The 55,970-nt window shown below is 62.5% G+C and carries 58 protein-coding genes, 1 tRNA gene and 2 rRNA genes (1 of these 61 running past the window's edge); 48 read left to right on the plus strand and 13 right to left on the minus strand.

Annotated elements, in window-relative coordinates:
* The 3 genes from B30_RS18605 to B30_RS18615 all read left to right on the plus strand — a co-directional run.
* Positions 1 to 290 (plus strand): 23S ribosomal RNA (locus B30_RS18605); the annotation flags it as partial.
* Between the two features lie 128 nt (positions 291 to 418).
* Positions 419 to 533, plus strand: a 5S ribosomal RNA gene (gene rrf / locus B30_RS18610).
* 167 nt (positions 534 to 700) lie between these two features.
* Positions 701 to 777, plus strand: a tRNA-Met gene (locus B30_RS18615).
* On the opposite strand, the gene B30_RS21860 is transcribed toward B30_RS18615, so the two are convergent.
* Entirely contained in the window at positions 734 to 2,425 is a 1,692-nt protein-coding gene (locus tag B30_RS21860) for a recombinase family protein (RefSeq protein WP_232616945.1), read from the minus strand. The genes B30_RS18615 and B30_RS21860 overlap by 44 nt on opposite strands.
* On the opposite strand from B30_RS21860, the gene B30_RS22580 reads away from it, so the two are divergent.
* From B30_RS22580 to B30_RS18650, 6 genes are all read left to right on the plus strand, one after another.
* Positions 2,348 to 2,752 carry a hypothetical protein gene (locus B30_RS22580; protein WP_040402971.1) on the plus strand — a complete coding sequence of 135 codons (405 nt, stop codon included), beginning with the start codon at positions 2,348 to 2,350 and terminating at the stop codon, positions 2,750 to 2,752. The two genes, B30_RS21860 and B30_RS22580, sit on opposite strands and share 78 nt — an antisense overlap.
* 290 nt (positions 2,753 to 3,042) lie before the next feature.
* Positions 3,043 to 3,345, plus strand: coding sequence for a hypothetical protein (locus tag B30_RS18630; protein ID WP_009573742.1), 303 nt, complete (start codon positions 3,043 to 3,045; stop codon positions 3,343 to 3,345).
* Positions 3,342 to 3,773 carry a PIN domain-containing protein gene (locus B30_RS18635; RefSeq protein WP_009573743.1) on the plus strand — a complete coding sequence of 144 codons (432 nt, stop codon included), beginning with the start codon at positions 3,342 to 3,344 and terminating at the stop codon, positions 3,771 to 3,773. The genes B30_RS18630 and B30_RS18635 overlap by 4 nt, the downstream gene beginning before the upstream one ends.
* Before the next feature lie 36 nt (positions 3,774 to 3,809).
* Positions 3,810 to 4,592: a DUF5131 family protein gene (locus B30_RS18640; RefSeq protein WP_009573744.1), complete on the plus strand. Its 783-nt coding sequence runs from the start codon at positions 3,810 to 3,812 to the stop codon at positions 4,590 to 4,592.
* Between the two features lie 27 nt (positions 4,593 to 4,619).
* Positions 4,620 to 5,888: a three-Cys-motif partner protein TcmP gene (locus B30_RS18645; protein WP_009573745.1), complete on the plus strand. Its 1,269-nt coding sequence runs from the start codon at positions 4,620 to 4,622 to the stop codon at positions 5,886 to 5,888.
* Positions 5,885 to 6,838 carry a restriction endonuclease gene (locus tag B30_RS18650; RefSeq protein ID WP_009573746.1) on the plus strand — a complete coding sequence of 318 codons (954 nt, stop codon included), beginning with the start codon at positions 5,885 to 5,887 and terminating at the stop codon, positions 6,836 to 6,838. The genes B30_RS18645 and B30_RS18650 overlap by 4 nt, the downstream gene beginning before the upstream one ends.
* A gap of 25 nt (positions 6,839 to 6,863) precedes the next feature.
* Here B30_RS18650 and B30_RS18655 read toward each other — a convergent pair whose 3' ends face one another.
* From B30_RS18655 to B30_RS18665, 3 genes are all read right to left on the minus strand, one after another.
* Positions 6,864 to 10,364 carry a DEAD/DEAH box helicase gene (locus B30_RS18655; protein ID WP_009573747.1) on the minus strand — a complete coding sequence of 1,167 codons (3,501 nt, stop codon included), beginning with the start codon at positions 10,362 to 10,364 and terminating at the stop codon, positions 6,864 to 6,866.
* Entirely contained in the window at positions 10,351 to 11,133 is a 783-nt protein-coding gene (locus B30_RS18660; RefSeq protein WP_009573748.1) for a HamA C-terminal domain-containing protein, read from the minus strand. The genes B30_RS18655 and B30_RS18660 overlap by 14 nt, the downstream gene beginning before the upstream one ends.
* Positions 11,134 to 11,195: 62 nt before the next feature.
* Positions 11,196 to 12,416, minus strand: coding sequence for an ATP-binding protein (locus B30_RS18665; protein ID WP_009573749.1), 1,221 nt, complete (start codon positions 12,414 to 12,416; stop codon positions 11,196 to 11,198).
* 266 nt (positions 12,417 to 12,682) lie between these two features.
* Between B30_RS18665 and B30_RS18670 the strand changes: the two genes are divergently transcribed.
* From B30_RS18670 to B30_RS18720, 12 genes are all read left to right on the plus strand, one after another.
* A complete protein-coding gene (locus tag B30_RS18670; protein ID WP_009573750.1) occupies positions 12,683 to 13,645 on the plus strand; it encodes an ArdC family protein in 963 nt (320 codons plus the stop codon).
* Entirely contained in the window at positions 13,642 to 14,037 is a 396-nt protein-coding gene (locus tag B30_RS18675) for a DUF2958 domain-containing protein (protein ID WP_009573751.1), read from the plus strand. Before B30_RS18670 ends, B30_RS18675 begins: the two co-directional genes overlap by 4 nt.
* 126 nt (positions 14,038 to 14,163) lie before the next feature.
* Positions 14,164 to 14,640, plus strand: coding sequence for a RadC family protein (gene radC / locus B30_RS18680; RefSeq protein ID WP_051130664.1), 477 nt, complete (start codon positions 14,164 to 14,166; stop codon positions 14,638 to 14,640).
* Between the two features lie 116 nt (positions 14,641 to 14,756).
* On the plus strand, positions 14,757 to 16,883 hold the full coding sequence (locus B30_RS18685) for a ParB/RepB/Spo0J family partition protein (protein WP_009573753.1): 2,127 nt from the start codon (positions 14,757 to 14,759) through the stop codon (positions 16,881 to 16,883).
* Between the two features lie 97 nt (positions 16,884 to 16,980).
* Positions 16,981 to 17,286 (plus strand): hypothetical protein, encoded by a 306-nt coding sequence (locus tag B30_RS18690; protein ID WP_009573754.1) that lies wholly within the window; start codon positions 16,981 to 16,983, stop codon positions 17,284 to 17,286.
* A gap of 416 nt (positions 17,287 to 17,702) precedes the next feature.
* Complete coding sequence (locus B30_RS21975) at positions 17,703 to 17,867, plus strand: hypothetical protein (protein ID WP_009573755.1); 165 nt, start codon at positions 17,703 to 17,705, stop codon at positions 17,865 to 17,867.
* Positions 17,868 to 18,064: 197 nt separating this feature from the next.
* Positions 18,065 to 18,613, plus strand: a complete 549-nt coding sequence (locus tag B30_RS18695; protein WP_009573756.1) for a hypothetical protein — start codon at positions 18,065 to 18,067, stop codon at positions 18,611 to 18,613.
* Positions 18,614 to 18,678: 65 nt separating this feature from the next.
* Positions 18,679 to 19,095, plus strand: coding sequence for a hypothetical protein (locus B30_RS18700; protein ID WP_009573757.1), 417 nt, complete (start codon positions 18,679 to 18,681; stop codon positions 19,093 to 19,095).
* On the plus strand, positions 19,088 to 19,732 hold the full coding sequence (locus B30_RS18705) for a hypothetical protein (RefSeq protein WP_009573758.1): 645 nt from the start codon (positions 19,088 to 19,090) through the stop codon (positions 19,730 to 19,732). Before B30_RS18700 ends, B30_RS18705 begins: the two co-directional genes overlap by 8 nt.
* Positions 19,733 to 19,889: 157 nt before the next feature.
* Positions 19,890 to 24,197 (plus strand): strawberry notch family protein, encoded by a 4,308-nt coding sequence (locus B30_RS18710; protein WP_009573759.1) that lies wholly within the window; start codon positions 19,890 to 19,892, stop codon positions 24,195 to 24,197.
* Entirely contained in the window at positions 24,197 to 25,243 is a 1,047-nt protein-coding gene (locus tag B30_RS18715) for a DUF7146 domain-containing protein (protein WP_009573760.1), read from the plus strand. Before B30_RS18710 ends, B30_RS18715 begins: the two co-directional genes overlap by 1 nt.
* 348 nt (positions 25,244 to 25,591) lie before the next feature.
* On the plus strand, positions 25,592 to 26,518 hold the full coding sequence (locus B30_RS18720; RefSeq protein WP_009573761.1) for a DUF2493 domain-containing protein: 927 nt from the start codon (positions 25,592 to 25,594) through the stop codon (positions 26,516 to 26,518).
* Positions 26,519 to 26,739: 221 nt separating this feature from the next.
* On the opposite strand, the gene B30_RS18725 is transcribed toward B30_RS18720, so the two are convergent.
* From B30_RS18725 to B30_RS18745, 5 genes are all read right to left on the minus strand, one after another.
* On the minus strand, positions 26,740 to 27,684 hold the full coding sequence (locus B30_RS18725; protein ID WP_009573762.1) for an aldo/keto reductase: 945 nt from the start codon (positions 27,682 to 27,684) through the stop codon (positions 26,740 to 26,742).
* Positions 27,685 to 27,686: 2 nt separating this feature from the next.
* On the minus strand, positions 27,687 to 28,274 hold the full coding sequence (locus B30_RS18730) for an AAA family ATPase (RefSeq protein WP_009573763.1): 588 nt from the start codon (positions 28,272 to 28,274) through the stop codon (positions 27,687 to 27,689).
* On the minus strand, positions 28,271 to 28,852 hold the full coding sequence (locus B30_RS18735; protein ID WP_009573764.1) for a 3'-5' exonuclease: 582 nt from the start codon (positions 28,850 to 28,852) through the stop codon (positions 28,271 to 28,273). The genes B30_RS18730 and B30_RS18735 overlap by 4 nt, the downstream gene beginning before the upstream one ends.
* Entirely contained in the window at positions 28,849 to 29,985 is a 1,137-nt protein-coding gene (locus B30_RS18740; RefSeq protein WP_009573765.1) for a radical SAM protein, read from the minus strand. The genes B30_RS18735 and B30_RS18740 overlap by 4 nt, the downstream gene beginning before the upstream one ends.
* Before the next feature lie 68 nt (positions 29,986 to 30,053).
* A complete protein-coding gene (locus B30_RS18745; protein ID WP_009573767.1) occupies positions 30,054 to 31,202 on the minus strand; it encodes a DUF3800 domain-containing protein in 1,149 nt (382 codons plus the stop codon).
* Positions 31,203 to 31,965: 763 nt separating this feature from the next.
* On the opposite strand from B30_RS18745, the gene B30_RS18755 reads away from it, so the two are divergent.
* The 16 genes from B30_RS18755 to B30_RS18830 all read left to right on the plus strand — a co-directional run bounded on the left by B30_RS18755 (position 31,966) and on the right by B30_RS18830 (position 43,161).
* Entirely contained in the window at positions 31,966 to 32,289 is a 324-nt protein-coding gene (locus B30_RS18755) for a DUF736 domain-containing protein (RefSeq protein WP_009573768.1), read from the plus strand.
* A gap of 194 nt (positions 32,290 to 32,483) precedes the next feature.
* Positions 32,484 to 32,732 carry a helix-turn-helix domain-containing protein gene (locus B30_RS18760; RefSeq protein ID WP_009573769.1) on the plus strand — a complete coding sequence of 83 codons (249 nt, stop codon included), beginning with the start codon at positions 32,484 to 32,486 and terminating at the stop codon, positions 32,730 to 32,732.
* Positions 32,733 to 32,831: 99 nt separating this feature from the next.
* Positions 32,832 to 33,101 carry a DNA -binding domain-containing protein gene (locus B30_RS18765; RefSeq protein ID WP_009573770.1) on the plus strand — a complete coding sequence of 90 codons (270 nt, stop codon included), beginning with the start codon at positions 32,832 to 32,834 and terminating at the stop codon, positions 33,099 to 33,101.
* 106 nt (positions 33,102 to 33,207) lie between these two features.
* Entirely contained in the window at positions 33,208 to 33,516 is a 309-nt protein-coding gene (locus B30_RS22825; protein ID WP_420042216.1) for a transcriptional regulator domain-containing protein, read from the plus strand.
* Positions 33,517 to 33,562: 46 nt separating this feature from the next.
* Entirely contained in the window at positions 33,563 to 33,982 is a 420-nt protein-coding gene (locus B30_RS18775) for a DUF2285 domain-containing protein (protein WP_009573771.1), read from the plus strand.
* Between the two features lie 137 nt (positions 33,983 to 34,119).
* On the plus strand, positions 34,120 to 34,401 hold the full coding sequence (locus tag B30_RS18780) for a helix-turn-helix transcriptional regulator (protein WP_009573772.1): 282 nt from the start codon (positions 34,120 to 34,122) through the stop codon (positions 34,399 to 34,401).
* 18 nt (positions 34,402 to 34,419) lie between these two features.
* The gene (locus tag B30_RS18785; RefSeq protein ID WP_040402977.1) at positions 34,420 to 35,595 is read left to right on the plus strand and encodes a replication initiator protein A; all 1,176 of its coding nucleotides are present in this window, start codon (positions 34,420 to 34,422) and stop codon (positions 35,593 to 35,595) included.
* Positions 35,592 to 36,245 carry a ParA family partition ATPase gene (gene parA, locus B30_RS18790; protein WP_009573774.1) on the plus strand — a complete coding sequence of 218 codons (654 nt, stop codon included), beginning with the start codon at positions 35,592 to 35,594 and terminating at the stop codon, positions 36,243 to 36,245. The genes B30_RS18785 and parA overlap by 4 nt, the downstream gene beginning before the upstream one ends.
* Positions 36,242 to 36,496, plus strand: a complete 255-nt coding sequence (locus B30_RS18795; protein ID WP_009573775.1) for a ribbon-helix-helix protein — start codon at positions 36,242 to 36,244, stop codon at positions 36,494 to 36,496. The genes parA and B30_RS18795 overlap by 4 nt, the downstream gene beginning before the upstream one ends.
* Positions 36,493 to 37,014: a DUF2840 domain-containing protein gene (locus tag B30_RS18800; protein ID WP_009573776.1), complete on the plus strand. Its 522-nt coding sequence runs from the start codon at positions 36,493 to 36,495 to the stop codon at positions 37,012 to 37,014. Before B30_RS18795 ends, B30_RS18800 begins: the two co-directional genes overlap by 4 nt.
* Complete coding sequence (locus tag B30_RS18805; protein ID WP_009573777.1) at positions 37,011 to 37,553, plus strand: S26 family signal peptidase; 543 nt, start codon at positions 37,011 to 37,013, stop codon at positions 37,551 to 37,553. The genes B30_RS18800 and B30_RS18805 overlap by 4 nt, the downstream gene beginning before the upstream one ends.
* Positions 37,554 to 37,619: 66 nt before the next feature.
* Positions 37,620 to 37,955, plus strand: a complete 336-nt coding sequence (locus tag B30_RS18810) for a DUF736 domain-containing protein (RefSeq protein WP_009573778.1) — start codon at positions 37,620 to 37,622, stop codon at positions 37,953 to 37,955.
* A 2-nt stretch (positions 37,956 to 37,957) separates the two neighbouring features.
* Positions 37,958 to 38,719 carry a lytic transglycosylase domain-containing protein gene (locus B30_RS18815; protein WP_009573779.1) on the plus strand — a complete coding sequence of 254 codons (762 nt, stop codon included), beginning with the start codon at positions 37,958 to 37,960 and terminating at the stop codon, positions 38,717 to 38,719.
* Between the two features lie 243 nt (positions 38,720 to 38,962).
* On the plus strand, positions 38,963 to 40,717 hold the full coding sequence (locus B30_RS18820; protein WP_009573780.1) for a relaxase/mobilization nuclease domain-containing protein: 1,755 nt from the start codon (positions 38,963 to 38,965) through the stop codon (positions 40,715 to 40,717).
* A gap of 27 nt (positions 40,718 to 40,744) precedes the next feature.
* Positions 40,745 to 42,730, plus strand: coding sequence for a conjugal transfer protein TraG (locus B30_RS18825; protein WP_009573781.1), 1,986 nt, complete (start codon positions 40,745 to 40,747; stop codon positions 42,728 to 42,730).
* 2 nt (positions 42,731 to 42,732) lie between these two features.
* Complete coding sequence (locus tag B30_RS18830) at positions 42,733 to 43,161, plus strand: hypothetical protein (protein WP_009573782.1); 429 nt, start codon at positions 42,733 to 42,735, stop codon at positions 43,159 to 43,161.
* A gap of 7 nt (positions 43,162 to 43,168) precedes the next feature.
* Here the strand turns inward: B30_RS18830 and B30_RS18835 are convergent, their stop codons facing one another.
* Entirely contained in the window at positions 43,169 to 43,444 is a 276-nt protein-coding gene (locus B30_RS18835) for a hypothetical protein (RefSeq protein WP_040402992.1), read from the minus strand.
* Between the two features lie 423 nt (positions 43,445 to 43,867).
* Between B30_RS18835 and trbB the strand changes: the two genes are divergently transcribed.
* Genes trbB through B30_RS18890 form a run of 11 tightly spaced genes read left to right on the plus strand, consistent with a single transcriptional unit; the run spans position 43,868 to position 53,466 of the window.
* Entirely contained in the window at positions 43,868 to 44,812 is a 945-nt protein-coding gene (gene trbB, locus B30_RS18840) for a P-type conjugative transfer ATPase TrbB (protein WP_009573784.1), read from the plus strand.
* Positions 44,812 to 45,144, plus strand: coding sequence for a TrbC/VirB2 family protein (locus B30_RS18845; RefSeq protein WP_009573785.1), 333 nt, complete (start codon positions 44,812 to 44,814; stop codon positions 45,142 to 45,144). The genes trbB and B30_RS18845 overlap by 1 nt, the downstream gene beginning before the upstream one ends.
* Positions 45,144 to 45,425 (plus strand): VirB3 family type IV secretion system protein, encoded by a 282-nt coding sequence (locus B30_RS18850; protein ID WP_009573786.1) that lies wholly within the window; start codon positions 45,144 to 45,146, stop codon positions 45,423 to 45,425. Before B30_RS18845 ends, B30_RS18850 begins: the two co-directional genes overlap by 1 nt.
* Positions 45,426 to 45,431: 6 nt before the next feature.
* Positions 45,432 to 47,942 (plus strand): conjugal transfer protein TrbE, encoded by a 2,511-nt coding sequence (gene trbE / locus B30_RS18855; RefSeq protein WP_040402979.1) that lies wholly within the window; start codon positions 45,432 to 45,434, stop codon positions 47,940 to 47,942.
* The gene (gene trbJ / locus B30_RS18860) at positions 47,939 to 48,721 is read left to right on the plus strand and encodes a P-type conjugative transfer protein TrbJ (protein WP_009573788.1); all 783 of its coding nucleotides are present in this window, start codon (positions 47,939 to 47,941) and stop codon (positions 48,719 to 48,721) included. The genes trbE and trbJ overlap by 4 nt, the downstream gene beginning before the upstream one ends.
* A gap of 17 nt (positions 48,722 to 48,738) precedes the next feature.
* Complete coding sequence (trbK-alt, locus tag B30_RS18865; protein WP_009573789.1) at positions 48,739 to 49,035, plus strand: putative entry exclusion protein TrbK-alt; 297 nt, start codon at positions 48,739 to 48,741, stop codon at positions 49,033 to 49,035.
* A 4-nt stretch (positions 49,036 to 49,039) separates the two neighbouring features.
* The gene (gene trbL / locus B30_RS18870) at positions 49,040 to 50,389 is read left to right on the plus strand and encodes a P-type conjugative transfer protein TrbL (RefSeq protein ID WP_009573790.1); all 1,350 of its coding nucleotides are present in this window, start codon (positions 49,040 to 49,042) and stop codon (positions 50,387 to 50,389) included.
* A complete protein-coding gene (gene trbF / locus B30_RS18875) occupies positions 50,386 to 51,075 on the plus strand; it encodes a conjugal transfer protein TrbF (RefSeq protein ID WP_009573791.1) in 690 nt (229 codons plus the stop codon). The genes trbL and trbF overlap by 4 nt, the downstream gene beginning before the upstream one ends.
* On the plus strand, positions 51,072 to 52,100 hold the full coding sequence (gene trbG, locus B30_RS18880) for a P-type conjugative transfer protein TrbG (protein ID WP_051130666.1): 1,029 nt from the start codon (positions 51,072 to 51,074) through the stop codon (positions 52,098 to 52,100). The genes trbF and trbG overlap by 4 nt, the downstream gene beginning before the upstream one ends.
* Positions 52,097 to 53,218 (plus strand): TrbI/VirB10 family protein, encoded by a 1,122-nt coding sequence (locus tag B30_RS18885; protein WP_009573793.1) that lies wholly within the window; start codon positions 52,097 to 52,099, stop codon positions 53,216 to 53,218. Before trbG ends, B30_RS18885 begins: the two co-directional genes overlap by 4 nt.
* Before the next feature lie 2 nt (positions 53,219 to 53,220).
* A complete protein-coding gene (locus B30_RS18890) occupies positions 53,221 to 53,466 on the plus strand; it encodes a DUF2274 domain-containing protein (RefSeq protein ID WP_009573794.1) in 246 nt (81 codons plus the stop codon).
* Positions 53,467 to 53,473: 7 nt separating this feature from the next.
* Here the strand turns inward: B30_RS18890 and B30_RS18895 are convergent, their stop codons facing one another.
* From B30_RS18895 to B30_RS18905, 3 genes are all read right to left on the minus strand, one after another.
* The gene (locus B30_RS18895) at positions 53,474 to 54,382 is read right to left on the minus strand and encodes a LysR family transcriptional regulator (protein WP_081583762.1); all 909 of its coding nucleotides are present in this window, start codon (positions 54,380 to 54,382) and stop codon (positions 53,474 to 53,476) included.
* Positions 54,383 to 54,584: 202 nt separating this feature from the next.
* Positions 54,585 to 55,661, minus strand: coding sequence for an alpha/beta hydrolase (locus B30_RS18900; protein WP_157789840.1), 1,077 nt, complete (start codon positions 55,659 to 55,661; stop codon positions 54,585 to 54,587).
* Positions 55,662 to 55,758: 97 nt separating this feature from the next.
* On the minus strand, positions 55,759 to 55,970 hold the 3' end of the coding sequence (locus B30_RS18905) for an ABC transporter permease (protein WP_009573799.1). Its footprint extends 913 nt past the window's final position; the window shows 212 of its 1,125 coding nt (coding positions 914–1,125); its start codon lies beyond the right edge, outside the window; its stop codon occupies positions 55,759 to 55,761.

Raw genomic sequence — 55,970 nt, forward strand, 5'->3', positions numbered from 1 at the left:
GAGACAGTTCGGTCCCTATCTGCCGTGGGTGTAGGATACTTGAGAGGAGTTGCCCCTAGTACGAGAGGACCGGGGTGAACGATCCACTGGTGGACCAGTTGTTATGCCAATAGCAGTGCTGGGTAGCTATGATCGGAAAGGATAACCGCTGAAGGCATCTAAGCGGGAAGCCCCCCTCAAAACAAGGTATCCCTGAGAGCCGAGGTAGACCACCTCGTCGATAGGCTGGAGATGTAAGTGCAGTAATGCATTCAGTTGACCAGTACTAATTGCTCGATAGGCTTGATTTGATCCAGTAAAAGCAAAACTGAAAAGTTTTACTCACTGTGACAAACAGAAGCATACATACCAACACACAGTATAATGTATCTGACTTGGACAGGCCGGGCCTCAAACCCGGTCGTGGCTCTTTATTCGGTTTGGTGGTCACAGCGCTAGTGAAACACCCGATCCCATCCCGAACTCGGCCGTTAAGCACGGTTGCGCCGATGGTACTGCGACTTAAGTCGTGGGAGAGTAGGTCACCGCCAAACCTAATAAAGAGCCATATTTAATCTCTCTAACGATATCTAAATATCCCCGATCGCTTAAAACAGCCCTCGGGCAATATCCAGAACATCAATGTTCTGAAAAAAGCGTCCTTTGCCTTTTGGGTCAAAGCACCGTGCAAGTCGCCGAACAGGCTAAAGCACAAAAATGTCGCGGGGTGGAGCAGCCCGGTAGCTCGTCAGGCTCATAACCTGAAGGTCACAGGTTCAAATCCTGTCCCCGCAACCAACGATACTTGCGAAACCTCCAAGGCTCCCGCCGCGGAGGTTTTTGCATTCCCGGACCCATTCCGCAGAGATCGTCTGTTGCGCCCTCCCGCAACCAACGATCCCTGCGATAGCAGGTTGTCAAAAGCCTCGGCCTCCGAAAGGAAGTCGGGGTTTTTCTTTCCTGCAGCAAAGCGCAGGATGGCACCCAGATCTCCACGCAGCACAATGGCAAGTTCGCCGTCCTCTGGGATAAGGGTCACCTGATCCACAAGGGAACGAAACACCTCGGCAGCTTGTGCTCGCTCTTCTTCGCGCTGGAGATTCTCATAGAGCTGTCTAATTCGGTCCTGGTAGATCTGCGCCATGTTCGGGTGCAGCAAGGGCGGTGGCTCGTCGGCATTGGCCAAGAGTTCGGTTAGTTCGGCTTTGCGCGCCTCAAGCTTCTCGGCCTTGTCCTTCAGCTTGGCTGGCGGAAATCCCTGCAAAATGGCATCTACCATTTTGTCCAACTCCCGATCGGTGCGCTCCAGCTCACTCTTCCATACTTCCAGATCAGCTCCGCGTTCCATGCGAAGGCGGTTTACCTCCTTTGTGAACTCGGCACAGAATTCCTTGAACAGTTCAGGTTCCATCAGATGCTTCCTGAGGCCGTTCAGAATGGAAGCCTCCAGTGCATCGCGTCGGATGTTCACTCGGTTGTCACAAGTGCCCTTGTTGCGGGCTGTTGAGCACCCCATGAGGTCTTTCGAGATCATCGAGTACCCCCCTCCGCAGCAGCCGCACTTTATCAGCCCCCCGAACAGGTGCTTTGGGCGACGCCGGTTGTTCATAGGGTTTGAACTCTTCTCGGATTTGTCAAAGGCAAGGCTGGCTTGCCGCGCCTTCACGGCATCCCATAGGGACCGGTCAATGAATGCGAGCTCCGGCACCTCCTGAACGACCCATTCGCTCTCCGGGTTTGGGCGCGAGACGCGCTTGCCGGTATCCGGATCCTTCATGTAGCGCAGGCGATTCCAGACCAGCTTGCCGATATAGAGCTCATTGTTCAGGATACCTGTGCCACGCTTGGGGTTTCCGTGGATTGTGGAGGGCCCCCATTCTTTGCCTTGCGGCCCAGGGACGCCCTCACGATTCAGCGTCATGGCAATGGTGCGGGAGGACTTGCCTTCAAGATAATCCTTGAAGATGCGCTGGATGATGCTTGCCTCGGCGGTGTTGATCTCCCGGTGACCGCGCTCGTCCGGATCGGCGGTGCGTACGACGTTATATCCGTAGCAGAGACCGCCTCCGGATTTTCCGCTCTCAACCCGGCCGCGCAGGCCACGGCGAGTCTTGTCGGCGAGATCCTTGAGGAACAGCGCGTTCATTGTACCCTTAAGGCCGACATGCAGATGCGTGACCTCGCCTTCGGAAAGGGTAACGAGCTTCACATCAGCATAGGACATGCGCTTGAAGATACCGGCGATATCTTCTTGGTCCCGGGAGAGTCGGTCCATCGCCTCTGCGAGGATCACATTGAAGCGGCCGTGTGTGGCATCGGAGATTAGGGCCTGAATGCCTGGACGGAGCAGTGAGGCGCCCGAGATTGCATGGTCCGAGTATTCCTCGACGATCTGCCAGCCCTGCTTCTCGGCGTAGAGCCGACACATCCGGAACTGATCTGCGATCGAGGCATCGCGCTGATTGTCGGACGAATAGCGAGCGTAGAGCGCGACCTTCATACGGCGGCCTCCTTACTTGGGGAGGCGGTCCTGTTCATGATGGGCCGTCTCGGCGTTGACAAAGTCGCGGGCGGCCTGACGGGCCAAGAGGCGGACCAGATCGCGGAGGCGGGCATCAGGCTCGGCGCCCGCGAGACACGCGGCGTCGGTGTCCGCCGCTTCGACGGAGAGATGCAGTGTCTCCGCTTTGGTTTGTCGCTGTCGTGCCAAGAGGTCGCCATCCGTTTCTCGCGCGTTGAGGTGCGCAAGACAAAGAATGACATCTCGAAGTGATCGCTCAAGGAGAAATAGTATGTAAAAACAGCGTGTTGGCGGTTTTTCTGGCGCATTACGTCGTGCCGGATCGTAGAAACGGATATAGCCTCGTCGTGAATAACGGCGGGCAAAATCGCTATTGTCTGTTTGATCGCGATGTACATCTAACCCATGCTGCCTTGACGTCGGACCCTGTGGCACATTCCGGGCTCGCGTCCATCTTGGCGTGACTGCTTGCTCTTCGGCACGGCAGTTGAAAAGCCAATGTTTCTTGGTATATATATCCTGATATAGCATGGAGATCGGCGATGAGCAACGCTGCACAGAAACGAGCGATCAAGAATTACCGCGCGCGCCTGACACAGCGCGGCTTCAAACGTTTCGAAGTCATGGCTCTCGAATCCGACCGCGAACTGATCCGCTCGCTTGCTCGCCGTTTGGCCGAAGAGGGGCCAGAAGCGGAAGAGGCGCGCGCCGCGGTGAAGGCTGTCGTGGCAGAGGAGCCGCCGAAGTCCGGTAGTATTCTGACCGCCTTGCGCCGTTCGCCCCTGGTTGGAGCCGAAGTCGAGTTCTCGCGCTCGCGCGATGAAGGGCGAAGGGTCGATCTGTGAGCCGTTACCTTCTAGACACCAACATCATCAGCAATATCGTCAAGCCGAAGCCATCTGAACTTCTGATGAAATGGATGGCAGCTCAGCGGGATGAGGACCTCTTCATCGCATCGCTGACCATAGCCGAAATCCGACGCGGCATTCTGGAAAAACCACGTGGCAAGAAGCGCGATGCACTTGATGCTTGGTTTTCAGGGCCGGAAGGCCCGCAGGAATTGTTCATGGACCGAATCTTAGCCTTTGACGACAAGGCTGCCTTGATATGGGCACGACTTATGGCGGATGGGACGTCTACGGGTCGTCCGCGGAGCACGTTGGATGTGATTATCGCCGCCGTCGCGGGAGCCAACGATTGCGTGGTGGTAACAGAAAACGAAAAAGATTTCTCCGATATCCAGTTCATCAACCCGTTACGCGGTACTGACTGATGTGCTGCCGGAACGATGAATGCGCGGGAGGCCGACATGGCTGAAACACAGATTGAATGGACAGATGCCACGTGGAATCCGGTAGCGGGGTGTTCGATCGTTACAGCCGGCTGCACCCATTGTTATGCGATGGAAATGGCCAAGCGGCTCGAAGCGATGGGTGTCCAGAAATATGCAGGACTAACTCGCAAGACGGGTCGGAGGACCGTTTGGAATGGAGTCGTGCGTGAGGATCGGCAGGCACTGACGATTCCCCACAGATGGCGCAAGCCCCGAAAGATCTTCGTTAACTCGATGAGTGACCTCTTCCATGACCAGGTGACTGATGAATTCATATTGGACGTTTGGCAAGTCATGCGTGAAACGCCACGCCATAACTACCAGATTCTGACTAAGCGTCCCGAGCGTATGGCAGAGTTGGTCAGCGACCGCATCGGAGAGGTCCTGCCCAACGTTTGGCTTGGTACGAGCATCGAAAACGCTGAAGTCGTTGATCGCATCGATGACCTCCGCCGGTCACCTGCAGCGATCCGCTTCATTTCTTTTGAGCCGCTGATTGGTGCCGTTGGCGCAATTGATCTTCAGGATATTCACTGGGCGATTGTGGGCGGCGAAAGCGGAAAGTCCGCCCGTCCAATTCGCGAAGAATGGATTGATGAAATACATGCCCAATGCCTTACGGCAGGGACGGCATTTTTCTTCAAACAGTGGGGAACTTGGGGCAAGGACAACAAGAAGCGCTCGAAGAAGGCCAACGGGCGAGAATATCGTGGACGCACCTGGGACGAAATGCCTGCCGCCCCGCAAGCGGTTGTGTAAGAGTTTAGAGATAGGCGGGGAGGCAACATGGTCGAAAAAAGATACGAATGGGCAGATGGCGCGAAGCTCGAAGAGCATTCGCGGCGCAAACACAAGATTCTTCGTGAGTACGTCTTTGATTATCTTACCGTTCGCTGCAAATTACCCCAACAGGAACGTTTCAGGCTTGCAATAGTCGATGGTTTTGCTGGTGGGGGGCGTTACCAGTGCGGAACGCCCGGGTCCCCGCTGATTTTCATTGAAGAACTCAGGCGCGCGACTGAAGCGGTCAACACACAGCGGGCGGCGCAAGGCTTGGGCGCTATTGAGGTCGAGTGTCTTCTCATTTTTAATGATGCCAGTCGGGATGCGATTGAACTATTGAAGACCCATGTCGCACCACTGCAGGCAGATATCGCGGAAACATGCCCGAAGCTGCATCTTCGCGTAGAGTACTTGAATGAGTTCTTCGAGAAAGCTTACCCGAAAACCAGGGCGTTGCTGGAGCAGGGCCGTTATCGAAGCGTATTGTTCAACTTAGACCAGTGCGGGGATAGCCACGTCGAGCGTGACACGATCGTCGACATCATGCGGACCTATCCAGCGGCTGAGATCTTCTACACGTTCATGATCAGTTCGCTGTTGGCCTTTTTGAAAAAGGACCAACCAGATCAACTCACTGCCCGACTGGACTATCTTGGGCTCAAGACCACCGATATCGGTGAACTGAACGGGGTCATGAGCAAGAATGACTGGCTCGGCACGGCTGAAAAAATCGTTTTTGACGTCTTCCGGAGATGCGCTCCCTATGTAAGCCCGTTCTCGATTAATAACCCTGGTGGATGGCGGTATTGGCTCATTCACTTCGCCAACGCTTGCCGTGCGCGGCAGGTCTACAACAACATCCTGCATGATAATGCAACGATGCAGGCACATTTCGGTCGGTCTGGCCTCAACATGCTGTCTTATGATCCGCGGCATGACGAAGGCATGCTCTATCTGTTCGACAGTGATGCCCGTGCGTCCGCGAAGAGCCAACTCCTGGGAGATATTCCGCGTCTTGTGACTGAGACTGGTGATGCGATGCCCGTCATGGATTTCTACGAGAGCATCTACAACGTCACACCTGCTCACGCTGATGACATTCATACGGCGATTATCGAGAACCCGGATCTTGAAGTCATTACACCTGCAGGCGGTGAGCGACGGAAAGCAAACACGATTGGGGTCAATGATGTCATCAAGGTGAAGACACAGCGCAGCTTCTTCCCGATGTTCCTCGATGCCGGTGCGGACGGAAAGCGTCGCAAAAGATGAGCGCCAGCGAAGGCCAAGATCCTGAATGGCGTGAATTCGAGCGTCTGGTTGCGCGAATAGAGGCTGATGCAGACCCCGGAAATGTGACTGTTAACTCTCCTGATCGTATCAGATGCAAGATTACAGGTCAGCTACGAGAGGTCGATGCAAGTATCCGTACGCGGATTGGAACCGCCGAAGTCCTTTTGACGATCGAGTGTCGGCGAAGGACTGCAATTCAGGATGTCACCTGGATCGAGCAACTGGCCGCGAAGAAAAAGGCGATTGGTGCAGATCGTACGATCGCGGTGAGTGCGTCTGGTTTCACCGACAGTGCCCGGAAGGTCGCCGAGCAAAGCGGTGTTTCTCTTCGAGAGCTCTCGGAAATCGCGAGTGAGGATGTCAATTCATTGCTGCAGGTAGACTTCGTGCTCTTCTGGCACAAAGCGTGCGCCATTTCACGAGTCGGTATTCGAAAATTTCGCTCGCTCGATTGGAAGATGCCAGAGCCGTCGGATCTTGACTGTACGCTACCCGAGGATACGGACCCTTTCGCATCCATCTTTCGTAACGAGGAGACCGGCGCGGCCTGGTCTTTGAACGATCTTTGGCTCCAGCTTCAGGAGGCAACTGATCCGTTTGAAGGCATAGAAAAGGCCCAGTCACCCGTTTTCCGAACGGTGTGCTTTCCCTACCCCGGCGAGGTGACCGTCACGACTCCCGACGGACCCGTTCGGTTGGGAGACGTAATACTCACCGTTGCTCTCTGGGTAGAGGCAGAACACATTCCTTTCGATGAGGCCAACAGGGTCGAGTATTCATCCGGCGATATCGATGCCATCCAGCGCGTAGAATTTTCTTCGCAGCGGCGGATGGGAAAGAATCAGCGCATCTCCTTGCAGCTGCCTAAGCACTCGGAAAGTATTCGTGACCTAAGAGCAGGATTTTTTCAGCCTTCCAACGAAAAATAGCGGAAATTATCTCGTAGGTTCTCCTCTACGTGTTGGCCCGTGGCCAGCGCAGTTTCCCACGGCCGACGCGCAACGCTTCCACCAACCTAGTATTGCCCGGCAGCCGCCCCGAGAACAGGCTGGGCTTCGGATCAAGTGCCGATTTCTTGAATGCCGCCACCCGCTGATAGTCAGGCGTCGCCATCCAGGTCCGCCCATCTCCATCGTCTGTGACAATCCGATAGAGGCCGGCAGGTGGGGCGGTCGCGGTGTCGAGCAGGCGCTTGTAGTGTTCGACCGACCATTTCTGAATGCCGCCACTCAGGGCCTCCGTTCGGAACCGCGCCCATAGCGCTGCCGTGTCGGGGGTCGGCCAATCACCAGCATCGGTGTAAGCTGTGATCTCGTCGGATTCGAGCCAGGCCCTCATCTCCGCGGGCGTGACGAAGGCTGGCTCGGCATCCTCGATTGCCGCCATGGCTGCGCGCCGTGATGGAAGGCCCGCGCGGATCAGCATCGACATCATGAATTGTGGAACGCCGGTTTCGACCGCTGCTGCGGCGCCCCCCACCACTGTTTCTGGAGACCAGCCGAGGGACATGCGGCGGGTACGAACAGCTTCCAAGGCCCAGACCAAACGATAGGTGAAGGCCTCTTCGACAGCCCGCATATTCTGAGGCCCAATATTGGCGACATCGTCGCCAGACACCCAACGGCGCAGGATGTCCTTCCAGTTGGCCGGTAGCGCGTTCGTCTTGTCGGGAATGAACGGCCGCATAAACAGCAGGCGTTCCCCGAGACCTGAAAGGGCGTCGACAAGTTCGCCGACATCTCCACTCAGCGCGGCAGCGTCAGCTTGATCGAGGAGATCGGCCAATTCGTCTGCCATCGCATCAATGGCGAGCCCAGCCTCGAGCCCGACACCCATCGCGAAATGTCCACGCCGCGCCTCCGTTGTAGTGGACTTCCATATGAGTTCAGCGCGCGCCTCGAACACCTTCTTGTGCCATGGCGCGATGTCCTCGTCTTCTCGGGCTATCTGGCGCGCCCAGAGCGACCCTTTGAGCGCCTCGTCCAAGAGCGTTGGCAGATCCGCCCGGTCGGAGTCCAGCGCTTCGATCAATCCGAAGACAGTCGCATCGAGACGTTCGACGATTTGCGAAAGCGGTTCCTCGTCGATGGTCTCCCCCTCGTCATCACCGCCTTCATCTTCACCGTCATCTGCGTCATATTCCGCGCCGGCCGCCAAGCGCTCGGCGACTGCGGCTTCCTCCGCGGGCGATCTCCAGGCTTCGCGGGCGTTGGCGAGATATTCCCATGCGTCATCGCGCTCCAGAACGCCTTCACGGGCCAGGCGCTCAAGGATCTCTGCGACGATTTGGATGAGGCCGCTCTTCAGTGTGCGGGCCTTGGCGGAGGCAACCAACTCACGCCACTCTCTTTCTCGCCATTTGATCTTGTCGAACATCACGTGAACGATGAGGCCTTCGACGTCCACGAAAGCGCGGCCGGCTCGCCCGGCGACATTTGCGAACTCCTCGCCTTTGATCTTCTCGCCTCTGCGGACCAGATACGGCACCAGCATAACTGCAGCGTTGAGATTGAGGCCTTGCGAGAGCGTCGGCGATGCAACGATGACCTTCAAGACGCCCTCGGACAGCAGCGTTTCCAATTCGCGCAGGAATGGGCTCGGAAGCCGACCGTGATGGATTGCGACGCCTACCTTCAGACTGGCAACGGCGGGGTGGCTTTCTCCCAACCACTCCTTGCCGACCTCAAGAGCGCGGGCAATCGGTGCCTCATCCTCCAGCAGCGAGCCCAAATATCCACGCTTGCAGAGGTCAACGACTTGTTTGCCGAAGCCTTCGACCCAATTGGCTTGGGTTGAAAAGATCAGCGTCCTCTTACCTTGGCCGGCGAACTCCCATGCAGCGAACAAGGTGAGATGCGACGTCTTGCGCGGATAGGGTAATTTTTCTTTGCCTCTAGCCGGTCTCTGCACGACGAATTTATCGATGAACGGACCATTGCGATTCAGATCGAGGCGAAGCAGTGCGTCTTGGCCCCGCCAAGTAAGCGTGCCAAATCGTTGTCGGGTCGGACGCCAGTCTGAGAGCACCGGCGCGCCGGGTTCGTCGGAGCGTATCCATGCCGTGAGATCGTCTAGCTCTTCGCCACTGGGCAGAATGGCGGACAAACAGACAATCCTACGGCTCTCCGCGTCCGAGCGCCGAAGCAGGCGTTGGACCAGCGTCTCATAACGGATTTCACGCTCGCTCGGACCAATCATGTGGCCTTCGTCGAGGACGATGAGACCGACATCGTCTATCAGAGATGGGTCGCTTCGCAGTGCGAAGTCGAGCTTCTCAGGTGTCGCGATGATGATTTCGCGAGTGCGCAATGCGTCTTCATCGCCTGCCGAAAGGCCGCTGGCGCCATAAAGTGAGGAGACGCTGAAGCCGAGGGGCGCGAAGGTTCTTCTGAAGGATCGCTCGGTTTGTGCGGACAGCGCGCGCAGCGGCGTGACAATCAGTACCCGGCGCGCCGACGACAGGGTCATCAAAGCGGCAATCTCGGCCACTCGCGTTTTACCTGCGCTGGTTGGTAAGGCGACAACCAGATCGTCCGTGACGTCGGTGGAGCGCCGGGCTGCTTCGCGCTGCGATGGCCACAACTCCACCTCGGAAGTTTTGCGAGCATAGAGCGATGAGATGAATAGCCTGCGCAGGTCCGGGTATTTTTCCTCCGTTCCTTCCGGTGGCTCGGTCGGCAGATTTTCGTGCAGGGAATGCTGCCACAGGTCATCGATAAGGTGACGACAGAGGTTCGAGATCCACCACAGGGGGACATTCTCCGCATTGTCTGCAAGGCTGACCGCGGCGTCGAGTATTGCCCTGGCTGTCTCGATCGGCTCGGTTTCGCCCGTCTCAAGCGCGAAATCAAAATACGCCAGCGCCCGGCAGATCGTCGTGTTGAGGATGGTCGACAGAGCCTCATCGACATCGGGCTCTTCACCCCGCAGAACCTCCGCGATCTGCTCATCCTTGTGATCATCGTTGTCCAGCCACTCGCGAACGAAGCCGCGCAATTGGCCGAGATCGCGCAGGATCAGATGTTGGATCGCTGTTTCGCCGGGTGAGGTGTTGAGATCGCCCGCGGTCTCGTTGAAGAGCGAATAGGCAACGGCTGAAAATCCGGCGAGATGATAGGCTGCGGCAGCGATGGTGCGGCGGAAGCCTCGATCAGGCGATTCCGGATCACCATTGCGAACAAGAGCTTCGAAGGCATTGGCGGAGCGCTCGAACGCCTTGCTGGTCAGGTCCGAGGTGCCGGCCTGAGCACGCAGGGCCATTGCGCCCCTAAGCAAAGCAAAGCCGTGTTCCGCAAGATCCGTTTCGATCGTCGCGCCGAGCGGCGGCGCATTCGGCGGCAGTACACCGTTTTCGCGCATCAGCGACCATGCCGCGCCGCGATACAGGAGGCGTCCGAGGATGCCATCGACGGTCGCGTCCGTCAGGAAAGCTGTCAGCTCGTCAATCGTCTCCAAGATCTTCCGCCTCCTGATACATGGCTGCGATGAAGTCCTGGTGGTCTTCGACGTGGATGTTCACGACATACTGGTCGCGATTGGCGCCGGTCGCCTCGAGATCCTGTTTCAACGAAGCGTGCGGGCCGTTGCCCGATACAGTGAAAAGCATGTGATCGATGCGATCCGCCCGGAGAGACTTCAGGCCCACCTCGTCGCGAAGGCTGCGACCCAACGCGTTGTCGTCCGGGTCGTTGCTTTCCAGCAGGCGGTTTGCAACGAACAGCAGCGAGTCCGGCGTACACCGACCGCTGTCGCGGTTGAGTACCTTGCGTGCGCTCGTCACCGTGGCCTTACCGAGCACCTTGTTGCTTTTGGCTTCGCCTTTCAGGAGCCAGAGCTTCTCGCCTTTACTGTCATACCCGGCCCCGATGAAATCATCTCCGCGCATGGCCATGTTGCGCCCGTCCTTGTAGCGGAGACGGCGCACAGGGACACGCAGGCCAATCTCCTCCTCGACGAGCTCAGTCGCGAGAATTTCGCCGAGATCGCCCGAACGACCCTTGGACGTCTGAGGTATCGCCTCGCTGAGGATCTCGGCGGCGACCTTGTATCCGAGCCGGTCCACGTCCTCCGCAATGCGTTCCAGTCGGTCGTAATGCGAACGGATCGTTTCAGCCAAGTCCCCCTGGATTTCATCGCGGCCACCATGCTTCTCGACATAGGTCCAGTAGTACTTGCGTTTGTCTTTTTCTCTCGTGGCGTCGCACCACCTCTCATACAGGCTCACGTAGGCCTCCCACGATCATTGCATCGCGAAGGTTGATCAGTCGGCAATCTTTGCACATCCGCTCAACTCCACAGACAGGACAATGGCGCCGCAGCCAGCCGGTCACCAAATGGCACAACATCCGTGCTGTCATAGAGCACGGTGCCAAAAGCAAAGCGGTCTCCGCAGGCTTCGGCCAAGGCGCGCAGCCCAGCGAAATCGCCGGACTTGACCGTGGCGCTCGCCTTCACCTCGATGCCGGCGATCATGCCGTCGTCACGCTCCAGCACGATGTCGACCTCGCGCATGTCGCGATCGCGGAAGTGATAGGGTGTCAGTCGCAGGTCCGAGGCTGTCGTCAGCTTGAGCACTTCCGAGAACACGAAGCTTTCCAGCAGGGCGCCGAACGTCCCGCGATCCGCCTTCACCCTGTCGAAGGTCAGGCCCCGCGTGCTCGCCAGCAGGCCGGAATCGAGGAAATGTAGCTTCGGTGTTTTGACGATGCGCTTCAGCGCGTTGGTGAACCAGGGCTGCAGCGTCGCGATCAGAAAGACTTGTTCGAGCAGCCCGACGTAGCGCTGTCCCGTCTTGTGGCTGACATTGATGCTGGCTCCGAACTGCGAATAGTTGACCAATTGGCTGGAATGCTCGGCCAGCAACCGCACGAATTTCGGGAGCTCGGTCAGCTTCTCGACCTCTGCGATGTCCCTGAGATCGCGGGTGAGAACCGAGGTGAGATAGGATCGCGCCCAGTCCTGCCGGCGCCGCTCGCTCTCACGGGCGATCGCCTCGGGAAAGCCGCCGAGCAGGACGGAGTGGACGAGATCGTCGCCGACGATCGCTTTGCTTGGCTTTTGCAGCTTTCCCTCGAAGAGACGCTCCAGAAAGGTCGGCGTCCTGCCCTCGATCTCGGCCCGTGCCAGCGGCAGCATCTCGAGCGTTTCCATCCGGCCGGCGAGACTATCGGCGACCCGTGGCAAGGTCAGCACATTCGCTGAGCCGGTGAGGAGAAATCGGCCCGGACGATAGTCCTCGTCGACCGTCTTCTTGATCGCCAGCAGCAGGTCGGGCGCGCGTTGAATCTCGTCGATGATGGCCCTATCCAGTCCCCGGATGAACCCGGCCGGATCGGACCGCGCAGCCTCCAGCACGGTCTGGTCGTCCAGCGTGATATAGGTGCGGCCGGCTTCCCCCATCTTCTTGACGAGCGTGGTTTTGCCAGCCCGCCGTGGCCCTACAATGAGAACCACGGGCGTATCCGAAAGGGCTTCCTCCGCCCGGCGCTCTACAAACCGCTTGAACATCCCGTCCTCTAGTCTCCGACATTTGGAACTATCTGTCTCGGCTGATTGGAAGTCAATGGGTCGCTAATTGGAACCAAGAAGGTCGCGATCTGGAAGGGGATGGGAGGGGAAAGCCTTCTCCCTGGTCGGCACTGGCATTGCCGACACACCCCCATCAGCGGGGAGGCCCCGCAACGCCCCCTGAGAGTGAGAGTGCGGGCGGGTTTTCCGTGACGGGTTGAGGGCTGGAGGAGAGGCCTCCGGCGCCCGTCGCGGAGATCATTCCGATGACCATGGAGCATCGCGCGGCCCGCAAGAGCGGCCCGCGAACGAACCTTTATGACGACATTACCGACAAGATCATCGCCGAGCTGGAGGACGGCCGGCTGCCATGGGTCCAGCCCTGGGGGACGGCGGCGGCGCAGGCGCCGCTCGCCGTGCCGCGCAACGCCAGCACGGGTCGGCAATATTCCGGGATCAATGTCCTGATCCTCTGGGGCGCCGTCATTCAGCAGGGCTATCCAACCCAGCATTGGCTGACCTTCCGCCAGGCGCTGTCGCTCGGCGGTAATGTCCGCAAGGGCGAGCGGGGCACGACCGTCGTCTATGCCGACCGCTTCACGCCTGACGACGAGAAGCGCCGTGCTCGGGAGACCGGGGAGGACGCAAACAGCATCCCGTTTCTGAAGCGCTTTACCGTGTTCAACGCGGCGCAATGCGAGGGTCTGCCCGACGACATCGCCGTCGAGGCACCGCCACCGCCGCTCGGGCTGATCGAGCCGCGGGTCGAGGCATTGATCGCGGCGACCGGCATCGACTTCCGGATCGGTGGCAACCGCGCCTTTTATGTTCCCGCGCTCGATTATGTGCAGGTGCCACCTCCGCAGGCCTATTTCGAGCCGATCAACTGGCACCGGACCGCCCTGCACGAGATGGGGCATGCGACAGGACATGCCTCACGGTTGGGGCGGGACTTCTCGGGCGGCTTCGGCACGAAGAAATACGCCTTCGAGGAACTGATCGCCGAGATTTCGAGCGCGTTCTGTTGCGCCTCGCTCGGGATCGCCCCGACGGTGCGCCACGCCGATTACGTGGGCGCATGGCTGGACGTGATGCGCGAGGATTCCCGCGCCATCGTGCGCGCAGCCTCGCAGGCCAGTAAGGCGGCCGACTGGCTGCTGGCCCATCTGCCCGACGACAGCACCGATGTTGAGCGGCAGACCCCGACGGAAGGGAGGGCCGCGGCATGATCCTCCTGACCGACACACAGCGTGACCGTTTGCTGACGAATGGCCGCCAGGCTGATACCGACCACATCCCCGTCGTGAAGTTCTTCAATCCCTTTGGCGCCGGTGTCTGGCTTGCGACCGAGCTCGACGAGGACGGCGACATCATGTTTGGCCTGGCCGACATTGGCTACCCCGAACTTGGCTCATGGAGCCTCAACGAACTGCGTTACATTCGGCTGCCCTTCGGCATGGGCATCGAGCGGGATCTGCTCTTCACGGGGGACTTCCCGATCTCGGTCTGGGCCGAGGCCGCCCGCGATGCCGGCAGCATTCGCGATGCCGAGCGCCTGCTTTATCGCTCGGGCCGCCTGCCAGGCGGGACACATCCCGATACGGAGCCCCCACGTTCCTGAGATCTAAGCTCTTCAGCTTCGGCGCCGCTCTCTTCGAAGGAAGAGGGCGGCGCTTCTCCTCGTGACGCGGTGAAAGTTCGGCGCCCGGCCGACTGCCCGTCGGAGAACAGCACCATGACACGAAACATGAGAACATCCGCCATCGAACCGCAGCCGCTCCGGTTCTCCGCCCAGGAGCAGGCCGTGGTCTACGAGGCCCGGCAGATCCTGCTGCGCCACCTCAATCAGAACCCTGTCCTGACGTCCTGGCAGGCGGTGCTCGACTATTGCGCCCTCACCATCAGGGGCGAAGTGGAGCGCTTCCATGTCCTCTATCTCGACCGCAGGAACCGGCTGATCTCTGACGAATGCCTGGCCATCGGCACGGTCGATCATGTCCCGGTCTATCCCCGGGAGGTGCTGCGGCGCTGCCTGGTACTCAATGCCTCGGCGCTGATCATCGTCCATAATCATCCGGCCGGCGATCCCGAGCCGTCGGCTGCCGACCTCGCGATGACCAAGGAAATCCGGAACGCCTGTGCGTCCCTGGGGGTGATACTCCACGACCACATCATCACCGGGGCTGGCTGGGAGACCAGCTTGCGCGCCCGCGGCGACCTCTGATGGGTATTCGCGATCATCCTCGGCTCGGCCATGAGAGGGAAAGGAGGGTGGGGGTTTCGTGACGGGCTGGTTGCCGGAGAGAGAGGCTCCCCGGCGTCCGTCATGGAGATACTGACATGGCCACTGCCACTCAGAAGATCACCCTGTCGTCCTCGCGCGACATCCCTTTCAACAAGCTGGTGCTCAGCCAGTCCAACGTCCGACGGGTGAAGGCCGGCATCTCGGTTGAGGAGCTGGCCGAGTCCATCGCCCGCCGCGGGCTGATCCAGTCCCTGCATGTCCGGCCCGAGCTCGACGCCGAAGGGCAGGAAACCGGCCTCTTCGAGGTGCCGGCTGGCGGCCGCCGCTATCGTGCGCTGGAGCTTTTGGTTAAACAGAAGCGCCTTAACAAGACCGCGCCGGTGCCCTGTACCGTCTCGGACGCCGGAGACGACATCCTGATCGACGAGGTGTCTCTGGCGGAGAACATCGAGCGCGCGCCACTGCATCCGCTCGATCAGTTTCGCGCCTTCCAGGTCCTTCGTGAGAAGGGCATGAGCGAGGAGGAAATCGCCGCGGCTTTTTTCGTCGACGCCAGGGTGGTGAAGCAGCGTCTGCGCCTCGTTTCGGTCTCGCCGGCGCTGCTCGAGACCTATGCCGAGGACGGCATGACGCTGGAACAGCTCATGGCCTTCACCGTTTCTGACGACCACGCCCGCCAAGAACAGGTCTGGGCGGCGATCAAGGACAGCTGGCAGAAGGAGCCTTACACGATCCGGCGTATGCTGACCGAGACCACGGTGCGGGCCTCCGACAAGCGGGCTCTCTTCGTCGGCATTGAGGCCTATGAGGCGGCGGGCGGCTATGTGCTGCGCGATCTCTTCCAGCAGGACGATGGCGGCTGGCTTCAGGACCCGGTGCTACTCGACCGGCTGGCGGGCGAGAAGCTGAAGGCCGAGGCGGAGACCATCGCCGCCGAGGGCTGGAAGTGGATCGAGGTCGCGGCGGATTTCCCCTACGGCCATACCAATGGCATGCGCCGTCTGGCCGGCACCACCATCGACCTGACTGACGACGAACGTGCCGAGCGTGAGAAGCTGCGGGACGAGTTCGACGCGCTGGAGGCGGAGTATGCCGAGGCTGACGAGTTCCCCGACGAGGTTGATGCCCGCCTCGGCGAGATCGAGGAAGCGCTGGACGCCTTGGAATCTCGGCCGCTGCGCTATGACGCCGATCAGATGGCCCGTGCCGGTGTCTTCGTCAGCATTCGCCACGACGGCCAGCTCGCCGTCGAGCGCGGCTATGTCCGTGCTGACGACGAGACGGTGGAAGGTCAGGAAGGGCAGGGTGCCGATGGGTGTTCTCCCGAGGGCGGCGAGTCCGGTGGTGTGCAGCGCTCGGTCATCATGGTGGGTGGCACGGCGACCGAACCCGAGGAGGACGATGAGGTCGAAACCATCCGGCCGCTGCCCGATCGCCTCGTCAGCGAGCTGACCGCGCATCGCACGCTGGCGCTCCGCGATGCCGTGGCGGCCAACCCGCATGTCGCGATGACGGCGCTGCTGCATCGGCTGGTCACCGATTGCTTCCTGCCGCACTCCACAAGGGGGTGCCTTGAGGCCCATGTCCGGGAGGTTCATTTCCCGGCACAAGCCGACGACCTCGGCGAAAGCGTCTCGGCGAAGTCCATCCAGGATCGGCACGAACGCTGGGGCGATCATATCCCGGCCGACGATGCGGCGCTCTGGGACTGGCTGGCTGATCAGGACGATGACACCCGGATGGAGTTGCTCGCCCATTGCGTCAGCTTCGGCGTCAACGCCCTGCACGAGAAGCCCAACCCCTATGGCGGCATGGGCGTCAGCCAGCACGGGCTAGACGTGCGCCTGTCCCAGGCCGACCGGCTGGCGCGGGCGACGGGCCTCGACATGGTGGCGGTGGGCTGGCGGCCGACCGTCGGCAACTATCTCGGCCGCGTGACCAAGCCGCGGATCATCGAGGCGGTGCGCGAAGGCGCCGGCGAACGGGCGGCGCAGCTCATCGACCATCTGAAGAAGGGCGATATGGCCAAGGAGGCCGAGCGCCTGCTGGCTGAAACCGGCTGGCTTCCGGAGCCGCTGCGCATGGTCGATCCCGATGCCGATATCGCCATGGATGCCGGGGGCGACACAGAGGCGGATGATCTGCCTGAATTCCTTGCCGGCGATGGCGAGGATGAAGACGCCACGGAGGACGAGGAGCAGTCCATGGTCGCCGCCGAATGATGCTCAGGCGGGGTGGCCTTTGCTGCCCCGCCACATCCCTTCCGTTTCCGCAACTTGCCCGGTCCCCGTGACCGGGCTTTTTCTTTGGAAAACCCTGATGCCCGCGACGATCGATATCGACCGGATATTCCGTGAAAACCGCGCCAGTCCGCCATCCGAACGCACGCTGCCTTGGGAGGAAACCCGCGATGGCATCACTGTGGTCGTGGAGCCGAAGCCGCATTGGGCGGATGACATGCGCGCCTTTCGTCTCGAAGCCCCCGAATACTGCCGCTACACCGATTGGGCCGCGAATGGCGGTCATGCCCGGTTCTACTGTCATATCGATACCAGCGGCGATGAGGTGATGATGAGAGCGCGCGCGATGATCGCCCGCGAGATTGCCGATGGACTCTGGGACTGAAGGCCCGTCCACGTCTTACGATAGTCGCCACCGTCTTCCTGTCATGGGCCTCCATGGTTCCAGTTCCAGCATCACCACGGTGCCGGTCATTATGTTCGACATCGGTGTCCGCCCCCGTCCTCGAACACGCTCCTGATGCCAGCGCGGCGGCAAGGCTGGCCGGGCGAAGCATCTGCAATGGGGAGATCGGGCGCCTGTCGGATGCAAGACACCACCCCCGCTTCCATTCGCTAACCTTGGTCTGATCCGTCTCTTTGACATTCAACCCCGGAGGGGTCGGCTTACGCATACGTGCCGCCCTCGGGGATTCGGAAAAAGTCCGAACGCCCGAGGGTGAGTGCAGATCCGGTCAGACACGTCGGGCGCCTGTCGCGCGGGGGATGGTCCCCCGCCTCCAGAGACAGGAGCCAATCCCGATGTCCTATGCAGATGCCACCGCTTTCGCCGCCAGCCTCGCCACCACTCTGATGGTCGTGATCGTCGTGTTCCAGGCCGGGGATGGAACCCACGGCGCCATGCCGGCCGACGAATTCGATGGCGATGAGGACATGGTGAAGCTGGAACTGGATCCATGGGAGTAAGGCGCGAAAGCGCCTCATCCCCGACGGCCCGAGCGCGGTAGCCCGCGCTTCGGGCCTTCAGCCTTGCGATGATCCCCATCGTCGGTAGCGGAACCGGGAACAAGCCCGGTCAGAGAGGAAGAGTGCGGGCCTTTCGGCCGTGACGGGTTGAGGGCTGGAGAGGGAGGCTCACCGGCGCCCGTCATGGAGTGATCCCGATGACCTATGCTCGTTCCGAAACCTTCCGCTCCATCGGCCAGATTCTGACGGCCGATGTTCTACCCGCGCTGTATCGGTCGCAAAAGCTGCCGCTGCGCATCTCTTGCCTCGGTGTCGCCAGCTATGACGCCAGTGACGCGGCGAACAGCTTTGACCGCGTGATCCCGCTTGGGGAATGCCCGTCACCGGATGAGGCCATCCAGGCCGCAGTCTTGCGCCTGTCGCGTGGTGAGATTTGCACGGGGCCGAATAGCTTTCCGTATTTTCAGCCGCGCATCATGCTCATTCAGGACCGAGATCAGCGCCTGGTCCTCGCCGGCGAAATCCGCGCCGGCATTATCCTCTGGCAGCAGCCGGTCGCCTCCGTTGCCGAGGCACGCAGGATTGTGACCGAGGCCAGCCGACTGCGCGGTATGGCATTCCGAGCCTCGGAGCCCGGGGATGCGAGACGGCTGCGTTACCGCGCCGCTGCGCTGGAGGCACGGTTGGTTGATCCCTTCTGGCGCGAGACCGCGGCCGATCTGCTCCGCCTGCCACAGGCCGCCTGAGCTTCACCCTTTCCATCCCATTCGGCCCGGTGTCACGCCGGGCCATGTCATGCCCGGAGACCATCATGGCCGACTATTTCACGCACTTTTCTTGCCTGCTTGACGTGGGCACCCCCGAAAACGCTGCCCGCGCACTCGATCTCTACAACGCACTGGCGGATGACAATGCCGCCGAAGATCCGCCATCGGACGGCTTCCTGCTCTCTATCCAGCCAGAACATGGTGGCACTCAGCTCTGGATGCGTGATGACGTCACCGGCGATCCCGGGCATGTCATCCAGTTCGTCAAACGCTGCGCCACCGAGTTCGGTCTGACGGGTCTATGGGGCCTTCAATACGCAAACAGTTGTTCTCGGCCGAGAATCGACGGGTTCGGCGGCGGCGCGCATGTCCTTGATCTTGCTACCGGCGAGACGGTGGATTGGATCAATACCGATGGCTGGCTTTCCACTGTTCTGGAGGGGGGCAATCCCTATGAGTGAGGTCATCGAGATCACTGTCTATCGCCTCGAAGAGCTTTCCGATGCAGCCAGGGACAAAGCCCGTGCCTGGTATCGCGAAGGTGGCTTCGACGATGACTGGTACGATGCCGTCTATGAGGATTTCCAGAGCGTCGCCGAAATCCTCGGGCTGAACCTCAAGACCCGAACCGTCCGGTTGATGGGCGGCGGCACACGACGGGAACCCTGCATCTGGTTCCGGGGCTTCTGGAGCCAGGGCGATGGCGCCTGCTTCGAAACTTTCTATGCCTACCGCAAGGGCGCGCCACGGCGGATCAGGGAATACGCGCCGCAGGACACCGAACTGCACCGCATCGCCGACGCCTTGCAGGCGGTTCAGCGGCGTAATTTCTATCAGCTTGGCGCCGAAGCCACCCATCGCGGCCATTATTATCACGAATACTGTATGGCGATCTCGGTGGAGCGCGACAGCCCTACCTGGCAGGACATGACCGCCGATGCCGAGGAGAAGATCATCGACGCGCTGCGTGATCTGGCTCGATGGCTCTACTGCCAGCTCGAGCGCGAGTTTGACTACCTGTCGTCGGATGACGTCGTCGATGAGACCATCATCGCCAACGGTTACACCTTCACTGAAGCCGGTCGCCGCTTCGGATGATCCCGAGAAGGCACCGACTAGCGCCCCGCCGTCCGGTCGGGGCGCTTTTTTTATGCTGTGCTTTGAGAGTGAGAGGTGGGCCGAAAAGGGGCAGGTCCGGGTGGGTGAGAGAGAGCCGTCCGGGTCTTCCCGTTCCTGCTCTCCGAGGTTCCCCGACATGAATATCTCATCTCCCGTGACCGGTCCGGCCACCCAGCCGGCCCCCGTGATCCTGGCCGCCGCCCATCTCATTCTTCCCCATCTCGAACGCGGTCAACGCGTCGATACCGCGGACCTCCGCAGTGCCATGGAAAGCGCTTTCGGCGCCTCCGACGCCAGCGGCGCTTGGGACTGGAAGCTCGCCTATGAGGCCTGCGAAGTCGCCACGGTTCTGTTCCTGCGCAAATACGGAAAGGCGCTTTTCCGCAAAGCCGGTTCTCCGGTTTCACGGCTCGATCCGCTGGCGAAGATCGCGGGCCTACTGCCGACGCAGACCCGCCGCTCCGAAGAAAGTCAGAGCTTCCAGCAGTTCAGCACCCCTCTGCCTCTCGGTCTTGCCGCGCTGGCGGCGGCCGGGGTCACGCCGGACGATGTGGTGCTGGAGCCCTCGGCTGGCACCGGCCTGATGGCGATCCTTGCCCAGAGCGTCGGCGGTTCGCTGATCCTCAACGAACTCGCCGAGACCCGCGCCGATCTTCTCTCTTCCCTCTTTCCGGCCTTTCCCGTCACCCGGCTCGACGCCGCCCAGATCGACGATCATCTGACCCCGGAGGCTGTGCCGTCCGTGGTGCTGATGAACCCGCCTTTCTCGGTCATGGCCAATGTCGAAGGGCGGATGGCGGATGCTTCCCTTCGCCATGTTGCCTCGGCGCTGGCCCGGCTTGCTCCTGGCGGACGGCTGGTCACGATCACCGGCGCGAACTTCGGACCGGAAGCACCGGCCTGGCGCGACGCCTTCGTGCGCCTGCAGGACCGCAGCCGCGTGGTCTTCACCGCGGCGATCGATGGCGCGGTCTTCGCCAGACATGGCACCCGCATCGACACGCGGCTGACGGTGATCGACAAGCTGCCCGCCGACGATCCGTCCGTCTTCCCGGCTTCGCCGGGTGTCGCGCCCGACGTCGCCACGCTGCTCGGTTGGATCGAAAGCCAGCTCCCACCACGCTTGACGGTCTCGCTGCCGAAGATCGCTGCGCCCGCTTCAACCGCCGCGCCGAGAACCGTGCGGGGCTATCTGGCCCGCTCGGCAGCTGCGCGGCCTGCCGCGGCTCCCGCCAACGATCCCGAGGGCCTCGAACTTGTCTATGAGACCGTGGACTGGACGCCATCGGTAGGCGCTCGCCTGTCCGACGCCATCTATGAGGAATATGCGCTGCAATCGCTGCGCATTCCGGGCGCTGAGCCGCATCCGACCAGGCTCGTGCAATCCGCCGCCATGGCCTCGGTCGCACCGCCCAGGCCGTCTTACCGCCCCATGCTGCCTGCTGACATCCGCACCCGTCTGTCGGACGCCCAGCTTGAAACGGTTATCTATGCAGGTGAAGCCCATGCCGATCATCTCGCCGGTGCTTGGACCGTGGACGAACATTTCGACAACGTGAGCGCCGCTGCCGAAGGCGCCGTCCGCTTTCGCCGGGGCTTCATGCTCGGTGACGGCACCGGCGCTGGTAAGGGGCGCCAATCGGCCGGCATCATCCTAGACAACTGGCTACGCGGGCGCCGCAAGGCGGTCTGGATCTCCAAATCCGACAAGCTGATCGAGGACGCGCAACGCGACTGGTCGGCGCTTGGCATGGAACGGTTGCTTGTCACGCCTCTGTCGCGCTTCCCGCAGGGGAAGCCGATCACGCTGTCGGAAGGCATCCTGTTTACCACCTATGCCACGCTGCGCTCCGATGACCGCGGCGAGAAGGTTTCGCGCGTCAAGCAGATCGTCGAATGGTTGGGCAAGGACTTCGATGGGGTCATCATTTTCGACGAGAGCCATGCGATGCAGAATGCCGGTGGCGGCAAGGGAGACCGCGGTGATATCGCCGCCTCGCAGCAGGGACGCGCAGGCCTGCGGCTCCAGCATGCCCTGCCGGATGCGCGCGTGGTCTATGTCTCGGCAACCGGGGCCACCACGGTTCACAATCTCGCCTATGCACAACGGCTCGGTCTCTGGGGCGGTGAGGATTTTCCGTTCCAGACCCGCGCCGAGTTCGTCGAAGCGATTGAAGCGGGCGGCGTGGCGGCCATGGAAGTGCTCGCCCGCGATTTGCGTTCTCTCGGCCTCTATACCGCGCGCTCGCTCTCCTACGACGGGGTGGAATACGAGCTGGTCGAGCATCAGCTCACCGATGAACAGCGGCGCATCTATGATGCTTACGCGGCCGCGTTCGCCGTGATCCATGGAAACCTGGACGCGGCGATGGCGGCGGCCAACATCACCGGCAGTGAAGGCACGTTGAACCGCCAGGCCAAATCCGCCGCGCGGTCGGCCTTCGAGAGCACCAAGCAGCGCTTCTTCGGCCATCTGCTGACCTCCATGAAAACCCCGACCCTGATCCGCTCGATCGAAGCCGATCTGGCGGCGGGCCATGCCGCCGTCATCCAGATCGTCTCGACCGGCGAAGCCCTGATGGAGCGGCGGCTGTCCGAGATCCCGACCGAGGAATGGAACGACATTTCCGTCGATGTCACGCCGCGGGAGTATGTCGGCTCGTACTTGCTGCATTCCTTCCCGGTGCAACTCTATGAGCCCTTCACCGACAGCGAAGGCAATTTGTCCTCGCGGCCCGTGTTCCGCGATGGGCAGCCGGTCGAAAGCCGAGAAGCCGTCGCCCGGCGCGATGAGATGCTGGAGCAACTCGGGTCGCTTCCTCCTGTGCCGGGGGCGCTCGATCAAATCGTCCAGCGCTTCGGCACGGATATGGTGGCGGAGGTCACAGGACGTTCGCGCCGGATCGTGCGCAAAGGCGACGGTGCGTCCGCATGTCTTGCAGTCGAGAACCGTCCGCCTTCTGCCAACCTCTCCGAGACTGCGGCCTTCATGGATGACCAGAAGCGCATCCTGGTCTTCTCTGATGCCGGTGGCACCGGGCGCAGCTATCACGCGGACCTTTTGGCGCGGAACCAGCGGCTGCGGGTGCACTACCTGCTGGAGCCGGGCTGGAAGGCCGATGCGGCCATTCAGGGGCTGGGCCGCACCAACCGGACCAATCAGGCGCAGCCGCCGCTCTTCCGGCCCATCGCCACGGATGTCAAAGCCGAGAAGCGCTTCCTCTCGACCATCGCCCGCCGCCTCGATACGCTGGGTGCGATCACACGCGGCCAGCGCCAGACCGGCGGTCAGGGGCTGTTCCGTCCCGAGGACAATCTGGAATCCGCCTATGCCCGCGACGCGCTTCGCCAGCTCTATCTGCTGATCGTGCGCGGCAAGGTCGAGGGCTGCTCGCTCGAACGCTTTGAAACCGCCACCGGGTTGAAGCTGATGGACAGCAACGGTGTGAAGGACGAACTGCCGCCGATCACCACCTTCCTCAACCGTCTGCTGGCGCTGACCATCGAGTTGCAGGGCATCCTGTTCTCGGCCTTCGAACAGCTTCTGCAGGCCCGGATCGACGGGGCGATTGCGTCTGGCACCTATGACATGGGGCTGGAAACGCTGAAGGCCGAAAGCTTCATCGTCACAGACCGGCAGGTGATCCACACGCATCCGGGCACCGGCGCGGAAACCCGGCTTCTCACGCTCACCGAGCGCAAGCGCAATCAGCCGGTCACGCTCGATGCAGCCCTGGCGGAACTGGATGATCCCCGCGCAAGATTGCTCATCAACGAGCGATCCGGTCGTGCCGCCGTGCAGATCCCGACCACCAGCGTCATGCTCGATGATGGCGAGATCGAACGGCGCGTGCGGCTGATCCGGCCCATGGAGGCGATGAACATTCCGGTGCGTGCGATGGGTGAGACCCATTGGATCGAGGCCGACCGTGCCGACTTCATCGTGGCCTGGAAGGCGGAACTGGCCGAGGTGCCGGAGTTCACCGACAGCATCCTGCATATGGTGACGGGGCTCTTGCTGCCGATATGGAAGCGCCTGCCGCAGGAGTCCTCCCGGGTCTATCGGCTCCAAACCGATGAGGGGGAACGCATCATCGGTCGCCGGGTCTCGCCCGCATGGGCGGCAAATGCCGCCACCAGCGGCGTCGCGACCAGCATCACGCCGGACCAGGCCTATGCCGCGCTGATCGAGGGCCGAACGATCTTCGATCTCGCCGAGGGGCTGCAACTGCGCCGCGTCCGGGTCATGGGCGCGAACCGGATCGAACTCACCGGCTTCACCGATACCATGCGCGATCGGCTGCGAACCTATGGTCTCTTCAGCGAGATCATCTCATGGAAACTCCGCTTCTTCGTGCCGGTGGACGCATCGGGGCCGGAGATCATCGGCAAACTGCTCGACCGCTTCCCGGTCGAGCGCATTTCCGAGCGGGAGGCCGCGTGATGGCACGTCTCAACGCTTCCGAACTGGCGCAGCGTCTCGGCCGAGAAGCCGAGGCGGTGTGCCGCTATTACCTCTCGAATGGGCGAAAGCAGGGCAATTACTGGCAGGTCGGCGATGTGCAGAACAGTCCCGGCCGCTCCATGTTCGTCCGTCTGACCGGGCCGGAGTCCGGCAAGGGCGCGGCCGGCAAATGGACCGATGCGCAGAGCGGGGAACATGGCGATCTGCTCGACGTGATCGGCGAAAGCCTCGGCCTCATCGATTTTGCCGACATTGCCGAAGAAGCCCGCCGCTTCCTCAGCCTGCCGCATCCCGAACCGGAGCCATGGTCCCGCAAGTTCCGAACACCGCCGGCACCATCCGGATCGTCCGAAGCGGCGCGTCGCCTCTGGCACATGACCCGGCCATTGATCGGCAGCCTCGCGGAGACGTATTTACGCGGCCGCGGTATTACGGATTTACGCGGAACCGCAAATCTGCGTTTCCATCCGAGCTGCTACTGGCGACCCGAGGGCGATGGGCCGACAGAGGCATGGCCCGCCATGATTGCCGCGGTGACCGACCTCGATGGCAAGATCACCGGCGCGCATCGCACCTGGCTCACCCGCGACGGCTCTGGCAAGGCGCCGCTCGATCCGCCGAGGAAGGCGATGGGCAATCTGCTTGGACACGCCGTCCGGCTTGACGAGCCGCAGGATGTGCTCGCCGCAGGCGAAGGCATCGAGACCATCCTGTCGCTCCGGCAGGCATTGCCCACAATGCCGATGGTCTCGGCACTTTCCGCCGGGCATCTCGCCGCCATCCTGTTCCCGCCGCATCTGCGCAGGCTCTATATCGTCCGCGACAACGATCCGGCAGGCGACGGCGCGCGCGATGGCCTAGCGGACCGGGCGCACGAGGCCGGGATCGAGGCGATCACGCTCTCGCCCATGCTGGGGGACTTCAACGACGATCTCGTCAGCCTCGGGCTGGAGGCGCTTCGGGCCGGGATCCGGGTGCAGGTCGCCCCCGAGGACGTCGGCCGCTTCATGGCCCTGACGCCATAGCCGGCACGGGGCCGGGATCGGGAAACTCTGATCCAGTCATGCGCAGTGGGCTACATCCTGTCATCGGCAGGGGGACCGCGCCTTGGCCTTCTGAGAGGGCGAGCGGCCCACAAACGCTCCGGCCCGGCAATGGCGGCGCCCGACTGATTTCCGTCGGCGGGAAAACCACCCCACGCGACAGGTCGCGCGGGGACCCCGGATTGCCCGCCTTTACAGCGCGAAGCAAATCAGCCGGGCTTTGCCATCGAGGCCCTCGCAAAGGGCTCGGGCTGCCAGACCGGAACGCCCGTGGGCTTGTCGTCGCCATGAAGGCCGCGACGGTCGCGGTCCAGCCGAAGGACGCATCCCATGGACGCTCATGACGAATTCGAACCCGATCACAGCACGTCTCCCACCGGCCATGTCATCGAAGCGCTCGAACTCTATGGCTACCATCCCGCCGAGGGCGAGGCCGATCCTCGGATCACGCCCGAGGATACCGCCATCCAGGGCGCGGTTGCCGACATCTTCGACGCCCTGATCTCCACCATGGCCGACACCAGCCTCGATTTCGACCTCGACGAGATCATGTGGTCCACCGTCAATACCTTCCACCGCGCCGTCGAGCGGATCGAACGCAAACTCGACGATAACGAGCAGGCCCAGAAGCGCCTTCAGCGCGAACAGGACGGAAGCGAGGTCAAATCGGTCCAGCTCGAAACCCTCATCGGCATCGGACAAAACTTGATCGAGCGCCGCGACAGCATGGAGGTCTTCCGCGACACTGCCGCCGACCTTTACCTGCGCAGCACCGGCACGCCCTGGTCGCCGCGCTCCGGATCACGGGTCAACCATCGCCAGATGACCTCGGCCATGATCGACAGCCGCGACTTCCTCGCCGCCAAACGCAAGGCCGACAATGAGGTGCTCTTGCCCGCCGGGCCGAAAATTGCCTTCTCGGGCGGCGACACCACCGATCACCGCACGATCTGGGCCAGGCTCGATCAGGTGCACGCCAAGCACCCCGACATGGTGCTTCTGCACGGCGGCAGCCCGAAAGGCGCCGAACGCATCGCCGCCACTTGGGCCAACAACCGCAAGGTGCCGCAGGTCGCCTTCAAGCCCGACTGGACGAAACACGCCAAGGCCGCGCCCTTCAAGCGCAACGACCGGATGCTCGACACGATGCCGATCGGGGTCATCGTCTTCCCCGGCACCGGCATTCAGGAAAACCTCGCCGACAAGGCCCGCAAGAAGGGCATCCCGGTCTACCGCTTGGCGGAGGGCAGCGCGTGAGCGCTGCCATTCTTTGAAACACACTGGAACGGCAGGTTTGGGGCCGTCTCCGGGCTGTCCGGTTGATGGAGCCCGACCAGGTTGCCATCATTCACAACATCCGCTCTTCCGCACTCGCCGCCGCCATTCCCGGGGCAGCTCTTGGGAACCTATCATCCGTTCATTCACTAAGGAGAGGTCCCCAACTGCAGGAGATTCAGCTCACGGCATACCAGGTGCCTTCAGTCTGACGCGTTCTGAGCGATCTTGTCCTGGATGAAAGGGGAACGGACCGTGGTAAGGCCATCGAGATCGTCAAAAATCACGGAAACTTGGCTCGGGGACCGACAGCCGGGAATCGCAACTACGCTGGCACCCTGAGCCAGAACCCATGCCAACGCCTGGGGCGCGGAGACCAACTCCCTAAACTCCATTTCGCTACCAGAACCATCGCGATGCGGATTCCCGCTTGTAGAGCGTTGCGCAAAAGCCAACATTGATGTCCTGAGATCATCTGGCTCTGAAGGTTCTGAACCTGTCAGGATACCTCTCCCCAATGGGGAGAAGGCCATGAAGCAGGCTCCCCGCGCCGTGGCGGCAGCGACTTCCTCGATCTTCTGGCCGGTCACCAAGGACAGCTCGTTCTGAACAGCGCTAAGGGTGTGTTCCATCGGCCGCCCTGAGATTTGGTCGGCAGAAACGCTGGAGAGCCCGAACTCGCCCACCTTGCCCGTGGAGATTAGTTCCTCGATGCAGGCCTGAACTACGTCGTCAGGCGTATCGGGATCGGTACGATGCTGGAGAAGAAGGTCGATACGATCACGCTTCAAGCGCCTCAATGAGGCCTCGACCGACTGCCTGATCGCTTCGGGCCGACTATCGCGATATAGACTACCCCCAGCATCGGAATAGAGGCCGAACTTGGTGACGATGGTCGTATTGGGGAGGCCGCAGAGTACTTCGCCCAACAACGTTTCGTTAGCGCCGTTGCCATACAGCGGTGCTGTGTCAAAGAGCGTCACACCGTTGTCCAGGGCTGCGGTGATCGTCGCGACGGCTTGCTCACGGTCAACGGCTCCATAAATCCCGGTCAGCGCCATGCAGCCGAGGCCTATGCGGCGCTTTCCCGCGAGGGCGATCGCCCGGTCTTCAGCGATCCTAGCAGGATCATTGTGCTCGCGGGCCATATTCAGACACCGCGGTGTTGGTCGTCGAAAGCTGCGATGGCGAACGCCAAGGCTGCGTCCGCGCCGCCATGGCGAAGAAGGTGGCGGTCGGGCATGAACCTGTCGACCACTCGGGCCACCTCCTCGGCGGCCCTCACGCGGAAAAGCACATCCCTGTCTCGCCCCTCACCGAGTTCGACGGATGGATCAAGGACCGTCACGAAGGCGAGATCGTATTCGGGCGCCCAAGCCTCGCAGATCCTCTCCAGTGCCTGTAAGCGGGCGGGTGCTATCGACCTGGAGGTGTGCAGGAGCGCCGCCTGAAGGTATCCGAGAGCGTCCGTAACAGGACGATCCACTAGGATGACGTCTGCCGAGATGGTGGCCTCGGTTTCCAGCTCGATGGCCCTCGCAATCAGCCAGGCCGTGCTTTCAAAGGTATGGTCCGCAAGGATCGGGAAGCCTTTCTCCTTGGCATTGGCCGCGCTGTCGTGGACGTAGACCACGGCAAGCCCGCGCTGCTCAAACAACTCCTTCAGCCGTTTGAGGAAGGTCGTCTTGCCGGTGGAATGCGTTCCTGCGACCGCAATCCGGAATGGTGAGCGTCTCATAGAAACGAGCCCTGGGCGCTGTCGAGAATGTCCGCACCGGCAAGAATCGCGCGCTGGTCTTCCTCTGTCCGGTCACGCAGCATATGGTCCAGAAGGATAGCTGACAACACCGCATCAAAGGGAGCTGAGTGGCTGTTCCCGCCGGTGATTTTCTCAGCCCGTGGGCTCAGGCCCAGCTTGGATCCGAGGTACTCCAGCCCATGCTTCTCCTCTGCGGGGAGTATGCGCCGCGCGATCTTTAACGTGTCATAGGCCGCTGTGGGTTCCCACCCTTCAAGTGCCTGGCTGAGGATGTCTACCTCGACTTTGACATTATGACCGACGATGGCCTTGTCCTCGAGCCACATTAGGACGTCATCGGCCACATCCTCGAAATCGGGCGCATCGACCACGTCCTCATCCCAGATCCCATGGATGTGGGACGCCATCGGGGAGATTCCCTTCTTAGGCTTAAAGCGCCAATGCTTGCGGCGCCCGGTCAGGGTCAGCCCCTTCATCTCGGCGATCGCCAACTCGACGATCTCAGGGGGGGATTTCCCGCTGCCCTCGACATCGACAGCCCACATTATCTCGTTCAATTCCAGCCCTCCTCGGCGCGGCCGTGTCGCTCAGGCAGATGCGGCTGCGTACGATCATGCACCTGGAACCCCAAGGAATGCTGGATGAAATAGCGCTGCTGCTCGGTGCTGTCCTCAACAATCACCTTTCCTTCAGCTATTTCAATCCGTCCAAGGTCCAGACCGACCATCTGGACGAGCGAAGACAGCCGGTCGGGTGAGGGCCTCCGGTGTCCCGCCGCGCAGATCCTGATCTGGTCCGGCGGGCAGATGTCGCATATTTCCCGGATGCCATAATGACCGTTGTAATCGGCTTCGCCGTGCGCGTAGGCGATACCACAAGAGGTCTTGCGGAAAATCGGAGCGCCAAAGTATCGGCGCAGGATGTGTTGCTCGACCTCGCGCGGGAGGATCTTGCGCCTAGGCACGTCATGATAGAGGTCTTCGACGCCTGCAGAACGAAAGTGTGCACGGATTTGCTCCCGATGGAACAGGCCAGTGAAGACAGTGGCGTCTGCGAAGCGCGACAGCGCACTGGCCCTGGCGATACATTCATCGGTGTCGTTCACACCGGCTATTATAGGGCGCCAGTAGAGGATCCTCTTTGTACGGTCGGCATGCTTGCAAAGTACCTCAAGCGACCTTTCCGCGATTACGCTATCGACCGGTTCGAGACGAGGGTCCGCGATGCCAGACCAGGTCACCAGAACCGTGACCTTGAGATGACGCAGGCGCTCAAGGCGCTCGGCATCCTCAGGCGTGACCTTCCAGCGGGTGATTACTAGCACGTGATTTCCGAACCCGTGCCCATCGAGCAGTTCGAGAGTGTGCAGCATGTGCTGCTTCACGAGAGGCAGAAAGGGGTCGGTCGCGCGATTGAATATCTGGACGGGGGTGACATGGGGGACAAATGCCCAATGCGCGATCAACGCGCTCACAGCCTGTTCATCATCCATCACGAGGTGGGGCCGCTTCATCTCGAAGTTGTCGAACATATGCCGTACGCAGTAGCCGCAATCGAGCGGGCACCCGACAACGTGGTTCAGACTGAGGCCGGATTTCCGGTATTCTACGACATTGCGAAGGGAGGCCGGTAGGTTCTTGGATGCTTTTCTAAGATGCCTTTCCCGCTCCAGATCACCAACCGCTTCCATTGCAACTTCCTCCTCGATCCCGTGTCCTTTTCGCCAGAAGGGCGGATATTTCTATTCCGTATTGGCGGTTATATATAATTTGCGCGTGGCGCTATGCCGAGAAAGCGGAGCAGACTTTCTGGGGCTACGATGTTCATCCCTGTACCCCGCTCGCGCTCACCGGTATCTACAATTCGGTTGAATATGGCCATTCTGTTAGCATCCATCTCTATTCCACCCCAGACAGCCTGCTGGATGTATCTAGAAACAAAGCCCGCGAGGACATCGGCAACCTGAATGCCGATGGTGTCGTGAGAGCAAACGAACTCCAGCTCCGCAGATGCTGAGAACTCGAAATCCGCCGTCTTGAGCGGCAGCTGCATGTTTAGGGCGTTGAAACTCTCCATCAACCCCTTATTCTGGCGTAGGACGTCTCCGAACTGAAGCTGCTCGTCATGGAAGAGCGTCACGCCCGAGACCTGCTTTTCTAGGAAGCGGTTGATCCGGGCATAAACGTGGGTGAAGGATGTCAGATTTGGCAAGACCCATAGCAGCTTGCCCTTTGGTGAGGTATCCGGGATCGGCAGTGCACTCGCCACCGCCTTTGCCTTCGGAAGCTTCCGAAAATCCTTGAGGCTGTCACGGGTAAAGCGGACGAAAGCATCGGCAACCCCTTCAGTTGGAAGCTGGCTTGTCTGAGCCCACCGGATGATCTGCTTGTAGAAGTCGCGGACCTCGACGTAATCACGGCTCTGGCAGCAAGCGATGAAGCCCTGGGCTAACTCAGGCGGCCCGTAAATCGCCATATGATCCGCCATCACCCCCTTCATCCATAGCGAGCGCGGCTGAACGTCGCATGCCCCGAGATAGGGAACGACGATCCGATCTATGATATTCGCGATAACGAAATAGTGTTTGTCAACGGCCTCGATAAAGATCGGGCAACCGCGCTCCTCGAGCAGATCGAGAAGGTCGGAGACGAATTGTGGCCGTTCATAGGCCTGTCGAGATTTCACTTCTGGAGATTGGATACGATGCGCTGTCCTGAGGACATTGAACCTCTCCATGAACGCATCGTCGAGGTCGCAGCCCACAGCGGCAAGCGTGAACATTCGCTGCTCAAAGCCGTAGGTTTCGACCCCTGCCTTGGTCAGATCGCCAGTATTTCCGCTTTCATCGATATAGTATGCCAAGGGCGCAGAATGGGCACGGTCGATGAGGGCTCCTGTCTGTCCCATGGTTTGACGGCCCTCTTATGCCTGTTCGAAAAGTCACTTGCTCCAACCTGAACGATCGTTGATCATTTGACCAGCTAGTAGCCATTGCACTTTCAACTGCCCAGTTCGACCCGGTTGAACTCCCGAGGTCCGTGGTGAGCTCCACCACCCTGGTCTTATGATTTCTGTAGCTACCGTGGCATTATGGCATCCATAACGCGCGTTTCACTGCGCCACTCATCGAAAGAACGTTAGGACAAATGTGGCAACGCAGCATCCCGATCATCAGGATGCCGGTATGGGACGGTGCGCGGATCTGCGTGTGACCCGCGTCGTGGCCCGTGGCCCTGCGGTGGGAAAGGCGGACCGTTCGAGCGGCAAGTCGCACCTGTGATCGCGGGCGGCAGGTCGGGCGGGGCGTCTGGAGAACGACGCGTATGGCCTGTCGCGGGCGAGCAAACCCGCCGGTGGAAAGACCGGTCAGGCTGATGAGCATCCGCGGTCGCCATCGTCTCCGTTCCTTGTCCGTCCCATCTCCGCTCCATACGGCCCTTTCAATGGCCTGATCTGGCCGAAGCTCGGCTACGCCTCGACCGGCTTGGCGCAACAGCGCCGCTATAACTTTCTTCCCCTGGGCTGCGCCCATTCCGCGCGAGACAAGAAAGTTCTGCTTTTGCTGTCCAGCCCCCGGCAAAGCGGGGGTGCGCCGCCTGTCGTCTCCGGCCTGTCGATCGCCATCGGGCCGCAATGGTGCGGACCCGGAAACGGAAAACGGAGACTTAACATGGCGACCATCGGCACCTTCAAGAAGACCGGCAACGAATTCACCGGCGAAATCGTCACCCTCAGCGTCCAGGTCCAGGGCGTGCGCATCGTTCCCGACACCCGCGCCACTGGCGAGAACGCCCCCAGCCACCGGGTCCTGGTCGGCCGCGCAGAGATCGGCGCCGCCTGGTCCAAACGCTCGGGCGAGGGCCGCGACTATCTGGGCCTCAAGCTCGACGATCCGAGCTTCACCGCCCCGATCTACGCCAACCTCTTCGACGACGAGGACGGCGAGAGCTACGCTCTGATCTGGTCCCGCCCCAACGGTCGCCGCGGCGAATAACGCCGTCGCGAGGCCCCGGTCGAAAGGCCGGGGCCGACCGCTAAACCGGGCAACCGAATCAGTTCCCGAAATTTCCGGCGAGAAAGCGAAAACGCGATGTAAACACGTCAGAATTTTGATGGTGAAATTCTGATAAGCGACTATTATAGTCGTAGTTCTGGCGTTTGCGCCGGGCCGGATGGGAGGTGATCTGCATGATCACCGCCCGACAATCAAGGGCCGCGCGGGCGCTTCTTGGTTGGACACAGGAGCAGCTGGCGGATGAGGCCCGGGTATCTTTGACCGCGCTCAAGCGCCTTGAGTCCGAAAGCGGGCTCGAGGTCTACGAGACCACGCGCGATCAGGTTCGACGGGCTTTTGAAGCGAATGGCATTCTGCTCCTGAACTCCGACCAGGGGATTGGAGTGATGCATGTGCAGGCGAAGGCTGCCTCGAAGGCCTGACCTTTCCGGCAGGTTTTGCAGAGAGCCGAATTGCGCTATTACCGCGCTCACAAAACTGTCAACTGGCTGTGCTAGGGATTTGCAGCAAACGCCGTGGGGATGCGCGTGACGATCAGCAGCTTGCAGGATGTACCGCCGCAAGGAGCCGTGGTGACGGAGTATGACCGTCGTCACATGACGCAGTATATGCGTTTGCTCGATGCCGCAGGCGAGGGCGCGAGCTGGCAGGAGGCGGCGCAGATCATCCTGGGTCTCGATGCGCAGAAAGAGCCGGAGCGGGTGCGCCTCGTTCATGACGCCCATCTTGAACGTGCGCGTTGGTTGAGCTCGGAAGGGTATCGGCAATTGGCCGCGGGGCGAACCGGCTGAGAAGGTGATGCGTCTCACGCATCACCTGATGCCTTGCGGTGGGCTTCCCAAGTGATTGATCTCTTGGAATCCTTTCTTGTGATCAACCCAGGGGAGAAGCGATGCCATGCATCCTGATCGCTCGAATTGGCGTGACCAGGCGGCCTATGATTATCTCGATGATCTGGCCGCGCCGGACCTCGGCTGGGAATGCCTGCGCCGCAATCCCGAATATCAGCATGACTACGCGAAGCTCGCAGGAGAACCCCCGGAGAGGGTTGATCTGATGGATCAGGTCGGCCGTCGATGGGGGTTGTGCTTTCCCGATCCGGCCCGGGCTGCCCGCCTCCGTTGCGGAGGTGTTCTGGTGTCCGGCGGTCGACACGAGTGCCGTGGTGCTCGTTGCCGCCCCCGAGGCACTTGGCGGGCAGGCTGATCGTCTTGGCGAGGACATTGTCGCCTCGACGGGCAGACCGTCCCCCATGGGAGAGCACCTGCGCTACAGGCTGCTGGACGGGACGTACCTGCATCTTGTCGCACCTTCGGGGCCCCGCCACAGGCTTGTGGCCACCATTCCTCTTGGCCCTGAGGGTCTCGACCGCATCGAAGCAATCCAGCGGCTCCTGGCGAACCAGCACCGCCGTCGATCCATCCCCCGCGACACCCGTCTGACCGCGCAGCAGAAAGCGCGCCTCCGGCGTGTCCTTCAAGCCTCGGATGCCGCCTTCCATGGCGCGACCCAGAAGCAGATCGCCGAGGTCCTGTTCCAGACCGGTCGCCTGGACCGCGATGAATGGCAGGTCTCCTCGGCCCGCTTTGCCGTCTCCAGCCTCCTTCGCGAGGGGCGTGACCTGATCGCCGGCGGCTATCGCAAGCTCCTTCGCCACCAGCGCCGCCTCTAGGTCGGCGATCGCGCGCCGCGGTGTGCGGATTTACCCCTGCTACCTTCCCACTGCATCTGACCGGACGCGCTTCGCCATCGTGACCGTCATCAGCCGCTGTTTCGCGGCACTGGTCACACACTGTAGGGAGACGCCCGATGTCCGCCATCTCAACCGAACTTCCCCCGCGCTATCTGCGCACCAAAGAAGCCGCCCAGTTCCTGAGCCTGTCGGCTCGGACGCTGGAGAAGCACCGGACCTATGGCACCGGTCCCGCCTACCACAAGCTGGGCGGCCGCGTGGTCTATGCGATCGAGGACCTGCAGGCCTGGGTCGGACGCGGCGCTGTCACCTCGACTTCCGACCCGCGCGGGCAGGTGCTGCCAGCGAAACGCCACACGCTCCCCAACCTCCCGCAGCCCGGCCGCTTCGTGCGCTGACGTGGGGGTGACACCTTCATGACTGATGGACGCAGACCCCGTTCCGAGCGTGGACAGCTCGATCTGTTCCGCGCGCTGCCCGGGGATTTCGCCCCAAGAGATGCGCAAGACCTCATGGCCTATCCCTTTTTCTCCCTCGCCAAATCCAAACGGGTCGCACCGATCGACTTTGCCGCTGGTAGCGTCAGCATCCGGGTCGAGGCGGTTCCCGATCACGGTATGGCCACAATCTGGGATGCCGACATCCTGATCTGGGCGGCGAGCCAGATCGTCGAGGCGCGTGACGCGGGGCTGCGCACCTCCCGGCTGATGGCCGCCACCCCTTACGAGATCCTCACCTATGTCGGTCGCGGAACCGGTGCGCGGGACTATCAGCGTCTGAAGGCGGCGTTGGATCGTCTCCAGTCGACGACGATCTCCACCTCGATCCGGCAGCCGGCGGAAGGACGTCGCCATCGCTTCTCCTGGATCAACGAATGGCAGGAGCGCAGCGACAGGGAGGGGCGCCCGGACGGCATCGAGTTGATCGTGCCCGACTGGTTCTACCAGGCCGTGCTCGACAATGCACTCATCCTCACCATTGATCGGGCGTATTTCGACCTGACTGGCGGGCTCGACCGTTGGCTCTATCGCCTGGTGCGCAAGCATGGTGGCAGGCAACGTGAAGGTTGGCGTTTCGACTTCCATCATCTTCACCAGAAGTCCGGGGCGCTGTCCCCCTTCAAGCGCTTCGCCTTCGAGCTTCGCGACATCATCCGGCGGCAGCCGCTGCCGGGTTATACGCTCTTTCTCGAGACAGAGGTTGGTGGCCGCAAGCTGCTGGCTTTCGAGCCTGCTCCGGGCTGTGGAAAACCTGTGAATGGGCTCGTGCTATCGGGAACCCGGGCTATCGTGCTATCAGGAACCGAAGGCTCGTGCTATCAGGAACCCAAACAGGGGGTAACGCACGGAAGCAAAAGCGGAAATCGCCCCCTTAACTTAGAGTCTAACAAAGAGTCTAACTTTGAAGAGCGCGCGCGTGATGTGGAAAACCTCATCCGTGCCACCGCAAAGAGCCTCAGCCAGGCCGGTAAGACGAAGGCAGCCGTCGCCCCATCGGTGCCGCGAACGGCTTCCGATCAGGGTGTCGCAGCAGCCTCCGATCATCCAGATACGCCCCGCCTTCCTCTCGAATTGCCGGGAGGTGGCGAATGATCGTCGCTCTGCTCAATCAGAAGGGTGGCGTCGGCAAGACGACGCTGGCGCTCCATATTGCTGGCGAATTGGCGATACAGGGCAAGCGCGTCACCCTGATCGATGCCGACCCGCAAGGCTCCGCCCTGGACTGGTCGCAGCAACGCGCCCGCGAAGGTCTGCCGCGGCTCTTCGGCACCCTCGGCCTGGCCCGTGACACCCTGCACCGCGAAGTCCCCGAACTTGCCCGCACAGTCGATCATGTCGTTATTGATGGCCCACCGCGTGTTGCGGGGCTCATGCGCTCAGCGCTGCTCACCGCCGATCTGGTGCTGATCCCGGTACAGCCCTCGCCATTCGATGGCTGGGCCTCTGCCGAGATGCTGTCCCTCCTTGGGGAGGCCCGCATTTATCGGCCGGAACTTGTCGCCCGCTTCCTGCTCAACCGCTGCGGCGCGCGCACCGTTATCGCCCGGGACACCGCCGAGGCGCTGGCGGATCACAATCCTCCTGTGCTTGCCAGCACGATTGGTCAGCGCGTCGTCTTTGCAGATGCGGCGCAAACCGGTCGCCTCGCCAGTGACATCGACCGTCAATCGCCTGCTGCCCGAGAGATCGCGGCGCTGACGTCTGAGATCGGGCGCCTCGGTCTTGGGAAGGTGGCGGTATGACCGGGCGCAATGACAAGCGTGGTTTCGCCGCGCGGCCAGTCGATGCCGAGACCTGGATCAAGGCTGGCGAGGCGCCATCCGCACACGGTCGCGCGGCGGCGATCTATACGGCCCGGCTTACCATCGACATCACCCCGGACCTGCGCGGTCGCATCAAGGTCGCAGCTTTCAGCCGAGGCGTCACTGTCGCTGACATGCTGCGCGAGTTGCTCGGGCGCGAATATCCGAAACCCGAAGGAGAACCTCAATGACCGGCTTTGTGATCCCCGGCGTGACCGGAGACGGATCGTTCGACGCCCATTCCGGCGGCGAGCTGACGCGCGTGGAACTGACCTGGGTGGAGAAGCGGATCGAGTTCTGGATCAGGTTCGGCCAGGAGGCCGGAACGCAGATCCTCGACCGCAGCCGCCGCATCGTCTTCTTCCGTCCCGGCGCCGTGTTTGGCTTCGTCCGCTGGGCGGCGAATGACTACGGAACCGTTGTTTCGCGCATCGACATTGTGCGCGCGATCGCGCCTGGTAGCGCCTGTCAGACGCTGCCCTGCGTGCGTCCCGGTGGCGAGATTTTGTTGAAGATCGAAGGCTGGCCCAAGGTCGAAGAGGTCCTGCGCCATGTCGATGCTATCGAGGGTCTCGGGATCGACCCTGCCGAGGTCGATCCCGACCACTGGCGCCATGTCGCCCACTGGATGAAGGCGGGCGAAGCGCCGCGCGCCTATACGGCGGAACGCCATGCCGCATGGCTCCGGCGCCGGGAGATCGGAAAATGACCCGTGCCCGCTACATCATGGCGACGGTCGCGACGCTCGCCACCGTCATCGTCAGCAGCATTCCGACTACACCTCGGCTGGTCTGGAACGCCTCGGCCAGCGTGCCGATTGGTCTCTACGCCATCGCGCCGGCGGATCGGCTCGAGGTGCCAGATCTGGTCGTGGTCATGCCGCCCGAACCCTTTGCAGGTTTCATGGTCGCGCGCGGCTATGTCGGTCGCGATGTACCGATCCTGAAGCACGTCATCGGGCTGCCGGGACAACGGGTCTGCCGTGACGGCGCTGCGATCACCGTCGATGGCAGACACCTGGGGGAGGCGCGAGAGCGCGACAGCGAGGGCCGTGATCTTCCCGTCTGGCAGGGCTGCCGCACCATCGCGGAGGGCGAGGTGTTCCTGATGAACCCGGCGGTCTCTGACAGCTTCGATGGCCGCTACTTCGGTCCGTTCCCCACCTCGGCAGTGATCGGCCGGGCCAGTCCACTGTTCACCGACGAGGGCGGCGATGGCCGCCTCGTCTGGCACGCGCCGGAGCGGTGACGCGCGTTTATGGCGGGACGTGCCAGCGGCCTGCCTCCCATTCACCGCATGAGGAAGGAGCCTCCAATGCCACAGATCGGTCAATTCACCCGCACCCCGTCTGGCTATGCCGGACAACTGCGTACGCTCTCTCTCGACCTGGAACTGACCTTCGTTCCCACAGACAATGTCGATTCAGAGAAAGCTCCCGCCTACCGCATTCATCTCGGTGACGAGGAAGGCCCGGAGGTTGGCGCGGGCTGGAATCACACAGGCGAAACCGCAGGGGCGTTCGTTTCGGTCCTGCTCGATGATCCGGTTTTCCGGCATCCGATCCGCGCCCGCCTGTTCCAGTCGGATGAGGAGGGCAGGGACTGGGGGCTGCACTGGACCCGCCCGAAGAAGCGCGATGAGCGGGACTGACGATGATCATGTCCTGCACCCGTCCCGCCTCGGGGAGAGGTGGCATCTGCCGCCGCATACTCCTTCTTCTTTCCGGCCTCCTCATCCCGGTCACCGCCACGCAGCCGCTCTTGGCGCAAACCGGTGTGCCCGAACACGCAATCGCCGCGCATCCCTACGCCGCCCAAGTCACCGAGGCATCGCAGCGCTTCGGCATTCCGACGACATGGATCATGGCCGTGATGCGGGCAGAGAGTGCGGGCGATCTGCGTGCGGTTTCTTCCGCTGGCGCGATGGGGTTGATGCAGGTCATGCCCGACACCTGGGCCGGGCTGCGCATCCGTCATGGCCTCGGCCGAGACCCTTTTGATCCGCGTGACAACATCCTCGCGGGCACGGCCTATCTTCGCGAGATGTGGGATCGCTACGGCAATGTCGCGGCGATGCTGGCCGCCTATAACGCCGGTCCCTCCCGCTACGACGAATACCGCTTGGCGGACCGTCCGCTGCCCGCCGAGACACGCGCCTATGTCGCTGCGCTTGCGCCCGTTCTGCTTGGCGAGCGGCCATCGGGCATCGCTGTCACTGCAGCCCGGCCGCTCGATTGGCGTGAGGCGGCGCTCTTCATCAGCCGCGACGACGGCGCGTCTGCGATCGGTTCTGTGTCGCCTCACCGGACCGTCGGCGGCGCTGCTTCACCCGTCCCGGCGTCGCCCCAGACGGGCATCACCCCGCAGCCTGAAGGCCTCTTTGTCCAGCGGGAGACTGGTGAGGTCCGGCCATGACCCGCGCGACGACACTTCGCATTCCGTCGTGCTCTGGCGTGTCTTGGAGGGCGCGAGGGGTGGAGGCGGGCACCACGACCGAAGGATGGCAGGATAAAAGGGCGCACGGTGCGCGGCGGTTGGGCGGTTGTTTTTGTTCATGTTTTTGCTGCGTTCCGCACCGTGTGGCGCATGCGCGCACCGTGCGCTATCCGCCTAAGGTTTTGAAAATGATCGCTGTTTCGCACCGTGCGGGGATTTCCCATGCCCGATGATCGCGAGTTCCGCATCCGCCCGGGGCGTATCCGTTCGACACGGGCGCAGCAGGCCCGGCCCTTTGTCGCACAGGCCCTGGCTGCGGCGAAGAAGGCCGGTGGTGGTGTCTCGCGGGCCGGGCGCGTCACTCCGGGCAATCGGTCCCGTTTCGGGCGCGGTCAGCGCGCCAGCATTCAGGCCAACCGCCTCATCACCGCCCGCACGCGCGGCGCGGTGGTCAAGGCGCGTGTGGTGCGGCACAGCGGGACGTCCGCGCCTCTCGGAGCCCACCTCGATTACCTGCGCCGGGACGGCGTGACCCGGGACGGGGAGAAGGCCAGGCTCTTCGGTCCGGAAACGGAGGATGCCGAAGGCCGGGCCTTCGCCGGGCGGTGTCGCGATGACCGTCATCATTTCCGCTTCATCGTCTCGCCCGATGACGCGCCGGACATGTCCGACCTGCAATCCTTCACCCGCGATCTCGTCGGGCGGATGGAGCAGGATCTCGACACGTCGCTTGACTGGGTCGGCGTCGACCACTGGAACACCGCCTATCCGCATGTCCATCTGATCGTCCGGGGCGTGCGCGACGACGGCCAGGATCTCGTGATCTCGCGGGACTACATCAAGGAGGGGATGCGCGACAGGGTACGGGATCTCATCACCCAGGAACTGGGCCCGCGCAGCGATCTCGACATCCGCCGGACGCTTGAACGTCAGATCGGGGCCGAGCGCTGGACGCAGCTCGATCGTCAGTTGCTGCGGGATGCGGGGCGTTCGCGCATCCTCGACATGGCGCCGGATGCGGATCGGCAGCCGGATGCGCTTCACCAGCTGAAGGTCGGGCGTCTGCGCCGGCTGGAAGTGCTCGGCGTTGCTGACCAAATCGGCAAGGCACAATGGCATATCAGGGACGATGCCGAGGTGGTCCTGCGCGAAATGGGGGAGCGTGGCGACATCATCAAGCGGATGCATCGGGCTCTGACGGAACGCGGGATCGAGCGCGGGTCCTCAAGCTTTGTGCTTGCCGCGGAGAGGCTCGATGTTCCCGTCATCGGTCGTCTGGTCCAGCGGGGTCTCGATGACGAGCTGAAAGGGACGGCCTATGCCGTCGTCGATGGTGTCGATGGCCGGAGCCACCATATCCGTCTGCCTCATCTCGACGCTGCCGGCGACAGCGCTCCCGGCTCGATCGTAGAACTCCGCACCTATGACGATGCGCGCGGCCAGCGTCGTGTCGCACTGGCGGCCCGGTCCGACCTGGACCTTGCCGCGCAGGTCTCCGCGTCGGGGGCCACCTGGCTCGACCGGCAGGCCATCGCGCGCGACCCGCTCGCTCTGTCGGACCGGGGCTTCGGTGCCGAGGTCCGGCAGGCCCTGGAAGCCCGGGCCGATCATCTGATCTCGGAGGGGCTCGCCGAGCGGCAGGGCGGCAGGGTGGTCTTGGCCCGGCGTCTGCTCGGAACCTTGCGCGACCGGGAGTTGCAGGCGGTTGGCACGCAGCTCTCGGCGGAAACCGGGTTACCGTTCAACAAGGCGGATCCGGGTGACTACGTCAGCGGCCTCTATCGCGAGCGTCTCGCACTGGCTTCGGGCCGTTTTGCGATGATCGAGGGCTATGGCGCGGACGGCGCGCTCGGTTTCCAGCTCGTGCCCTGGTCCCCCTCCCTCGAAAAGCACCTCGACCGGGATGTCACCGGCGTCGCGCGCGGGGACGGCGGGGTTGATTGGGACTTTGGCCGCAAGCGCGGCCTTGGCCTCTGATCAAAACACCGGAAAGGACCGACAGTCATGTCCGCGACCAAGATCCTCTGGGGGCAGATCTCTATTGTCTTCCTCATCATTCTGGCCACCACCTGGGGCGCGACGCAATACGTGGCCGCGAGCCTCGGCTATCAGGCGCAGCTGGGCCCGCCCTGGTTCGTGCTGTTCGGGACGCCCGTCTACTATCCTCCAGCCATTTTCTGGTGGTGGTATTTCTACGAGGCCTACGCGCCGCCGATCTTCGCGACGGGCGGGATCATCGCCGCCTCGGGTGGTTTCATCGCGATCGGTGTTGCCATCGCCATGTCGGTCTGGCGCGCCCGCGAGGCCCGCAACGTCGCGACCTATGGATCAGCCCGATGGGCCGAGAAAGGCGAGGTGAAGGCGGCCGGTTTGCTTGACCCGGATGGTGTGGTCCTCGGTCGCTATGAGCGGGAATATCTGCGCCACGATGGGCCGGAGCATGTGCTCTGCTTCGCGCCGACGCGATCCGGCAAGGGGGTAGGGCTCGTCGTTCCCTCTCTTCTCACCTGGCCTGGCTCGGCCATCGTTCATGACATCAAGGGGGAGAACTGGCAGTTGACCGCAGGGTTCCGGGCCCGGCACGGTCGGGTCCGGCTGTTCGATCCGACCAATCCGAACTCTTCGGCCTACAACCCCCTGCTGGAAGTGCGCCGTGGGGAGTGGGAGGTTCGCGATGTCCAGAACATTGCCGATATTCTCGTCGATCCCGAGGGAAGTCTGGAGCGGCGAAACCACTGGGAGAAGACCAGCCACAGCCTGCTCGTCGGGGCGATCCTGCATGTCCTTTATGCCGAGAAGGACAAGACGCTGGCCGGTGTCGCCAACTTCCTGTCCGACCCGCGGCGTCCTGTAGAGTCGACGCTACGCGCGATGATGCGGACGTCGCACCTGGGGGAGGCGGGGCCGCATCCCGTGGTCGCCAGTGCCGCCCGTGAATTGCTCAACAAGTCCGAGAATGAACGCTCCGGTGTGCTTTCGACGGCGATGTCTTTCCTTGGCCTCTATCGAGACCCCGTGGTCGCACAGGTCACGCGCCGCTGCGACTGGCGGATCGGCGATATTGTCGGGGGCACGCGACCAGTCACGCTCTACCTCGTGGTGCCGCCTTCGGACATCAATCGCACCAAGCCGCTCATCCGACTGATCCTCAACCAGATCGGCCGACGCCTGACCGAGGATTTGCAGGGCAAGGACGACCGTCATCGGCTGCTTCTGATGCTCGATGAGTTCCCGGCGCTTGGCCGGTTGGATTTCTTCGAGAGCGCGCTGGCCTTCATGGCGGGCTACGGGCTGAAGAGCTTCCTCATCGCCCAGTCGCTGAACCAGATCGAGAAGGCCTACGGCCCAAACAACTCGATCCTCGACAACTGCCATGTCCGGGTGAGCTTCGCGACCAATGATGAGCGTACGGCCAAGCGGGTGTCCGACGCTCTCGGCACCGCCACCGAGATGAAGGCGATGAAGAACTACGCCGGGCACCGTCTGGCGCCCTGGCTCAGCCATCTCATGGTGTCCCGATCGGAAACTGCGCGGGCCTTGCTCACGCCCGGAGAAATCATGCAACTGCCGCCGTCCGACGAGATCGTCATGGTGGCTGGCACGCCGCCGATCCGGGCGACGAAAGCACGGTATTACGAAGATGCGCGGTTTACTGAGCGGGTCTTGCCGCCACCCGACCTAGTGGATGAAGGCGCGTCCGGGAAGGATGACTGGAGCAGTCTGGCCGTCCCAACGCAGGGCGACGAGCCGGAGCCAGTCTCCGAGACGGGATCGGAGGATGAGGACCCGACTGCGTCAGAGCGCCGTCTTCAGCCGGAGCTGGCGCAGACTCAGCCCGTTGACAGGCAGACACCTCTCGAGAACGAGTTTGAATTCGACCCACCAGAGGATGAAGAGGATGGCGCTGTCCGCAATCGCCGCATCATGCAGCAGATGCGAGGTGTCGCGCGTCAGGTCTCCCTCAATCCCGACGACGGGATGGAGCTTTGATCATGACCACCAGCCGCAAGAAGACGAAGATCTCGGTCTACCTCGATCCCGAGGTCATGCAGATGCTGGCAGACTTCGCCGCCCGGCGTGATCGATCCCAATCGATGGTGGCCGAGGCCGCGATCGCATCCTTCCTCTCTCCGGATGACGCAGAGCGCCGCGAGGCGGTTTTGGCCCGACGCCTGGATCAGATTGACAGGCGGATCACCCGGCTGGAACGCGATGTCGGGATCTCCGTCGAAAGCCTGGCGGTGTTCATCCGATTCTGGCTTGCGACGACACCGGCCCTGCCGGAACCCGCAGCCAAGGCGGCGCGGGCAAAGGCTGGGGAGCGCTACGAGGCGTTTATCTCAGCTCTCGGTCGGCGCCTGGCCCAGGGGCCGAAGCTGCGGCAGGAGGTATCGGAGGATGTGGAAGGGGGGCCGACCTGAGGTCTGTCTACTGTTCTGAATCAGGGAGACGCTCAAACAAGATCACAAAGCCGCCGTCACCTGTGTCCGGGTCACTGACAAGGACATAAGGCATGCCGCCACCAACCTTTTCATAGAGGCAGCGATACATCAGATTTCCACTCCGAGGATCACGTACTTGATCGTAGCGCAGGCGGTGAGGGATACCTTTCTTGGTCCAGTCTTCGATGCCGGCGGGTGTCACCAAGGACAATGGCCGCCCCTCCAACAGCATGGTTTCTCCGGTATTTACTATGTGATGCATCACGCTTTTCACCTTCGATTCGCCTGTCTGTGAACTTCTAACTAATCCTTCAAAAATCTGAGGTCATCACAATCCCACTTAGACGTGGGCACTGCAGTCTAACGAGCTCTATCTGTTTATCCAGTCCATCACATAATTTCGGGATGTCATTTCGGGCCGGTGTTGGAGCTGGTTCGTCGCAATGCGTTTTGAAACTCGCATCCAGTAGGCGTGGGGTGGTTCCGGTCGATGCGGCTTTCCGCCGATCACCTGTCTTTACACGCCACGCTACTACACCCCTCGGAAACCTGTTGAGCCTTAGGCTTTTACGGCTTTCTTAATCGACCCCGATCCAGGGCAGCTTGTTGGAGGCGCCCGTAAGGGAACGGGGCCGGCATGGCGAAGACCGATCAGAGACCAGAGTTGATACGGAGAGGCGCGCGGATGCTGCGCACCGCGCTCGGGCCGGCGATCGCCGGGTTTCTGGACGACCCCATGACCGTCGAGGTGATGCTCAACCCCGATGGGCGGCTCTGGGTCGACCGACTTTCCGAGGGGCTGGCCGACAGCGGCAAGACGCTTAGCGCAGCGGACGGCGAGCGCATCGTTCGACTGGTCGCGCACCATGTTGGCGTCGAAGTTCATGGCCTGTCCCCACGCGTCTCTGCGGAGCTACCGGAAACCGGCGAACGCTTCGAGGGGCTGCTGCCTCCCGTGGTCTCAGCCCCGGCCTTCGCCATTCGTAAGCCAGCCGTAGCCGTCTTTACGCTCGAGGACTACGTCGCCGCCGGGATCATGACCCCAGCGCAGGCCGAGGCGTTGCGGCAGGCGATTGCGACACGTGCCAATATCCTGGTCGCGGGCGGCACATCGACCGGCAAGACCACGCTAACCAATGCGCTGCTCGCCGAAGTGGCCAAGACCTCCGATCGCGTCGTGATCATCGAGGACACCCGAGAGCTGCAATGTGCCGCGCCGAACCTCGTGGCGATGCGCACCAAGGACGGTGTGGCAAGCCTGTCGGATCTGGTGCGGTCCTCGCTGCGTCTGCGCCCCGATCGTATTCCGATCGGTGAGGTGCGTGGCGCCGAGGCGCTTGACCTGCTCAAAGCCTGGGGCACCGGCCATCCCGGCGGCATCGGCACAATCCATGCCGGTTCCGGCATCGGTGCGCTGCGCCGCCTCGAACAACTCATCCAGGAAGCCGTCGTCACCGTGCCGAGGGCCATGATCGCGGAGACCATCGACCTCGTGGCGGTCCTGGCCGGGCGCGGTTCCGCGCGTCGTCTGGCCGAACTCGCTCGTGTCGAAGGCCTCGGGCCGGACGGCGACTACCGGATTTCACCTGCCATTTCAGAACCCACCACTCACGAACCAGGAGACCTCTAATGATCCGTCACGCCCTGCGCATTCGCCGCCACATCGCCACCGCGGCCACCGCCACCTATGTCAGCCTGTTCATCGCCCCGGCCGCTCATGCCTCCGGTTCTTCCATGCCCTGGGAAGCGCCGCTGCAATCCATCCTCGACTCCGTCGAGGGGCCGGTGGCCAAGATCGTGGCGGTGATCATCATCATCGTCACCGGTCTGACGCTGGCCTTCGGCGATACCGGCGGTGGCTTCCGGCGGCTGATCCAGATCGTCTTCGGGATTTCCATCGCCTTCGCGGCCTCGTCCTTTTTCCTGAGCTTCTTCAGCTTCGGTGGCGGGGCGTTGATCTGATGGCGGTGAGTTTCGAGGCCCTCGACGCGGTGCCGGGGTTCAGCGTGCCGGTCCACCGTGCGCTGACCGAACCGATCCTCCTCGGCGGCGCACCGCGTTCAGTCGCCATTCTGAATGGCACGCTCGCCGGTGCGGTCGGCCTCGGGCTTCAGCTCTGGCTGGTCGGGATCCTGATCTGGGCCGTTGGCCACATCGCAGCTGTCTGGGCGGCCAGGCGCGATCCGCTTTTCGTCGAGGTCGCGCGCCGCCATTTGCGCATTCCCGGTCATCTCTCGGTGTGAACTCCCATGATGAATCTCGCAGAATACCGTCGCACGGCCTCGCGCCTCGCCGATTACCTGCCCTGGGTGGCGCTGGTCGGGGAGGGCGTGGTCCTCAACAAGGACGGCTCGTTCCAGAGGACGGCGAAGTTTCGGGGGCCCGATCTGGACAGCGCCGTCGCGGCCGAACTGGTCGCAGTCGCCGGGCGGCTGAACAACGCTTTCCGTCGCCTCGGTTCCGGGTGGGCGATCTTTGTGGAAGCACAGCGCTCTGAGGCCGCGACCTATCCGGTGAGCACCTTCCCGGATGCGGCATCGGCGCTGGTCGATGCCGAGCGCAAGGCCGGTTTCGAGGAGGAGGGGAGTCATTTCGTCTCCGGCTATTTCCTGACGCTCCTCTGGCTTCCGCCTGCCGAGGACGCGGCGCGTTCGGAGTCCTGGCTCTACGAGGGCCGCGAGACCTCAGGTGTGAACCCCTGGGAACAGGTGCGCGGTTTCATCGACCGCACCGATCGCGTGCTGGCGCTGCTCGACGGCTTCATGCCGGACTGCCACTGGCTCGATGACGCCGCTACGCTGACCTACCTGCATTCGACGATTTCGACCAACCGGCACCGCGTGCGCGTGCCCGAGGTGCCGGTCTATCTCGACGCGCTCTTGCCCGACCAGCCGCTGGCCGGCGGGCTGGAGCCGCGCCTGGGTAATCATCACCTCCGCGTCCTGACGATCACTGGCTTTCCCGGCGCCACGACCCCGGGTCTGCTCGACGAGCTGAACCGGCTGGCCTTTCCCTATCGCTGGTCGACCCGGGCCATCCTCATGGACAAGCTGGATGCAACCAAGCTGCTGACCCGGATACGCCGTCAGTGGTTTGCCAAACGCAAGAGCATCGCCGCGATCCTCAAGGAGGTGATGACCAACGAACAATCCGCGCTGGTCGACACCGATGCGGCGAACAAGGCCGCTGACGCGGACATGGCCTTGCAGGAACTCGGCGTGGATGTGGCTGGCATGGCCTATGTCACGGCCACGATCACGGTCTGGGACGAGGACGTCCGCCGCGCCGACGAGAAGCTGCGGCTGGTCGAGAAGATCGTCCAGTCCCGCGATTTCAGCGTCATGGTCGAGACGGTCAACGCCGTCGATGCCTGGCTCGGAAGTCTGCCCGGGCATGCCTATGCCAATGTCCGCCAGCCACCGATCAGCACATTGAATCTCGCCCATATGATCCCGCTCTCGGCGGTCTGGGCGGGCGAGGCGCAGGACGAGTATTTCGGCGACGCTCCGTTGCTCTACGCCAAGACCGAAGGCTCTACCCCGTTCCGGTTTTCTCTTCATGTGGGGGATGTCGGTCACACCCTCGTCGTCGGCCCGACCGGCGCCGGCAAGTCCGTGTTGCTGGCGCTGATGGCACTTCAGTTCCGGCGTTATCCGCGCAGCCAGATCTTCGCCTTCGACTTCGGCGGCTCGATCCGCGCCGCTACGCTCGCCATGGGCGGCGACTGGCATGACCTCGGCGGAGAGCTGACCGACACGGACGAGAACTCCGTATCGCTACAGCCGCTGGCGCGCATTCACGAGACGTCGGAGCGTGCCTGGGTGGCCGACTGGATCGTCGCCATCCTGACGCGCGAGAACATCCAGATCACCCCGGATGTGAAGGAACATATCTGGACCGCGCTGACCTCGCTGGCCTCGGCCCCTGTGGGCGAGCGGACCATGACTGGCCTTGCGGTCCTGCTGCAATCCAACGACCTGAAGCAGGCGCTCCGCGCATACTGCGTGGGTGGACCCTATGGCCGGCTGCTCGATGCCGAGACCGAACAGCTGGGTTCGGCGGATGTGCAGGCCTTCGAGATCGAGGGGCTGGTGGGAACCGGCGCGGCGCCCGCCGTCCTCTCATACCTGTTCCACCGGATCGGTGATCGGCTCGATGGACGGCCCACGCTGCTCATCATCGACGAGGGCTGGCTCGCGCTCGATGACGATGCCTTCGCGGAGCAGCTCCGCGAATGGCTGAAGACGCTGAGGAAGAAGAACGCCTCGGTGATCTTCGCGACGCAGAGCCTCAGCGACATCGACGGCAGCGCTATCGCGCCTGCGATCATCGAAAGCTGCCCGACGCGGCTCCTGCTGCCGAACGAGCGGGCCATCGAGCCCCAGATCACGGCCATCTATCGCCGCTTCGGCCTCAATGACCGGCAGATCGAGATCCTCGCACGTGCTACGCCCAAGCGCGACTACTACTGCCAGTCGCGGCGCGGCAACCGGCTGTTCGAGCTGGGTCTCAGCGACGTTGGGCTCGCGCTCTGCGCGGCTTCCGCCAAATCGGATCAGGCGCTGATCGCCGAGATCTGCGCTGAGCACGGCCGAGACGGCTTCCTCGCCGCCTGGCTGAAGGCGCATGGCCTGGATTGGGCCGCCGATCTGATCCCCGACCTCACCAATCTCGCCATCGACGCAGAGGGCGCATCTCCGGCCTCCGGCGTCGTTGAGGACACCGAACCCGCCCTGAAAGAAGAGGAGATCACATCATGACCCGCAAGATCACGTTTCGGTCCGCCGGCACGTCGCTGCTCGCACTCGCGCTGGCGATGCCCATTGCCATGTCGCCCATCGCAGCGCCACCCGCCCATGCGCTCTTCGGCATCGGCGGCGGTCCGTTCATCGTCTACGACCCGACCAACCACGCGGAAAATCTCCTGACCGCGGCGCGCGCTCTGGAGCAGATCAACAACCAGATCGCACAGCTCCAGAACGAAGCGCAGATGCTGATCAACCAGGCGCGCAATCTCGCCAACCTGCCGTATTCCGCGCTCCAGCAGATCCAGCAGAACGTCAGCCGCACACAGCAACTCCTGGCCCAGGCGCAGAACATCGCCTTCGACGTTCAGAGCATCGACCAGATGTTCCAGCAGGACTATGGCAACCTTTCCCTGACGGCGACCGACCAGCAGCTGATCGCCGAGGCCCGGTCCCGTTGGGAGAACACTGTCGGTGGACTGCAGGATGCCATGCGCGTGCAGGCCGGTGTCGTCGGCAATATCGACGCCAACCGCGCCGAGATGTCCGCGCTTGTGGGGCAGAGCCAGAACGCGGTCGGTGCTCTGCAGGCCACGCAGGCGGGCAACCAGCTCCTCGCACTGCAATCGCAGCAGCTCTCCGATCTGATCGCGGTGATCTCGGCAAACGGTCGCGCCAACGCGCTGACCGAGGCCGAGCGCGCCACCGCTGCAGAACAGGGTCGCATCCAGCGCGAGCGCTTCCTGACGCCGGGCGCGGGCTATCAACCCGGCGATGCGCAGATGTTCAACTGAGGCCGGGAGGGGAGACGATGGAGGGGAAGATGCTGGCCCGGATCGCGGCCATCGTGTTCGTGGCGATCGCGATCACCGCCACGGTGATCGAGGTCACGCGGGAGGAGGGGCCCGAGCCGGCCAGCACCGCGCCCGCACTCCAGCCGTCTGCCGATCCTCTCCGCGCGACGCTGCGCCGGTGCCAGCAGCTTGGCGAGGCCGCTTCCAGCGATGCCGATTGCCTCGCCGCCTGGGCCGAGAGCCGTGACCGATTCCTCGGCCGGACACCTGCACCCTCTGCTCCAGTCTCCTCGAACACCCGCGAAGGACAATAGGCAGATGGGTGGAACCGGCGTCATCGACAACTTCCTGGGCATCTTCACCAGCTATATCGACAGCGGGTTCGGCCTGCTCGGGGGTGAGGTGGCTTTCATCGCCACGACGCTGATCGTCATCGACGTGACGATGGCGGCGCTCTTCTGGGCCTGGGGCGCCGATGACGACATCATCGCCCGACTGGTGAAGAAGACACTCTTTGTCGGGGTCTTCGCCTATATCATCTCCAACTGGAACAACCTCGCCCGGATCGTCTTCGAGAGCTTCGCGGGCCTTGGTCTGATGGCCTCGGGCACCGGGTTTTCCGCCGCCGATCTTCTGCGCCCCGGCCGCGTCGCCCAGACCGGGCTCGAGGCCGGACGACCGCTGCTCGAAAGCATCTCCGATCTGATGGGCTGGGTCGCGGTCTTCGAGAACCTCGTCCAGATCCTCTGCCTGTTCTTCGCCTGGGCGCTGGTGATCCTCGCCTTCTTCATCCTCGCGGTGCAGCTCTTCGTCACCCTGATCGAGTTCAAGCTCACGACCCTCGCGGGCTTCGTGCTGATCCCCTTCGGCCTCTTCGGCAAGACCGCCTTCATGGCCGAGCGCGTGCTGGGCAACGTGATTTCCTCCGGCATCAAGGTTCTGGTGCTGGCCGTGATCATCGGCATCGGATCGACGCTCTTCGGTCAGTTCACAGCCGGCTTCGGAGGCGTGACGCCGACCATCGATGACGCCATGGCGATTGTGCTGGCCGCCCTGTCTCTGCTGGGCCTCGGCATCTTCGGCCCCGGCATCGCCTCGGGTCTGGTGTCCGGCGGGCCGCAACTCAGCGCGGGGGCGGCCATAGGCACCGGCCTTGCCGTTGGTGGCGCTGCGATCGGGGCCGGAGGGGCGAGCATGCTGGCGGCACGCGGCGCGGGATCTGCGCTCTCCGGTGGCGCCGCCCTGGCACGCGGCGGCGCGGGCGCGGCGGGCGCTGCCTCGAGCGTCTACACGCTCGGCTCGATGGGCGGAGGTGGTCTCGCCGGCGGGATGGCTGGTGTAGCGCGCGCCGGGGCCGCCGCCTCGGCATCACCGCTCAAGAAGGCGTCCTCTCGCGCGGCTGGCGGCATCCAGTCCAGCTACGCCGAGGGCGTCAAGGGCGGTGTTGCGGCGACGGGCGGAACCACCTCGATGGGCACGGTCGGCGGAGCGGCGCCCGTGCCTTCTTCCAGCCCGTCCGCCTCCGATGGCCCGCCAGCCTGGGCGAAGCGCATGCGCCATAGCCAGGCCGTGAGCCATGGCGTGCGCGCTGCCGCCCATGCCGTCCGGTCTGGTGACAGCCACGGCTCTGGCACCTCCGTCAATCTCTCCGAAAGGGATCGCTCATGAACCTCTTCAGGCGCTCCGCCACTCATTATGGCAAGACACTTCAGCCAGAGACGCCTTACCAGAAGGCCGCGCAGGTCTGGGATGAGCGTATCGGCTCCGCCCGTGTTCAGGCCCGCAACTGGCGCTACATGGCCTTCGGCAGCCTGATCCTTGCGGCGGGATTTGCTGGCGCCCTGGTCTGGCAATCCGCGCGTGGCACCGTCGTGCCCTGGGTCGTTCAGGTCGACGCGCTCGGCGAGGCCCAGGCTGTCGCTCCGGCTTCCGCCGACTACGAGCCGACCGATCCGCAGATCGCCTTCCATCTTGGCCGTTTCATCGAACAGGTTCGTTCCATCCCCGCCGATCCGATCATCGTGCGACAGAACTGGCTGCGCGCCTATGAGTTCACCACGGATCGCGGGGCGGCCGCGCTTAACGATTTCGCTCGCGCCAACGACCCCTTCACACGCGTCGGTCGTCAACAGATCGCAGTCGAGGTGTCCTCGGTCATCCGGGCCTCGCCGGGATCGTTCCGCGTCGCCTGGACCGAGCGCCACTACGAGAACGGTCAGCTTTCCACGACCGAGCGCTGGACCGCGATCCTGACCGTCGTGATCCAGACCCCGCGCAGCGCCGAGCGCCTGCGCGCCAACCCCCTGGGAATCTATGTCAATGCGATCTCCTGGTCGCGGGAGATGAGCCAATGACTGAAACGCATGTTCATGCAACTAGGTCTCCGGGCGACAGGGCGCAGATGTTGGTGGCCCTGCTTCTGTCCGCATCCGTGCTCGCAGGGTGCGCCAGCAACCGAGTGCCGGAATTCAGCTACGACGAGTCCGTGCCGCCGCTGCCCACTCCGCCCGCCTCGGCTGCCGAGGAACGTCCTCGTCCCTTGCACACGCCGCCGGTCTGGACAGTGGCGCATGGCGGAGCGGTGGCAGGCACACCGACCGGACGTATCGAAAACGCAAATGCCGCCGCCCGGGTCGAGCCGCGCCGCGAGGGCTACTATAATGCGATCCAGATATATCCCTGGTCGGAAGGAGCCCTCTATCAGGTCTATGCCGCACCGGGTCAGATCACCAATATCGCACTCGAGCCGGGCGAGCGTCTGACCGGCGCGGGTCCGATCGCTGCGGGGGATACCACGCGCTGGATCATCGGCGACACGGAGAGCGGGTCCGGATCCACCGCCCGCGTCCACATCCTCGTCAAACCGACGCGGGACGATATCTCGACCAATCTGGTGATCAGCACTGACAGGCGGGTCTACACGATCGAGCTGCGTGCACGCGAGGCGCTCTACATGCCCTCTGTCGCCTGGGCCTATCCGGCAGCGCCCCGTGGCGGTCGACAAGCTGTGGCAACCGCGCCGACCATTCCGGGGCCCTCTGCCCGCAATCATCGCTATGGCTTGCAGATCCAGGGTGAGAGCCCGCCCTGGCGCCCGGTTTCTGTCTTCGACGATGGCCGTCGCGTCTATGTCGTCTTCCCTGCTGGCATCGCCCAGGGCGAGATGCCGCCGCTCTTCGTGCTCGGCGCCGACGGAGAACCGCAGATCGTCAACAGCCGTATCCACCGCAACGTGCTGATCGTGGATCGCCTCTTCGGTGCGGCGGAGCTCCGGCTGGGAGCAGGAGACCGCCAGCAGGTGGTCCGGATCATGCGCATGGAGGAACGCGAGGCGGATGCGCAAACGGAGGGTGATGCGCAAAGGGGAGGGGCGTCATGAGTGACACCGATCCTGCAGCGCCGATGCGTCTGCGCCCCGATCCGCCGCGCGTGACGAGGCTGTCGCGCAAGGTTCTGGCCGGTGTCGGGGCGGTCGCGCTGTTCGGCATTGGGGGCGCGCTGATCTATGCGCTTCAGACCCGTGAGGCAGGGCCGGGAGGTGGAGAACTCTATTCCATCGACAACCGACCGGCCGCGGACGGCCTGGAGGGGTTGCCGTCCGACTATACCGGACCGGTTCTGGGACCCGCACTGCCCGGTGACCTCGGGCGGCCGATCCTAGATGCACAGGAGCGGGGAGTGCCCGTGGGCCCTCCGCCGATTGCGGGCCCGACCGTCGATCCGGAAGCGGAGCGCCGCAGGGCAGAGGAGGACGCCGCGCGTCTGAGCGGTGTCTTCTTCCAGACGGCGTCTGGCAGGGCAACGACGGCCGGGGGCGGCGTGAACCTTCCGGGCCTGGGTGGCTCCGGGCAATCCGAGGGGAGCCGATATACGGCTTTCCTCAACGGTCCGGTGGACCGGCAGACCGTCGCGTCGGATCGCATTCAGCCGCCAGCCTCGCCGTACATCCTTCAGGCGGGAGCTGTGATTCCGGCCGCGCTCATCACCGGCATTCGCTCCGATCTCCCGGGCCAGATCACCGCGCAGGTCACCGAGAATGTCTATGACAGCCCGACCGGATCACTGCTATTGATCCCACAAGGAACCCGCATCATCGGCCAATACGATGACGGTGTGACGTTCGGCCAACGCCGCGTGCTGTTGGTCTGGAACCGCTTGATCCTTCCCAGTGGCCGATCCATCGTTCTCGAACGTCTGCCAGGCGCGGATGCGAGCGGCTATGCCGGCCTCGAAGATGGCGTCAACTACCATTGGTGGGATCTGATGCGCGCGGCGGGTCTGTCCACGCTGCTCGCGATCGGCGCGGACCTCGCCACCGATGACGAAGACCGCCTGGTCCAGGCGATCCGCGATGGCGCGGTGGACACGATCAACCAGGCCGGTCAGCAGATCGTACAGCGTCAGTTGCAGGTCGCGCCGACATTGACGATCCGGCCGGGCTTTCCAGTCCGGATTATCGTGACCCGCGATTTGGTATTCGAACCCGCAGGAGGCTGACCATGACGAAACTGAAGCTGGGACCGGTGCCCGACGACAAGCCCGTGAAAGTGACGGTGGAACTACCCGCGTCCCTTCACCGCGATCTGGTCGCGTATGCCGAGGTATTGGGGCGGGAAACGGGGCAAGCTGTTGCCGATCCTGCTAAGCTGATCGTCCCGATGCTGGAGCGGTTCATTGGAACGGACCGGGGGTTCGCCAAGGCGCGACGCTCTGCTCAACTGGCCAAGCTGCGGACCGAAAATTGATGGAGGCTCAAGATGATGTCATCGCCTTGGCTAGGCTTAGCAGCCGCCTAAACGCGGGATTGTCGTTTTCCCGAGACCATATAGCTGAAAAGGGAAGAACCTCATTACAGATAGGACGGTAAGCGATTCCGGGAAATCGCGCAACTGTCATTGCTTCGCTGACCAGGGTCAAGCCCCGGCCCATTGCCACAAGTGACAGAAGGTTATCTCGCCCAACCGACTGCACCTGCACATCTGGGTGCTGGCCGAGGTTGGCGAGTTCCCTAATTAGATGGTCGTGGATTTCCTGCCCGGGAGCTGTCTCGCTGACCACAAATGGTTCTTCTATGAGATCCTGCCATTTCAGTTCCTTCCGAGCAACCAACGCATGGTGATCCGGCAGCACAACGTAAACCCGCTCCGACCACAAATGCGTTCTCTCACAGTCGGGCCAATCCCGCGTCCCGGTCACGAAGGCAACGTCAATCCGTAGTTGACGGATGGCAGCGATATGCTCGCTTGGATTGCCGTCAACCAGCTCGATTCGGATGTCCCCATGTTGGCAACCGTAGGTGCGTAGTAGTTCGGCCAGAAAACCCGAGGCAATCGAGGAGTAGATGCCGATTCTCAGCATACCATTCTCTGACCGACCAACAGAGGCGATATCTTGTGCTCCCTCCTTGAGGCTACGGAGAATCTGGCGGACGCACGGCAAGTAGCGTTGGCCAGCAAAGGTGAGGCGGACGCCACTGCTATGGCGATGAAACAATGCTGCCCCGAGTCGATCTTCGAGATCATGAATTTGGCGGCTGATGGCCGATTGTTGAACGCCAAGCGAAGCACCTGCCTTGCGAAAGCTGCCATGCTCCGCCGCAGCCACGAAATAGCGCAGATGTCGAAGCTCTATGGTGTCCCGATGCTTTACTGCCTCGTTCATTAGTCTGTGCCGTGACCCAGCGTTGGGTGAGCTTCTCTTATTCCTGTCAGATGGTTGCCTTCGACTATCCATTGCCACCTCACCAACTACGCTTGCAAGGCGAGTAAATGGCAACCGCCCTTCCCTCGGATGGCGCGAAAACCGCAGCATTGCCGGTATCGGCAGCTTCGCGCCATCGCTTGATAGAGGTGGGTGTACACTCTCATCGCGGATGCGCAGGAATAAGTACTGCGGCCAAAGGCTCTAGAACGAATGCACCGGCCTGGACCAATACGGGATCTCTTTCGCCACGCATTCTGGGGAACACCGTGACCAATCCCACAAACCGGCTATGCATCGTCGCGTCTGGTGACGAAACGTCAGATATATCTATGACTCTGATCCCGTTGGTGTTCGCCAGGGCCTGTACTCGTGGATCCTGCACGTCGCGAGTGCCGAGCCTGCTGCGCGATCCGGTGAGGCGGGCGGAAATCTTCAAAGCACGATCGTCTGGTGCGACAAGTAATGTTAACGGTGGATCGAGAGGTCCGATGATCTCCATCTGTCTCCGAAACACATCGATATCGATGTCTGGTGCCGCAAGCACTACATCTCCCAGACGTTCAATCGTCCGGTCCTGACCTGTAAGCCGTAGCTGCCGCAACGCTTCGACGACGAGCATTGCCCCCATGGAATGTCCGAATAGGGTAATGCGCCCCACCTGCGGCTGACCCGCAAGCGTGTTGAGGACATGCACCAGATCATCCCGTGAATAGGTGATCGCATCTCGATCGGCAACGTAGCCCGTGACAGATGCCGCCGAGGGCCACGCGAAGAGAACTGGCGCATCATCCAATCCACCATCGGCCACAAGTTGGGCCAAACGGAAGAGCGACTCCTGGAAGTTGTAGTTGTAACCATGGACGAATATGACGACGTCTCGCTTGCCCGGCTTGAGCCGTACGGCACCGGCCGCGACGCTTGCAGTGCCCAATTCTGAAGTCGGTCGAATTTCACGCTCTGTCACGACGAATTTTTTGGCCGGATCTGGGTCGCCCTTTGACCACTCGATACGGGTGAGTTTGTGATTGGGCGGGACGGATAACGTGAACCTCTCGAGTTGCATCTTGTGAGAGCGCAGATCGGAGTAGCTGCGGGACGTGACGTCGAACCGTCGATTGGTGACGACGTCAATTGTTACGAAGCTGGCAGTGGAATTCTCGTCTGGCACGACGGCAAGGGCCTCGGGGCCAGGTCGCGATGCACAACCCGGCAATGCCAAGAAGGTCAGAACGAGCAACGGGGACAAACCTCGAAGGCGCCCGATCTGCCTTGCAATGTCAGCAATCCGCTCTGGCAATGGGCCCGTGGGTTTTCGCAAATGGGCACGCATCGCTTCACCCTGCCAAGCTCATGGAACGGCGGAACAGCAAAAGACTGGCCAGGAAGAATGTGGCTCCGAGTCCTGCCATCAGCGCAAGTTCGACCCAGACTGAACCCAGACCAGCGCCGCGAAAGACAACGGCTTTTGCGAAAGCCAGAAAATGGCGCGAGGGAAGCGCCAGAGTAAGGCGTTGGACGAGGTCGGGTTGACTTTCGATTGCACCCA

The sequence above is a fragment of the Celeribacter baekdonensis B30 genome (assembly GCF_000299875.1).
Classification (GTDB): domain Bacteria; phylum Pseudomonadota; class Alphaproteobacteria; order Rhodobacterales; family Rhodobacteraceae; genus Celeribacter; species Celeribacter baekdonensis_A.

What these genes read in the sequence shown, in the direction of transcription:
- B30_RS18730 (WP_009573763.1), bottom strand. Translation starts at nt 28,274, where the DNA reads ATGAGACGCTCACCATTCCGGATTGCGGTCGCAGGAACGCATTCCACC.
- B30_RS18645 (WP_009573745.1), top strand. Translation starts at nt 4,620, where the DNA reads ATGGTCGAAAAAAGATACGAATGGGCAGATGGCGCGAAGCTCGAAGAG.
- B30_RS18715 (WP_009573760.1), top strand. Translation starts at nt 24,197, where the DNA reads ATGGCACGTCTCAACGCTTCCGAACTGGCGCAGCGTCTCGGCCGAGAA.
- B30_RS18695 (WP_009573756.1), top strand. Translation starts at nt 18,065, where the DNA reads ATGACCTATGCTCGTTCCGAAACCTTCCGCTCCATCGGCCAGATTCTG.
- B30_RS18895 (WP_081583762.1), bottom strand. Translation starts at nt 54,382, where the DNA reads ATGAACGAGGCAGTAAAGCATCGGGACACCATAGAGCTTCGACATCTG.
- B30_RS18835 (WP_040402992.1), bottom strand. Translation starts at nt 43,444, where the DNA reads ATGCATCACATAGTAAATACCGGAGAAACCATGCTGTTGGAGGGGCGG.
- B30_RS18745 (WP_009573767.1), bottom strand. Translation starts at nt 31,202, where the DNA reads ATGGGACAGACAGGAGCCCTCATCGACCGTGCCCATTCTGCGCCCTTG.
- B30_RS18720 (WP_009573761.1), top strand. Translation starts at nt 25,592, where the DNA reads ATGGACGCTCATGACGAATTCGAACCCGATCACAGCACGTCTCCCACC.
- B30_RS18725 (WP_009573762.1), bottom strand. Translation starts at nt 27,684, where the DNA reads ATGGCCCGCGAGCACAATGATCCTGCTAGGATCGCTGAAGACCGGGCG.
- B30_RS18805 (WP_009573777.1), top strand. Translation starts at nt 37,011, where the DNA reads ATGACCCGTGCCCGCTACATCATGGCGACGGTCGCGACGCTCGCCACC.
- B30_RS18690 (WP_009573754.1), top strand. Translation starts at nt 16,981, where the DNA reads ATGCCCGCGACGATCGATATCGACCGGATATTCCGTGAAAACCGCGCC.
- B30_RS18710 (WP_009573759.1), top strand. Translation starts at nt 19,890, where the DNA reads ATGAATATCTCATCTCCCGTGACCGGTCCGGCCACCCAGCCGGCCCCC.
- B30_RS18705 (WP_009573758.1), top strand. Translation starts at nt 19,088, where the DNA reads ATGAGTGAGGTCATCGAGATCACTGTCTATCGCCTCGAAGAGCTTTCC.
- B30_RS18760 (WP_009573769.1), top strand. Translation starts at nt 32,484, where the DNA reads ATGATCACCGCCCGACAATCAAGGGCCGCGCGGGCGCTTCTTGGTTGG.
- trbJ (WP_009573788.1), top strand. Translation starts at nt 47,939, where the DNA reads ATGACCCGCAAGATCACGTTTCGGTCCGCCGGCACGTCGCTGCTCGCA.
- B30_RS18700 (WP_009573757.1), top strand. Translation starts at nt 18,679, where the DNA reads ATGGCCGACTATTTCACGCACTTTTCTTGCCTGCTTGACGTGGGCACC.
- B30_RS18820 (WP_009573780.1), top strand. Translation starts at nt 38,963, where the DNA reads ATGCCCGATGATCGCGAGTTCCGCATCCGCCCGGGGCGTATCCGTTCG.
- B30_RS18830 (WP_009573782.1), top strand. Translation starts at nt 42,733, where the DNA reads ATGACCACCAGCCGCAAGAAGACGAAGATCTCGGTCTACCTCGATCCC.
- B30_RS18670 (WP_009573750.1), top strand. Translation starts at nt 12,683, where the DNA reads ATGACCATGGAGCATCGCGCGGCCCGCAAGAGCGGCCCGCGAACGAAC.
- B30_RS18795 (WP_009573775.1), top strand. Translation starts at nt 36,242, where the DNA reads ATGACCGGGCGCAATGACAAGCGTGGTTTCGCCGCGCGGCCAGTCGAT.
- B30_RS18780 (WP_009573772.1), top strand. Translation starts at nt 34,120, where the DNA reads ATGTCCGCCATCTCAACCGAACTTCCCCCGCGCTATCTGCGCACCAAA.
- trbK-alt (WP_009573789.1), top strand. Translation starts at nt 48,739, where the DNA reads ATGGAGGGGAAGATGCTGGCCCGGATCGCGGCCATCGTGTTCGTGGCG.
- B30_RS18890 (WP_009573794.1), top strand. Translation starts at nt 53,221, where the DNA reads ATGACGAAACTGAAGCTGGGACCGGTGCCCGACGACAAGCCCGTGAAA.
- B30_RS18810 (WP_009573778.1), top strand. Translation starts at nt 37,620, where the DNA reads ATGCCACAGATCGGTCAATTCACCCGCACCCCGTCTGGCTATGCCGGA.
- B30_RS18845 (WP_009573785.1), top strand. Translation starts at nt 44,812, where the DNA reads ATGATCCGTCACGCCCTGCGCATTCGCCGCCACATCGCCACCGCGGCC.
- radC (WP_051130664.1), top strand. Translation starts at nt 14,164, where the DNA reads ATGAGAACATCCGCCATCGAACCGCAGCCGCTCCGGTTCTCCGCCCAG.
- B30_RS21975 (WP_009573755.1), top strand. Translation starts at nt 17,703, where the DNA reads ATGTCCTATGCAGATGCCACCGCTTTCGCCGCCAGCCTCGCCACCACT.
- B30_RS18755 (WP_009573768.1), top strand. Translation starts at nt 31,966, where the DNA reads ATGGCGACCATCGGCACCTTCAAGAAGACCGGCAACGAATTCACCGGC.
- B30_RS18650 (WP_009573746.1), top strand. Translation starts at nt 5,885, where the DNA reads ATGAGCGCCAGCGAAGGCCAAGATCCTGAATGGCGTGAATTCGAGCGT.
- B30_RS18800 (WP_009573776.1), top strand. Translation starts at nt 36,493, where the DNA reads ATGACCGGCTTTGTGATCCCCGGCGTGACCGGAGACGGATCGTTCGAC.
- B30_RS22580 (WP_040402971.1), top strand. Translation starts at nt 2,348, where the DNA reads ATGGTCCGAGTATTCCTCGACGATCTGCCAGCCCTGCTTCTCGGCGTA.
- B30_RS18885 (WP_009573793.1), top strand. Translation starts at nt 52,097, where the DNA reads ATGAGTGACACCGATCCTGCAGCGCCGATGCGTCTGCGCCCCGATCCG.
- trbB (WP_009573784.1), top strand. Translation starts at nt 43,868, where the DNA reads ATGCTGCGCACCGCGCTCGGGCCGGCGATCGCCGGGTTTCTGGACGAC.
- B30_RS18740 (WP_009573765.1), bottom strand. Translation starts at nt 29,985, where the DNA reads ATGGAAGCGGTTGGTGATCTGGAGCGGGAAAGGCATCTTAGAAAAGCA.
- parA (WP_009573774.1), top strand. Translation starts at nt 35,592, where the DNA reads ATGATCGTCGCTCTGCTCAATCAGAAGGGTGGCGTCGGCAAGACGACG.
- B30_RS18685 (WP_009573753.1), top strand. Translation starts at nt 14,757, where the DNA reads ATGGCCACTGCCACTCAGAAGATCACCCTGTCGTCCTCGCGCGACATC.
- B30_RS18765 (WP_009573770.1), top strand. Translation starts at nt 32,832, where the DNA reads ATGCGCGTGACGATCAGCAGCTTGCAGGATGTACCGCCGCAAGGAGCC.
- B30_RS18775 (WP_009573771.1), top strand. Translation starts at nt 33,563, where the DNA reads ATGGGAGAGCACCTGCGCTACAGGCTGCTGGACGGGACGTACCTGCAT.
- trbG (WP_051130666.1), top strand. Translation starts at nt 51,072, where the DNA reads ATGACTGAAACGCATGTTCATGCAACTAGGTCTCCGGGCGACAGGGCG.
- B30_RS18785 (WP_040402977.1), top strand. Translation starts at nt 34,420, where the DNA reads ATGACTGATGGACGCAGACCCCGTTCCGAGCGTGGACAGCTCGATCTG.
- B30_RS18825 (WP_009573781.1), top strand. Translation starts at nt 40,745, where the DNA reads ATGTCCGCGACCAAGATCCTCTGGGGGCAGATCTCTATTGTCTTCCTC.
- B30_RS18630 (WP_009573742.1), top strand. Translation starts at nt 3,043, where the DNA reads ATGAGCAACGCTGCACAGAAACGAGCGATCAAGAATTACCGCGCGCGC.
- trbL (WP_009573790.1), top strand. Translation starts at nt 49,040, where the DNA reads ATGGGTGGAACCGGCGTCATCGACAACTTCCTGGGCATCTTCACCAGC.
- B30_RS22825 (WP_420042216.1), top strand. Translation starts at nt 33,208, where the DNA reads ATGCATCCTGATCGCTCGAATTGGCGTGACCAGGCGGCCTATGATTAT.
- trbF (WP_009573791.1), top strand. Translation starts at nt 50,386, where the DNA reads ATGAACCTCTTCAGGCGCTCCGCCACTCATTATGGCAAGACACTTCAG.
- B30_RS18850 (WP_009573786.1), top strand. Translation starts at nt 45,144, where the DNA reads ATGGCGGTGAGTTTCGAGGCCCTCGACGCGGTGCCGGGGTTCAGCGTG.
- trbE (WP_040402979.1), top strand. Translation starts at nt 45,432, where the DNA reads ATGATGAATCTCGCAGAATACCGTCGCACGGCCTCGCGCCTCGCCGAT.
- B30_RS18815 (WP_009573779.1), top strand. Translation starts at nt 37,958, where the DNA reads ATGATCATGTCCTGCACCCGTCCCGCCTCGGGGAGAGGTGGCATCTGC.
- B30_RS18675 (WP_009573751.1), top strand. Translation starts at nt 13,642, where the DNA reads ATGATCCTCCTGACCGACACACAGCGTGACCGTTTGCTGACGAATGGC.
- B30_RS18640 (WP_009573744.1), top strand. Translation starts at nt 3,810, where the DNA reads ATGGCTGAAACACAGATTGAATGGACAGATGCCACGTGGAATCCGGTA.
- B30_RS18665 (WP_009573749.1), bottom strand. Translation starts at nt 12,416, where the DNA reads ATGTTCAAGCGGTTTGTAGAGCGCCGGGCGGAGGAAGCCCTTTCGGAT.